This is a genomic window from Nocardioides oleivorans (assembly GCF_004137255.1).
In the GTDB taxonomy this organism is placed as follows: domain Bacteria; phylum Actinomycetota; class Actinomycetes; order Propionibacteriales; family Nocardioidaceae; genus Nocardioides; species Nocardioides oleivorans.
The window spans coordinates 1296906-1351736 of the sequence record NZ_SDWT01000001.1 but is presented as its reverse complement, the minus strand read 5'-3'; the positions used below and the strand labels follow the sequence as shown (position 1 = coordinate 1351736).

The window sequence follows — 54831 nt, the reverse complement described above, 5'->3', positions numbered from 1 at the left end:
GGCTTCCCACCGCGGGTCCGGAGCACGTACGGTCTCGCGCGGAACCAGTCCTGTCGGACGTGGTCGGTCGTGGGCCCGGCGGTGCTGTCGGTGGCCGTCCCTACCGTCGGCCAGGACGGGGGTCGCCGGCAGACAGCAGGGCAGCAGAGGAGCCAACAGGTGAGCATCGCGTTCGACGGCGAGACCGACGAGGCATGGGGTGACGGGCCGGCGGCCTACGAGCCCGGGGAGTCCCGCCGCTCTGCGGGCGACCGCACGCCCCCGCAGGACAACGCCGCGGAGCAGAGCGTGCTCGGCTCGATGCTGCTGTCCAAGGACGCCATCGCCGACATCGTCGACGTGATCAAGGGCGTCGACTACTACCGCCCGGCCCACGAGGTCATCCACGACGCCATCGTCGACCTCTACGGTCGCGGCGAGCCCGCCGACCCGATCACGGTGGCCGCCGAGCTGACCAAGCGCGGCGAGCTCCAGCGCATCGGCGGCGCCCCCTACCTCCACACCCTCTCGGCCAACGTGCCGATCGCGGCCAACGCCGGCTACTACGCCGAGATCGTGCGCGACAAGGCGATCCTGCGCCGCCTGGTCGAGGCCGGCACCCGCATCGCCGCGCTCGGCTATGCCGGGGAGGGCGAGATCGACGACGTCGTCGACCACGCCCAGGCCGAGGTCTACAAGGTCACCGACCGTCGCGCGGCCGTCGACTACGCACCGCTGAGCGACATCATGAGCGGCGTCCTGGACGAGATCGAGGCCATCGGCAACCGGGAGGCCGGCCTCTACGGCGTGCCCACCGGCTTCGCCGACCTCGACGACCTGACCAACGGCCTGCACTCGGGCCAGATGATCATCGTCGCGGCCCGTCCTGCCATGGGCAAGTCGACGCTCGCCCTCGACTTCTGCCGCGCGGCCTCGATCCACAACAACCTCACGAGCGTCTTCTTCAGCCTCGAGATGACGCGCTCGGAGATCATGATGCGACTCCTCTCGGCCGAGGCCAAGGTGCCGCTCAACCACATCCGCAACGGCACGATGCGTGACGAGGACTGGGACAAGCTGGCCCGCAAGATGGGCCAGGTCTCGGGTGCCCCGATGTTCATCGACGACAGCCCCAACATGACGATGATGGAGATCCGGGCCAAGGCGCGTCGGCTCAAGCAGCGCCACGACCTCAAGCTCATCGTCATCGACTACATGCAGCTGATGAGCTCGGGCAAGAAGGTCGAGTCCCGCCAGCTCGAGGTCTCGGAGTTCTCCCGCAACATCAAGCTCCTCGCCAAGGAGCTCGAGTGCCCGATCATCGCGCTGTCCCAGCTCAACCGTGGGCCGGAGCAGCGCGGCGACAAGCGCCCGATGATGAGCGACCTGCGTGAGTCCGGCTCGCTCGAGCAGGACGCCGACATGGTGATCCTGCTCCACCGCGACGACGTCTACGAGAAGGAGTCGACCCGCCCCGGCGAGGCCGACCTGATCGTGGCCAAGCACCGCAACGGCCCCACCCGCGACCTCACCGTCGCCTTCCAGGGCCACTACTCGCGCTTCGTCGACATGGCCCAGGGCTGACGTCCGGCTGCCACGGCCGACGATCGACGTGGTCGGCGCCGAGGGAGTCCCCGTGAACGGCCGGGTGCGGATCCTCGTCGCCGGCAAGGGTGGCGAGACCGTGCGGCTGAGGAAGGGCTCCTTCGACCTGACGTCGGACGAGTTCGGGGCTGTCGGAGAGAAGGTCGTCTCGGTCCGCTACCTCGGCAGCGACCTCCTGAAGCGCAGCACGGACAAGGTGAGGTTCCGGGTGATCCGGAGCTAGCCCGCACGGCCGTGACCTTCGCGCCGGCGCTGAGTCGTGACTGCAGGCCACGGTGACCGTCTCCGGTCAGGTCGTAGGCGTGTGTGTCCGGCCACGAGGTGCCTCAGCGGTCGACGATGGCGAACACCCGTGCCGGGAAGCCCGAACCTTCCTGCGGCTTGGGCCAGGTCGCGACGACGAGGGCGCCGGTGGCCGGCACCCGATCGAGGCCGGCGAGCATCTCGATCTGCCACTTGTCCGCAGCGAGGATGTAGGTCTCGGCCGGGGCCGAGCCCGCGCCGACGACGGCCCCCGCGTCGGTGTCGGTCGTGTCGTGGCCGATCGCGGTGACCCCCCGCTCCTCGACGAGGAACCTCAACGACTCCACGCCCCAACCGGGGTAGTGGCCGAGACCGTCCGCGTCACGGTTGGCCATCGCCTCGCCGTCGGGCCAGCGGTCGGACCAGCCGGTCAGCAGTGCCACGAAGGCGCCGGACGGGATCTCGCCGTGCTCGGCCTCGTGCCCCTCGATGTCTGCGACCGACACGATGTGGTCCACGTCGGCCGTGGCTTGGCGGCGCACGTCGATCACCACCAGCGGCAGGATCATGTCGGTCACCGGCAGCTCGTCGAGGAAGCGCCCGCCCCGGGTGAAGTGCGCCGGGGGGTCGACGTGGGTGCCCCACTGCCCGATGTGGGTGAAGCGGTGGGCGAGGAAGCCGGTGCCGGAGGCCCCGACCCCCTCGTCGAAGTGGAAGAGCGTCTCGCGCTCCTCGTCGGGGAACGCGGAGTAGTGCGGGATCCCCGGACCGAACGTGTGGGTCAGGTCGATCCACTCGCACGAGCGGAGGCGGGCGAGGACGTCGGCGAGGGAGTCGGCCATCCGGGCAGGCTAGCCGGACCGGCACCGGTCAGGCCCGCTCCGCGATCTCCTTGATCGCAGCGAGGGTCCGCGGGATCCCGTCGTGGGCCAGCCGGGTGCGCTCGTCGACCTCACTCGCCGCGGCGTCGCCGTACTTGTCCGCGAACATCGCCAGCCCCTCGGGCGTGAACTCCCAGGTCTCCGTCAGCCGGGTGGAGCCACCGTCCGGCTCCATCAGGAAGCCCCAGCGCACGAACGCACCTCCGACGATCCACGCGAACTCCCGGCCGTGATCGGCCGCGACCACCTGTGACCGGGTCTCCCACGTGCGGTCGGGGAGCTCGTTGCGTCCGGTGAACCACGCGCCGACGTGGCCGGCCTCGGCCTCGTCGTCCCACCAGCACGACGTGCAGACCGGGCTCCACTCGCCGGTGCGGGCGATGTCACTGACGAGGTCGTAGACCTCGCCGGGCGTGGCGTCGACGACCACCGAGTCCTGGTGGGTCCGTGCCCGGGCGGCGGTCATGCGAAGACCCCGGCCGGGAACGCGCCGTTGGTGAGCGCGGTGGTGACCGGCGGACGGCACAGCTCGGTCAGGCGTGTCGTGCCCGCCTCGCCGAGGTGCTCCCACGGGGGGAAGGCGCTCTCCTCCGTCCGGCTCTCGACTGCCGTGCGGAGCGCGACCCCTTCGTCGGTGAGCTCGCCGTCGACGCTCATCAGCCCACGCTGCGCCAGTCCGCGCACCGCCGACGACCACTCCTCGTCCGACCAGGCGCGGGTCGCCTGGGCGGCTGCCCGGGTGAATCCCCTGCCGGTCGCGGTGTGCGTGACGAGGGCCTCGATGCCGCTGAGGTCGGCACCGATCAGGGCAGCGACGTGTCCGTCGCCGCGGTGCTCGCGGAGCAGGGTGATGGCGTGGAACAGCACCATGTGCGGCTCTTCCGGCCAAGCCTGGTCGGCGTGCGCCGCGTGGAGGGGGCGGCCCGCCACCGAGCAACCGGCAGCCGCGGTGCGTGCCAGGTCGGCGGCCTCCTCGACCGCGTCGGAGACCAGCGCCTCCTCGCCGAGCAGCCGCGTCCAGGCGGCCGAGACCCCGCGGTAGCGCGCGGCCACCACGTCCTCCGGGCTCGACGCCTCCCACGCCGCCGGGATGAAGTGGGCGACCAGCGACGGGTTGAACACGTAGAACGTCGCCGCGACGGGACCGGCGCCGACGCGACCCATCGCAGCCGATCGCGACGCGAAGTAGGTGGCCCGGCCCTTGCGTACGCCGACGCTGCTGACCTCGTGGTCGACCTCAGGGGCGAAGTAGCCCAGCGCGTGGAGGGGCTCGAGCAGCCGGGCGGTGCGACCGGCGAGGTGGGGATCCATGCCCCCTTCCTACCGGACGCCTTCTCGCGGCAAGTCCTGCCACGGGGGAAGTCGACCCTCGCCCTCGACTTCTGCCGCGCGGCCTCCGGTTCGTCGACATGGCCCAGGGCTGAGCCCGGCCCCCGGCTAGGTTCGGGTCATGGCACAGCACTGGATCGCGACCCGGCCCGGCGACACGAGCGTCTTCGTCCTGGAGGAGCACGAGCCGCCCGTCCCCGGTGCCGGGGAGGTGACGATCGAGGTGCACGCGGCGGGGATGAACCCGGCGGACCTCAAGCACGTCGCCCGCGGCAACCCGGACGACTTCCCCCGACCGGTCGGCTACGAGGTGGCCGGCGTCGTCACCGCCGTGGGGCCGGGCACCGAGGCGGCGTCGGGCCCGGTGGCGGTGGGTGACGAGGTGCTGGCGTTCCGGATCGCCGGCGGCTGGGCGAGCGAGGTGACGGTCCCGGCCGGTGACGTGTTCGCGAAACCGGCGTCGTTGTCGTGGGCGGAGGCGGCGAACCTGCTCCTCGCCGGGTGCACCGCGGCGGAGATGCTGCACGTCACCGGGGTCGCGGCCGGCGAGACGATCGTGGTCCATGGTGCGTCGGGTGCCGTGGGGGTGAGCGTGCTGCAGCAGGCGGCGCTCCTCGGGGCGACGGTGATCGGCACCGCGAGCGAGGCACGGTTCGACACGGTGCGCGGCTTCGGCGGCGTCCCGGTGGCCTACGGCGACGGGCTGGAGGAGCGCGTGCGTGAGCTGGCCCCGCAGGGGGTCGCGGCCGCGCTCGACTGTGTCGGCACGGACGAGGCGGTCGACGTCTCCCTCGCCCTGGTCGCCGACCGCGGCCGCATCGTGACCATCGCGGCGGCCGATCGCGCCGAGGCCGACGGGTTCGTCGCCATCGCCGGCGCGATGCCGGCCAGCCAGGCCTATCGCGATGCCGTGCGCGGCCGCCTCGTGCGGCTGGCCGGCGAGGGGCGCCTCGTGGTGCCGGTCGCCCGCACCTTCGCGCTGAGCGACGCCCTGGAGGCGGCCGAGCTGCTCATGGGCGGGCACCCGGGAGGCAAGCTCGCGCTGGAGCCCTGAGCAGCGGCGGGCCGGCCGGTCGTGCCCACCTGACATCCCCCTCAGCGGTGCGGGCCGTGCAGCTCCTGGTGCAGCGCCTGCATCCGGTCGTCGAGCGCCTGCGCGGTGTCGGCGGCGTCGCGGAGCTGGCCGACGAGGTCGGCGGGCACCCGGCCGTCGTACTTGTAGTGGATCTTGTGCTCCAGGCTCGCCCAGAAGTCCATCGCGATGGTGCGCAGCTGCACCTCGACCGGCACGTCCTGGCGGCCGGTGGACAGGAAGACCGGCACCTCGACGATGGCGTGGAGGCTCTTGTAGCCGTTGGGCTTCGGCTCCCTGATGTAGTCCTTCACCTCGATCACGGTGACGTCCTCCTGCTGGGTCAGCAGGTCGAAGATCCGGTAGGCGTCCTGGACGAAGCTGCACGTCACGCGCACGCCGGCGACGTCGCGGACGTGCTCGCGGATCGCGTCGAGGTCGCGCGGCAGGCCCTTGCGGGTGATCTTGCTGAAGAGGCTCTCGGCGGACTTCACCCGGCTGCTGACGTGCTCGATCGGGTTGTAGTCGTGCATGTGGCGGAACTCGTCGCTGAGGATCGAGATCTTGGTCTCGATCTCGCGCAGCCCGAACTCGTAGCCGAGCATGAACCGCTGGAGCTCCTGCTGGAGCCGGCGCATCTCCTGAGGCGACAGCGAGGCGGGATCGGCGGGCAGCTCGGTCATGCGCCCACGGTAGGCGGGGAAGGTGAGCGGGTGCTGTGAGGATGGCTCCATGAGCAGCGTCTTCCTCGGCCCGCTGACCGCGCGCGAGTCCGGCGAGCTCGCGGTCGCGCATGCCCTGCTGCGGCGTGCCTCGGAGGGCGCCCTCCGGGCCGCGGTCCACCTCTACCGCCCCGCTGCCCCGGCGGTCGTCTTCGGTCGGCGGGACACCCGCCTGCCCGGGTACGCCGCCGCGGTGCGGGCCGCCGAGGGCGCGGGGTTCGACACCGCGGTGCGCGCGGTCGGGGGGCGGGTGGTGGCCTACACCGGCAACGCGCTGGTGCTCGACGTCGTACGACGTGAGCCGCAGGCGGTGGGCGCGATGGACCACCGGTTCCAGACCTACGGCGACCTCATGGCGGGCGCGCTCCGCGACCTCGGCATCGAGGCGGGGGTCGGGCCGGTGCCGGGGGAGTACTGCCCGGGCGCGCACAGCGTGAATGCCCGCGGCGTCGTGAAGCTCGTCGGCACCGCGCAACGGATCGTCAAGGACGCCTGGCTCTTCAGCTCGCTCGTGGTCGTCGACGACCGGGAGCGGCTGCAGGACGTGCTGACCGAGGTGCACGGGCACCTCGACCTGCCGTTCGACGCGAGCTCGGTCGGCACGGTGCGGGCCGAGGCCCCGGCCGCGACGCTCGCCGACGCCCACACCGCCCTCGCCCGGGCCTGGGGCATCGAGGCCGCGACCCCGGCCCACCTCGACGACGAGACCCGCGAGCTGGCCGAGCGCCTCGAGCCGGACCAGCGCTCCCAGGGCGAGCGAGATCACACGCCCGACGTATTGGATCGTTCCAATCCGACGCGCACACTGGACGTACGCGCAACCCGAGGAGACCCATCATGCGCCTGATCGACGAGCTCAACGAGCTCCACGACCTCTACCTCCGTCAGATCGACGCCGCCGTCGCGGCCGACGACGTCGCGCTCGCCGAGCGCCTCGCCCAGGCCTACGAGGACGACGCCGTCCAGCTGATGGCCGAGCGCGAGGGCCTGACCTCGATGCTCCCCCTCACGCCGCAGTCCCGCCCGGCCAGCGCGCTGCGCCGGATGGTCGACCGGCTGCGCTCCCGCGTCGCCGCCTGAGCGGACCCCGCCCGGCGACCCGGGCCCACCGGGTCAGTAGGCCGACGCGGTGAGCTCGACCAGGTCGAAGCGCCGCGCGGCCAGGTCGGCGGGGCGGATCCAGAACTGGTAGACGCCCTCGGCGAAGTGGTGCCCGATCGCCGGGTCCGCCGACATCTCGAGCAGCAGCAGCCACTCGTCGAGCCGCTCCTCCGCGTCACCCTGGACGTAGCTCGGCGCGCTCAGCACCCGGTCCACGTCGGCGAGGTGCAGCCTCCCGTCGTCGAGCCGCGTGCCCAGCGCGTGGCGTGACCGGACGAGCTCGAGCGCCGCGGCGGGCAGCACCCGGGTCGCGTCCGGGTTGCCCGCGAGGGTGGCGTCGAGCGAGTCGTTGACCGCCTCGGCGAGCGCGAAGAGTGCGACCGGCTGGTGGTCGAGGACGAGCTGCCACAGCTCGTCGCTCTCCGCCGCGGTGAGCGGCGCCCATGCGGGCGACGACGCGGCCCGTTCCGACCACGAGTCGATGCCCGCGCGCAGGCCCGCGAGGAAGTCGTCCGCCTCCGCCTCGGTCATCGCACCCCGCCGGACGTGGTTGTCGAGGTGGTGCCGCTCGGCCTGCCGGGCGAGGTGGCCGGTGAGGATCGAGACCGCGCGCCAGTCGTGGGGGTACGACGACCACGGGCGGACCAGGACGCCGTCGTCGTACGCGTTGGAGAACCACCGCGCGTCCGCCACCGCCCCGTCGATCGAGGTGATCTGCTCCTCGAGCGGGATGGTGCCGGGCCAGAAGCCCGGCTCCTCGGCCTCGACGGCCGGGTCGCCCGTCACGACGACCGGGTCGATGCTCCACGAGGGCAGCAGCCGCGGCCACTCGGCGTCGGTGCGCGGCCAGCCCCAGTACGCGCGGCTGCCGTAGGCACGGGGCAGCGTGTCCGGGACCGGCGCCGGGACGAGCTGGTCGTGGGGCACGTCGACGTAGCGCACGCTCCACCGCCAGTGGACGCCCCAGTCGAGGTCGAGGAAGACCGAGAGGAGGCCGCGGTCGGGCATCAGGCCGAGCCGGCCCGACTCCGGGATGGTCGCGCAGTCGAGCTGGAGCACGTGGTGCATCGCCCGCTCGGTGCCGTCGGCGGTCAGGAAGAACGGCCAGGTGAAGTCGCGGGGCACCGCCGGCACCCCGCCCCAGTGGCTCAGCGCGCCGGGTCGGGGCGGGAAGTCGCGTCGCAGCAGCACGCGCTGGTCGCGGGAAGCAGCCAGTGCTTCCTCGCCCGCCGGAGTCGGCGGCGCAGGTGGGACGTCGACCGGCTGCACCGGAGGTCCCACGGGCATCGGCTCCACCGGTGGCGGCTCGGGCAGCTCGGCCGCCTCGCGCTTGACCTCACCGAGGTAGAAGAACGCCACCAGACCGACGATGACCAGACCGCCCAGCAGGACGATCACGAGTGAGGCGCCGCCCATGCCGCGAGGTTAGCCGACAGCGGCGCCGCGCTCGCGGAAATCGGGCTCAGCCCGTCGACCGACCTGCCGTCCGCAGGCCCAGGGCTCGTCCGAGCGGGGTCGCCAGCCAGCGGGCGTACGTCGTCGTCACGTGCCCCTCGTCGCGCTGCGGGACCATGTCCCGGACCACGGCCGGGCACCGCCCCGCGTCGCAGAACCACTGGCGCGTGCGCACGACCTCGACACCGGCCGCACCGGCGGCCTCGATGCTGACCCGGCTGACCGCGTCGGCCCGGCGGGTGGTGCCGCTGAGGCAGTCCCCGAGGTCGGAGTCGAGCCGCGGCAGGCACCGCTCGGGCGAGGTCGTGCGGCGTGGCACGTCCTCGAGCAGGACGAGCCGGTCGGTGAGCGGCGCCAGGTCGTCGAGGAGGCGGGCCATCCCGTCGCCGAGCTCTGCGACGACGCCTTCGGTGTCGCGCACGATCTCGCCGTCGACCTCGACGTTGGGTGCGCCGGAGGTCGACACGACGACCAGGTCCGGGGCGAGCTCGCGCACCCGGTCCTCGGCCCAGTCGTTGAACTCCAGGCAGCCCCGCCACGGCTCGTCCTGCCCGCCGCGGACCATCTGCACGCGCGCGGGCGTGCACTGCGACTTCACCAGGAAGTACGCCTTCCAGCCGGCGCGCTTCGCGATCCGGTCCACCGCCGGGGTCCAGTGACGCCCGTGCGAGTTGCCCAGCACGACGAGCGTCCGCTCGCCGTCGGGGTCGCCGCGCAGGCAGAGCCGCTCGGGCGCGCCGACGTACTCGCACCTGCCCAGGTCGGCGCGGTCGTCCTTGAGCTCGGTGAGCGCGGGGCGCAGGTCGCGCGGCACCTCGCGCCCCTCGACGGCCGCCCGGACCGAGGCCTGCACGGCGGCGATCGCGGGGTCGTCGGAGATGGCGGAGCCGTCGAGGCGGCGCTCGTAGTCGGAGACCTCGATGCCCGGGTCGTCGCCCGTCACCTGGCGGTCGATGACGTGGGTCGCGGCGAGGCAGCAGGCGACCGCGACGGACACCGCGGCCGGGTAGAGCAGCATCCCCCGCGGTCGTCGGACGGTGCGCACCTTCCGCAACGGCGTCTCGACGAAGCGGTACGACGCCCACGTCATGAGCACGGTCACCGCGAGCGCGACGACGAGGTCGAGCGGCGTGAGCTCGCGGGCGAGGCGCTGCTCGGCGATGACGAGGACCGGCCAGTGCCACAGGTAGAGGGAGTACGACGCGTCGCCGACGACGCGCAGCGGCCGTACGCCGAGCGCCCGCTGCGCCATCGGCAGCCGGCCGTCGGCGGTGCCGGTCCCCCCGAGGATGACCAGGCAGGTGCCCACGACCGGCAGGAGGGCGAGCCAGCCCGGGAACGCCGACGCCGTGGTGAGGGTGGACATCGCCAGCACGACGAGCCCGAGCCCGGCCGCGACCAGCAGGTTGCGCACGAGGGGCGTGAAGGACCGCGCGAGCCGGGGCGCGCCCACCGCCAGCAGCGACCCCGCGCCGAACTCCCACACGCGCGTGAACGTCGAGAAGTAGGCGCTCTCCGGCGAGGCGGTGGAGGCATGCACCGACCACGCGAGGCTGGCGGTCGTCGCCACCGACAGGACCCCGACCATCGCGACCGTCCGCCCGCGGTCGCCACGCCGCAGCAGCCGGCCCGCCACGAGGATCGCGAGCAGCAGCGCCACCGGCATGACCAGGTAGAACTGCTCCTCCACCGACAGCGACCAGAAGTGCTGGAGCGGCGAGGCCGGGTCGGACTGGGTGAAGTAGTCGGTCTCCTCGATGGCGAAGCGGACGTTGGCGCCGAACAGCGATGCCCATACGCCGTCGACCGCTGCGTCCCGCGCGTCGAGCGGGTGCAGCCAGAGGTACGACGCCGTCACCGTGCCGACGATCGCGACGGTCGCCGCCGGCAGGATCCGGCGCGCCCGCCGCACGTAGAAGGCGACGAGGTCGATCGTCCCGGTGGCCGCGACCTCGCGCAGCAGCAGCGTGGTGATGAGGAAGCCGGAGAGCACGAAGAAGACGTCGAGCGTGACGAAGCCGCCGGAGTACGGCGCCAGGCCGGCGTGGAAGACGAGGATGCCGAGCACGGCGAGGGCACGCATGCCCTGGATGTCGTCGCGGAAGCCACGTCGCGCCGGGGCCGGGCTCCCGGTCCGGTCGGGTGGGGCGGTGGTCACGGAGGTCCTCACGGACGGGTGCGGGGGTCCCGGCCACGCTAGTGACGTCTCGGGGCGCAACCGATGGGGTCCGGACCCCACCTGCCCATCCACATATGTGAACGAATGCCGGTCGGTGGCACCAACGTCAAGAATGTGTCGATATCTGGAACCTTGTTCGACATCGTGAACTCGGAGGAGTAGCGTCCGGCGATGTCTGTGGCATGCGTCACAGGCGGCCCGAGCAGTCCTCGCAAGGAGCACCCCCGTGACCCAGTCCGTCCCCACCCGCTGGCGCCGCACCCTCACCGCGCTGGTCTCGCTGGCAGTCGGCGCCGGCGGCGTCGTCGCCGCCTCGCCCGCACCGGCCTCCGCCGCACCCGGCGACACGATGATCGCGTGGCTCGAGGTCGAGAAGGGCGCCATCGCGGGCAACCCCGGCCTCGACCAGGGCGACCACGGCAACTTCTCCGGTGAGAGCTCCTACACCTTCCGCGACCCGGGCATGCGCTCGACCATGTCGTTCACCGCGCCCGAGGCGGGGACGTACCCGGTCTGGATCCGCTACTCCGCCGGCGGCCTCGGCAACGCCGCCGACGACAACGTCACCCGCAAGATGGGCCTACTCGTCAACGGGGGCGCGCGCCAGGTCCTCAGCTACCCCGCCACCTTCGTGCCCGGCGAGGCCGACCAGCACGACGGCTGGGAGCGCTGGAGCTGGACGCGGACCGACGTCGCCCTCACCGCCGGCGCCAACACCCTCGCCCTCGACTGCCAGCGCACCGCGGACAACGGTGGCGACGAGACCTGCCGCCTGAACTTCGACGCCGTGCAGGTCGGCGGCACCGCCCCGACCGGTGGCACCGCAGCCGCCGGCACCACCCCCGCCGCGCCGTGCACCGCCTCGACCACCATCCCCGCCGGCGCGACCCGCCTCTTCGACGGCACCTTCGCCTCCTTCGACGGCACGATCGCGGCCCCCAAGTGGCACAAGGCCGGCGCCGGCGGCTACGGCTTCCAGACCGACTGCACGCTGCGCGGCTTCCGCGGCCAGGGCACGACGTGGACGACGGCGCAGCAGAGCGGCCCCTACACGCTCGGCGTGGACTTCCTGCGCGGCTCCGCCACGTCGGCCTCGTCGGTCTACGTCGGCTCGACCAGCAACGGCTCGGCCAGCCCGACGGGTGGCTACCAGGTCCGGATCGGCGCCTCCGACACGGGCACGATCGTCACCACCGAGGGCAACGTGAGCACGGCTCCCGACGCGACCGCGCTCGCCGCCGCCCTCAAGCCGCAGGGCCAGTGGAACAGCCTCGCCGTCCAGGTCACGCCCGCGCGCATCCGGCTCCTGCTCAACGGCACGGTCGTCAACGCCGTCGACCGCACCGCGCCGATGACCGGCTACGTCGGGCTCGAGAACCGCGCCGGCGACACCGCGGCCGGCAACGTCCGGTTCCGCAACATCTACTCGGCCAGCGGCGTCGTGCTCGGCCAGTCCGCGCCGGTCCGGCGCGCGACCCTGGCCAACGGCACCACGGTGAACCGCGGCGCCGAGTCGACCCTCGGCAACCTGGTCGCCGACGCTCAGCGCTGGGCCACCCGGACCGCGGCCACCGGCAACGCGAAGCTCGCGCTCGTCAGCCCAACCCGCCTGAACGCCGACCTCGTGGCGGCGGGCAGCGGCCTCACCTACGCCCAGGCCGCCGCCGCGGTCGCCGACGAGCCGGTCGTCACCCTGCGACTGACCGGTGCCCAGATCAAGGCGATCCTCGAGCAGCAGTGGCAGCCCGCCGCCGCGACGCCCGGCTTCCTCCGGCTCGGCGCCTCCTCCGGCTTCACCTGGACCCAGGACGCCACCCGACCCGCCGGCGACCGGATCACCGGCATGTGGCTCGCCGGCACCGAGGTCCCGCTGACCGGCACCGACAACATCGTCGTCGCCGCGGCCCAGTCGCTCGTCGCGGGTGGCGACAACTTCACCGGCTTCGCGGCCGGTGGCCCGTCGACGGCGCGCACCAGCACCGTCGCCGCGCTCGCCGCCTACGTCGGTGACAGGTCGGCCTCCGCGCCGCTCGCCGCACCGCTCGCCCAGGCGGCGGTCGACGTGCACGTGCCCGACGGCGCCCCCTCGTCGTACGTCGCCGGGACGACGTACGCCGTCGACCTCGCGTCGTGGTCGTACTCCGGTGCCACCGACCCGAAGGACGCCACCGTCGAGGTGAGCGTCGGCAACCGCGCGATCGGGACCTTCCCGGTCGACAACACCGTCACCGACGACCCGACCGACCTGCACGGCCGGGTCGCCGTCCGGGCCACCCTTCCGGTGGACCTCCCGGCCGGCGCGACCACGGTGCGGATCGTCGGCACGACGACCGGCACCACGGTCCAGCGCCCGATCGTCGTCACCGCCGCCCCGACCAACCCCACGCCGAACCCGACGCCGGACCCGACGCCGGACCCCACGCCGAGCCCGACGCCGAACCCCGCGCCCCAGACCGGCCCGGTCCCTGTCCAGCCGGCCCCCTCCAAGGCGCGCCCCGGGATCAAGGTGGCGGTCAAGCCCGGCAAGGTCGTCGCGCGCCGCACCCGCGCCAAGCTGGCGATCACCGTCTCCGCGGGCGGCGCGACGCCGACCGGCACGGTGACCGTGCGGCTCGGCAAGGTGCGCCTGGAGAAGCGGCTCATCCGGGGCCGGGCGACGATCTGGCTGCCTGTCTTCGCCAGGCCCGGCACGACCCGCGTCTCGGTGTCGTACGGCGGTGACGCGAGGACGCTGACCACGACGAGGTCCTTCCAGGTCCGCGCCGTGGCTCCCTGACCCACCCCTCCACCCCCCATCCTCCGTCGGCCCGGGGACGCCTTCCCCCGGGCCGGCGGATCACCAGTGCTTGCCGATCCCCCGGGTCCGGCGGCACGATCGGGACGTGCCCCGCGTCGTTGCTGACATCTCCATCTCCCTGGACGGCTACGTCACGGGCCCGGCCGCCGGGCCGGACAACGGCCTCGGCGACGGCGGCGAGGCACTGCACAGGTGGGCCTTCTCCGACGACCCCGCCGACGAGCGCCTGGTGCGCGAGGCGACCGCCAGGTCGGGTGCCGTCGTCCTGGGCCGCACGCTCTTCGACATCGTCGACGGTCCGGACGGCTGGAACGACGAGGTCGGCTACGGCGCCGGCGAGGTGGGCCAGCCGCCGTTCGTCGTGGTGACCAGTGCCGCGCCGCAGCACGTCCGCCAGACCCACCTCGACTGGACCTTCGTCACGACCGGCATCGAGGACGCCGTCGACGTGGCGAAGGACCTCGCCGCGCGGGAGCAGTCGCGCCGCGGGTCCGAGCTCGACGCGGTGCTGATGGGCGGCGGTGCGCTGATCGGGAGCGCGCTCGCGGCCGGGCTCGTCGACGTGCTCAGCCTCCACCTCGCACCGGTGGTGCTGGGCGGTGGCACGCCCCTCTTCGCGCCGGGGACGCACCGCGAGCTGCGCCGCACCGGGTGCCTGGCGACGTCGACCGCGACCCACCTGACGTACGACGTCCTCTGACGCGCCTCGGGCACGCACCCTCGGGTGTGGTGGCACCGGGGGGCGCGACCTAGTGTTCTCGGACGATGAACGACCACACCAGCGGGGCCGACCTCCTCTCCGTGACCTATGCCAGCTCGGCCACCGAGCTCATGTCGGTCGGCCAGCTCGTGGAGCTGATCGAGCAGATCCGGCCCAAGAACGAGCGCCTCGGCGTGACCGGGCTCCTGCTCTACAGCGGCGGCACCGTGATGCAGACCCTCGAGGGTGACTCGCGGGTCGTCGACGACCTGGTCGCGGTGATCGAGACCGACCCGCGCCACAACGGCGTACGCGTCGTCGACCGCCGTCTCGTCGACGAGCGCGCCTTCTCGACGTGGTCGATGGCCTTCCGCAACATCACCAGCCGCGAGGTCGCCGACCTCCAGGACTTCTCCGCCTTCGCGCGGGAGTCGATCGGCGACGACCTCGGCGCCCACGCGGTCGCGGCCTTCGGCCTGCTGGAGACCTTCCGCCTCAACGCCGTCTGAGGGTGTCCGACCTCACGCGGGACACCGTGGTGGCGGCGACACCCTGTCGTCTACGGTTGAGGTGAAAGGGAGTAGTCCCCAACAGGTGCGTCGACATGCTGATCCTCTCCGGGTCCGGCGCACCGGGCCACCTCGGTGGCGGACGAGACTTTCGACCAGCTACACGACCATCTTCAAGGGACGTGCCTGGTCGAAGGCGCGTCCCACTCCCTGAGGGTCGTCCTCCGGCTGGGCCGGAGAGGAAACCCCCATGTGGGACGCGCTGTGGATCAGCACCGCCGTCATCTTCGTCGCCGAGCTCGGCGACAAGTCGCAGCTCATGGCGATGACGTTCGCCACCCGCTACAAGGCCCGCGACGTCGTCATCGGCCTGACGATCGCCACCGCGATCGTGCACCTCGTGTCGGTCGGCATCGGCGCCGCGATCGGCGATGCGTTCTCCGACTACCAGGGCGGGATCAACATCGTCGCCGGCATCGCCTTCCTCGGCTTCGCGGCCTGGACGCTGCGCGGCGACACGCTGAGCGACGAGGAGGCCGACAAGGTCCGCAGCAGCCAGGGTGCGGCGATCCTCGCCGTCGGTATCGCCTTCTTCCTCGCCGAGCTCGGCGACAAGACGATGCTCGCCACGATCACGCTCGCCACGCACGAGGGCTGGTTCGGCACCTGGATCGGGTCCACGATCGGCATGGTCGCCGCCGACGCGCTGGCGATCGTCGTCGGTGCGCTGCTCGGCCGGCAGCTGCCCGAGAAGGCCGTCCGCTGGTTCGCGACCGCGGCCTTCGTCGTCTTCGGCGTCCTGCTGATCTGGCAGGGCGTCACCGCCTGAACGACGGCGATACTGGGGACGTGCAGCTCCCCGACCCGGCCCTCGTGGTGCTCGTCGGCGCCTCGGGGGCGGGGAAGTCGACCTGGGCCGCGCCCCGCTACCGCGCCCAGGAGGTCGTCTCCTCCGACGCGCTGCGCGGGATCGTCGGCAGCGGTCCGCACGACCTCGACGCCTCGGCCGACGCGTTCGGCGTCCTCGAGACGATCGTCGAGGCCCGCCTCCGCCGGGGGCTGACCACCGTCGTGGACACGCTCGGCCTCGACCCGACGCGCCGCCTCGCGTGGCTCGCCGCCGCGCGGGCCGCCGGCCTGCCAGCGGTCGTCGTCCTGCTGGACACGCCGGAGGCCGAGTGCCGCCGGCGCAACTCCGCCCGCGACCGCCCGGTCCCGGCGCCCGTGCTCGCAGCGCAGCTGAAGACGGCGCGAGACGTACGCCGACAGCTGGAGGCCGAGGGCTGGGACCTCGTCGCGGCGGTGGCGGTGGAGTCCACAGCGGACGTCCCCGTCGCCCTCCCGGACTCCGTCCCGGTCTCCGCGCCGGCACTGCCCGTGGGCGACCGCACCTCCAGCCTCGGCCTGCGGTCGGTGCTGCAGGTGTCGCGGTTCCCGTGGGGCGAGGAGCCGCTCGCCTGGCTCACCGACATCGCCCGGGCGGCCGACGAGGCCGGCTTCGCCGGGCTCGCCCTGATGGACCACCTGATCCAGGTGCCGCAGGTCGGCCGGGCGTGGGACCCGATCCCCGAGCCGTGGGTGACCCTCGGCGCGATCGCCGGGCTCGGCACCGGCCTCGAGCTCGGCACGCTCTGCACGCCCGTGACCTTCCGGCCGGCCGGCGTCACCGCCAAGGCGGCCGCGACGCTGTCCGCGCTGACCGGGGGCCGGGCGTTCGTCGGGATCGGCGCGGGCTGGTTCGAGCGCGAGCACGCGGCCCACGGCATCGCCTTCCCGCCCGCGCGCGAGCGCCTCGACGAGCTCGAGCGCGCCGTGGTGACCATGAAGGCCCTCTGGTCCGCGGGCACCAAGTCCTACGACGGGCACGGGGTCGTTCTGCCGGAGACGACGTCGTACCCCCGTCCCGCCGGGCCGATCCAGGTCGTCGTCGGCGGCTCCGGCGAGCGGCGCACGCTCCGGATCGCCGCCCGGCACGCCGACGCCTGCAACCTCCGCACGACCGACGAGGCCGAGCTCGCGCGGCTCGTCGGCGTCCTGCACGCCCACTGCGACGACGTCGGCCGGCCCCGCGACGAGGTCGCCGTGACGGTGCTCGACCTGCCGGTCGTCGGGCGCGACCGCGACGACGTCTGGGCACGCGTCGAGCGCCTGCGCGGGCGCACGGCGGCAGCGACGTACGCCGCCCGCACGCTCGCCGCGACCGTCGACGGCCACCGCGACCGGTGGGCCCGCCTCGCCGGGCTGGGCGTGACGACGGTCTTCCTCGCCACTCCCGACCTCGGAAGTCCCGAGGACGTGCTCGCCCTCAGGGGGCTGAACGCCTGACCCCGCCACCCGTAGGTTGGAGGAATGCAGACTCGTACCCTCGGAACCCAGCAGGTCGGCGCCATCGGGCTCGGCCTCATGACCTTCGACCAGACCGGCACGCAGCCGCGCCAGCAGCTCGTCGACACCGTCTCCGCCGCCCTCGACGCGGGCGTCACCCTCTTCGACACCGCCGACGCCTACGGGCCCGGCGACGAGCTGGGCCCTGACGCGCAGGGCGCGAACGAGCGACTCATCGTCTCGATCCTCGACGAGCTCGGCGTCCGCGACCGTGTCTTCCTCGCCACCAAGGGTGGCCACGTCCGCGGTGAGGGCGGCAGCTGGGACGTGGACTCCTCCGCCGCGCACCTGCACGCCGCCGTCGACGCCAGCCTGGCGCGCATCGGCGTCGACCAGCTCTCGCTGTGGCAGCACCACCGACCCGACCCGAAGGTGCCCTACGACGAGGTGATCGGCACGATCAAGGAGATCGCCGACAGCGGCAAGGTCGCCCACGTCGGCCTCTCCAACGCCGACCCGGAGCAGATCCGCGCCGCGCACGCCGTGCTGGGCGATCGGCTGGTCAGCGTGCAGAACCAGTACAGCCCGAAGTTCCGCTCCTCCCAGCCCGAGATCGAGGTGTGCGAGGAGCTCGGCCTGGCCTTCCTCCCGTGGAGCCCGCTCGGTGGCCTGTCCGACGCCAAGGAGCTCGCCGAGAAGCACCCGGCCTTCGCCGAGATCGCCGACGCCCGGGGGGTCAGCGCGCAGCAGGTCGCCCTGGCCTGGGAGCTCGCCCAGTCGCCGGTCGTCATCCCGATCCCGGGCGCCAAGCGGCCGTCGTCGATCACCGACTCGGCGGCCGCCGCGTCGATCGAGCTCACCGCCGACGAGCTGTCGCGGCTCGACGCGAGCTGATCGGCGTCCCGACGTGAGCCGCCCGCTGCCCGTCAGGCTGGTCGACGCGGCCATGGACCGCTCCTTGGTCCTCGGCTACACCACGATCGGCCTGGCGGTGCGGCGTGCGCTGCCCGGCTGGCCGGCCGACCCGCTGCCGCGCTCGCTCGAGGGCCGGCACGTGCTCGTCACCGGCGCGAGCTCGGGCCTCGGGATCGCGACCGTCGCCGGGGTGGCTGGGCTCGGCGCGACCGTGCACATGCTCGTGCGCGACGAGGCCAAGGGAGCCGCGGTCGCCGACCGGCTGCGGGACGCGCAGCCCGGCGTGGCGCTGCACCTGTGGCGCTGCGACGTGGCCGACCTCGACGACGTACGACGCTTCGCCGCCGACTTCGTCGCGGCGGTCCCCGAGCTGCACGCGGTGGTGCACAACGCCGGCGTGATGCCGCCGTCGCGGACGGAGTCGCCGCAGGGCCTCGAGCTCAGCATGGCCGTGCACCTCGTCGGCCCGGTCGTGATGACCGAGGCGCTGCTCCCGTCCCTCGCCGGTGGCCGGGTGGTGCTGGTGAGCAGCGGCGGGATGTACGGCCAGCCGCTGCGCGCCGACGACCCGGGCTACACGACCGGCGACTACGCGCCGGCGACGGCCTACGCGCGGTCCAAGCGCTGGCAGGTCGAGATGGCCCCGCTGCTGGGCGCCCGCTGGACCGACCTCACGGTCGCGACCATGCACCCCGGCTGGGCCGACACCCCCGGCGTGCGGGAGTCGCTGCCGACCTTCCGGAGGATCACCCGGCCGGTGCTGCGCGACGACGCGCAGGGCGCCGACACCAGCGTCTGGCTCACGGCGGTCGAGCCCGCTCCGGCGACTGGCCTGTTCTGGCACGACCGCGCCGCGCGTCCGACGTACCTCCTGCCCACCACCCGCGCCTCCGACGCCGACCGCACGAAGGCGTGGGCCTGGCTCACCGAGGCCGCCTCCCTCCCCTGACCGATGGATACCTAAGGGACGATCTCGTGGGTGGAACCTCGGTCTGACTACCGAGACGTCCCTGGACATCGGGGGCCGGGCATCCGGTGGGCATCAAACTTGACTCGTTCAAGAAACGGGGGCAGGGTGGAGGCGATGAACGACCAGACGTCCGAGGCCGAGCTCGAGGGCCAGTTCGAGCAGCTGCTCCGCAGCGCCGACCTGAGGGTCACGCGCCCGCGCCTCGCGGTCCTCCGTGCCGTACGACGCCACCCGCACGCCGACACCGGCAGCGTCCTCGCCGCGGTCCGGGCCGAGCAGCCGGCGGTCTCGCACCAGGCGGTCTACGACGTGCTCGGCGTCCTGTCCGACCATGGCATCGTCCGCCGGATCCAGCCCGCCGGGTCGGTCGCCCGCTACGAGCTGCGCGTCGGCGACAACCACCACCACGTGGTCTGCCGCTCGTGCGGCACCGTCGCCGACGTCGACTGCGCCGTCGGCCACACCCCGTGCCTCGACGCCTCCGACAGCGGGGGCTTCGTGATCGACGAGGCCGAGGTCACCTACTGGGGCCTGTGCCCCGCCTGCGCCTCCACCGCTTCCTCCACCGCTTCGCCCACGTCCACCGCCAGCACCCACTGAGAGGGATCCCCCATGTCCGACGACCTTCCCAACGACTCCGAGCGCGCGACCGACACCTCCGACAAGACCCACGCCAACGCCGAGGTCGGTGAGATGAACGAGGAGGCCCCCGCGGGCCAGTGCCCCGTCATCCACCACCAGCCGCAGCCCACCGAGGGCGACGCCAACCAGGTCTGGTGGCCCGAGCGCCTCAACGTCCGGATCCTCGCCAAGAACCAGCCCGTGCGGAACCCGCTCGGCGGCGACTTCGACTACGCCGCGGCGTTCGCCACGCTCGACCTGCCCGCCGTGAAGGCCGACATCGAGGCCGTCCTCACCGACAGCCAGGACTGGTGGCCCGCCGACTTCGGCCACTACGGCCCGCTGATGATCCGCATGGCCTGGCACAGCGCCGGCACCTACCGCGTCCAGGACGGCCGCGGCGGCGGTGGCACCGGGCAGCAGCGCTTCGCGCCCCTCAACTCCTGGCCCGACAACGGCAACCTCGACAAGGCCCGCCGCCTGCTGTGGCCGGTGAAGAAGAACTACGGCAACGCCCTCTCGTGGGCCGACCTGATGATCCTGACCGGCAACGTTGCGCTGGAGTCGATGGGCTTCGAGACCTTCGGCTTCGCCGGCGGTCGCGTCGACGCGTGGGAGCCGGACGACGACGTCTACTGGGGTCCCGAGACCGAGTGGCTCGGCGGCGACAAGGGCGGTGCGGAGCGCTACTCCGGCGACCGCGAGCTCGCCAACCCGCTCGCCGCGGTCCAGATGGGCCTCATCTACGTCAACCCGGAGGGCCCCGAGGGCAAGCCCGACCCGCTCGCGGCCGCCTTCGACATCCGCGACACGTTCAGCCGGATGGCGATGAACGACGAGGAGACCGTCGCCCTCATCGCCGGCGGCCACACCTTCGGCAAGACCCACGGTGCCGCCGACCCCGAGGAGTACGTCGGCCCGGAGCCGGAGGCCGGCCCGATCGAGGCCGGTGGCCTCGGCTGGCTGTCGAAGTACGGCTCCGGTGTCGGCAAGGACGCCATCACGTCGGGCCTCGAGGTCACCTGGACCGACAAGCCGACGCAGTGGACCAACCGCTTCTTCGAGATCCTCTTCGAGCACGAGTGGGAGCTCGAGCAGAGCCCCGCCGGCGCCAACCAGTGGGTCGCCAAGGACTCCGAGGCGATCATCCCGGCGCCCGACGAGGGCGGCGCCAAGCGCCGGCCCACCATGCTCACGACCGACCTCGCGCTGCGGATGGACCCGGCCTACGAGGCGATCTCGCGTCGCTTCCTGGAGAACCCCGACCAGTTCGCCGACGCCTTCGCCCGCGCGTGGTTCAAGTTGACCCACCGCGACATGGGCCCGGTCACGCGCTACCTCGGCCCCGAGGTCCCCTCGGAGGAGCTGCTCTGGCAGGACCCGATCCCGGCTCCCGCGCACGTCGCGTCCGCCGAGACCGTCGCCGCGGTCAAGGCGAAGATCGCCGACGCCGGCCTCACGGTCAGCCAGCTCGTGTCGACCGCCTGGGCGGCCGCGTCGTCGTACCGCGGCTCCGACAAGCGCGGTGGCGCCAACGGTGGTCGCATCCGTCTCGAGCCCCAGCGCAGCTGGGAGGTCAACGACCCGCAGCAGCTCGCCGGCGTGGTGACCGTGCTCGAGGGCATCGCCGAGGCCCACGACATCACCTTCGCCGACACCGTCGTGCTCGCGGGCAACGTCGGGGTGGAGCAGGCGGCGGCCGCCGCGGGCGTCACCGTCGAGGTGCCGTTCACCCCGGGTCGTGGTGACGCGACGCAGGAGCAGACCGACGTCGAGTCGTTCGCCTGGCTCGAGCCGAAGGCCGACGGCTTCCGCAACTACGTGCGGTCGGACGCCAAGCTGCCGGCGGAGTACCTCCTCGTCGACAAGGCCAACCTGCTCAACCTGAGCGCGCCCGAGCTGACCGTCCTCGTCGGCGGCCTGCGCGTCCTGGGCGCGAACACCGCGGCCTCGACCGACGGCGTGCTCACCGAGCGTCCCGGCCAGCTGACCAACGACTTCTTCGTCAACCTGCTCGACCTCGGCACGGTCTGGTCGCCCGCGGGCTCCAACGACCGCTACGAGAGCGGTGCCTGGACCGGCACGCGGGCCGACCTCGTCTTCGCGTCGAACTCCGAGCTGCGCGCGATCGCGGAGGTCTACGCCCAGGACGGCGTCGAGGAGAAGTTCGTCCACGACTTCGTCGCCGCGTGGGTCAAGGTCATGGACAACGACAGGTACGACGTCTGACGCTGTCCGCATGGACAGCGCGACCGGCACGGTCACGGAGCACTTCGAGGGCTCCGACCTCGCGGACGACCGGTGGGTGCCGCACTACCTGCCCCACTGGTCGTCCCGCGAGGGCACCCGGGCGTCGTACGACGTCCACGACTCGGTCCTGCGCCTGCGCGTCCCCGTCGGCCAGGGCCTGTGGTGCCCCGACCGGCACCGCCCGTCGCTGCGGACCTCGACGGTCGCCTCGGGGCTGTACGCCGGCCCGCTCGGGTCGACGCTCGGCCAGCAGCCCTTCGCCGACGGCCTGACGGTCACCGAGGAGCAGCCGCCCTTCCGCGGGTGGCTGGTCTCCGGGGGCCGCGTCACGGTCCGGGCCCGCGCCGACCTGACCGCCCGGTCGATGGTGTCGGTCTGGATGACCGGCTTCGAGGACGAGCCCGACCGGTGCGGCGAGGTGTGCGTCTTCGAGGTCTTCGGCGACACGGTGACGTCGTCCTCCGCCGGCGTCGGGGCGGGCGTGCACGCCTTCCGCGATCCTGCCCTGGGTGAGGACTTCTCGGTCACGCCGGTCGACCTCGACCTGCGGGAGTGGCACGACTACTCGGTCTCGATGACTCCCTCGGGCTGCACCTGGACCGTCGACGGCCGCGCCCTGCGCACCTCGGCGGAGTGTCCGTCGTACCCGCTCCAGCTCTTCGTGGGCGTCTTCGACTTCCCCGAGCGCGAGGACGGCACCACCCGCGACCACGAGCCGAGCCTTGAGGTCGACTGGATCCGGCACGAGCCCTTGTAGGGTCGGCGTCGGATGAGCGACCCAGAGACCACCCGGCTGATCGCCTGGGGAGCCGAGATGCGTGCGGTGCACGACCGGCTCCGCGGTGCGCTGAGGCTCTCGCAGGAGGCAGCCGCCGCCGGGCTCCCGCTCCCGACGCCCAGCCGCGACCTGCTGCTGTTCTGCCACGGCTTCTGCTCCGCGCTCGACGGGCACCACCGCGGGGAGGACGCGCTCCTCTTCCCGGCCGTCGAGGCCGAGCACCCGGACCTGTCGCCGCAGCTGCGCAAGCTCGAGCAGGACCACGCGATGATCGGCACGCTGCTCGACGGGCTCTCGGCCGCGGTCGCGCGCTCCGCGGCGCCGTCGGTGGTCGCCGGGCACCTCGAGGGACTGGCCGCGATCATGGAGTCGCACTTCGGCTTCGAGGAGCGGACGCTGCTGGCCGTGCTCGACCGGCTGGGGCTCCGGGCGTCGGTGGCCGAGGTCTACGGGCCCCTCTGACTCGTGTATCCAGGGACGATCTCGTGGGCGCGGACCCCGTTCCACCTACCGGATCGTCCCTAGATACCGGGTCAGGTGTCGGGGGTGGGTGCGGGGGTGGGGGTGGGGCCGACCGAGGCCTCGTCGCCGACGCGGATCGTGCCGGAGGAGAGCAGCCGGAAGACCGTGCCGCCGCGGGGCGACTTGAGGGCCTGCATCGCGCCGGGCCCGAGGTCGTCGTCGAGGAGCCGGCAGGGTGCGGCGATGCGGACCACCTCGAGCTCGACGCCGGCGATCGTCATCCGCTCGCCGGGACGCGTGGGCAGCGGGCCGTGGTCGAGGGTGATGTTGCGTCGGGTGAGGCCGGGGTCGACGGGTCGCCCGAGCGCCTCGGCGGCGGCGTCGAGGTCATCGAGGACCTGCACGGTGACGTGCCGGTGCCTGCTGCCGTGGTAGCGGTCGCCGACCAGGCCGGCGCCCGCCTCGGCCTCGACGCTCGCGACCGACTTCGTGGGCAGCCGGCGGCCCGGCGCGACGTGGATCGAGTGCACGCGGGAGGTCACGCCGGAAACCGTACTTCGCACCCGAGTCTCCCGGTTGTCGGCCGAGATCTGGGGGGCGAAGCGGGGCGGTCACCGGATATCCGGTGACTCCAGGAGGGCACCGCGGGCATGATCGCCGGATGGACGACCACCTGCTCGACCCTGCGACGGCACTGCTGGAGTACCTCCAGGGGGCGCGGGAGTCGCTGCTCTGGAAGCTCGAGGGACTGGGCGAGCGGGACCTGCGCCTGCCGCGCACGCCGACCGGCACGAACCTGCTCGGCATCGTGCGCCACTGCGCCAACGTCGAGATCGGCTACTTCGGGCCCACGTTCGGCCGCGCGTGGCCCGAGACCGACCACCCGTTGTACGTCACCGACGAGGTCGCCGACGTGGACCCCCAGGCCGACTGGTGGGTCCCGGCCGACATCGCGGCGAGCGAGGTCGTCGACTTCTACCGCCGGGTCTGGGCCTTCTGCGACGAGACGGTCGCCAGCCTCCCGCTCGACGCCCGCGGCCGGGTGCCGTGGTGGCCCGAGGACCACTGCGACGTCTCCCTGCACCGGGTCGTCGTGCACGTCATCAGCGACGTGGCCCGGCACGTCGGCCACGCCGACATCCTGCGCGAGGGCATCGACGGCGCCGCCGGCTTCCTCGTCGGCTCGAGCAACCTGCCCGATCTCGAGTGGTCGTCGTACGTCGACAGGCTGACGGCCGTCGCGGAGGAGTTCCCGGCCGGGTAGGGCGGTCTAGTCGACCGGGTCCTGGGGAGCGGCGCGGTGCTAGACAGGGATGTCGCCCCACCCCGGGAGGTCCGATGACGACATGGCGGCTGCCCGACCACCCCGCAGGCTGGGTCACCGACGGTGGGCTCGAGACCGACCTGGTCTTCCACCACGGGATCGACCTGCCGGACTTCGCTGCGTTCCCGCTCATCGACGACCAGGAGGGCCGTGAGGTCCTCACCGACTACTTCCGCGGTTTCGCCCAGGTCGCCTCGGACGCCGGCGCGGGGCTGCTGCTCGAGACGCCGACGTGGCGGGCGAACGCCGACTGGGGCGCCCGGCTGGGGTACGACGACCACGCACTGCGCCGGGTGAACCACGACGCGGTCTCGTTCCTGGCGGCGCTCGCCGAGGAGCACACCCGCGAGCACGGCGGGGTGGCACTGGTCGGCGGGACCATCGGGCCGCGCGGCGACGGCTACCGGGCCGGCGACCTCGACGCCGACCGCTACGCCGACTACCACCTGGCGCAGGTGGCGGCGTTCGCCGAGGCGGGCGCCGACCTGGCGACCGTGCTCACCCTGGCCACGGTCGCCGAGGCCGTCGGCGTGGTCCGCGCGGCCCAGGACGTCGGCCTGCCGCTGGGCGTCTCGTTCACCGTCGAGACCGACGGCCGGCTCCCGGACGGCACGCCGCTGGGCGAGGCGGTCGAGCAGCTCGACGCCGCGACGGGCGCGGGCGCCGCGCACCTGCTGGTCAACTGCGCGCACCCCGACCACGTGCGGCCCGGGATCGACCCGTCGGCGCCGTGGGCCGCGCGGATCGCCGGGCTCCGGGTGAACTCCTCGCGCCAGTCGCACGCCGAGCTCGACGAGGCCGAGGTGCTCGACGAGGGCGACCTCGACGACCTGGCCGCGCGGACCCGGGCGCTCGCCGACGAGCTGCCGTCGGTCCGCATCGTCGGCGGCTGCTGCGGGACCGACGTACGGCACGTGGCGGCGATGTGGGACGGCTGGACCCCGGCGGGGGCGGGCAGGAAGTAGGAGGCGCGATGTCGGTCCCGGCGCCTAGTGTCGGGGCGTGGCCGACGACATCCCCGCCGATCCCGCCGCCCCGCAGGCGGAGGCGCACCTCCCGCCCGGGGTGACCCGCGGGCCGGAGACGCTGCGCGCGTTCCGGCAGGTGCTGGGCAACACGCTCGTGGCCAACGTGACGTCGAGCTACCTCTGGTTCGCCCTGACGTTCTGGGCCTACCTCGAGACCCGCTCGGTCATGGCCACCGCGATCATCGGCGGCGGCTACATGCTCTTCACCGCCGTCTTCGGCACCTTCTTCGGCACGCTGGTCGACCGGCACCGCAAGAAGCAGGTCATGGTCATCTCCTCGACCGTCACCCTGGTGACCTACGCGTCGGCCGGCGGACTGTGGGTGCTGCTCGGTGAGGACCGGCTCGCCGACTGGGGCAACCCGTGGTTCTGGCTGTTCAGCGCGGTGATCCTGGCCGGCGGGGTCGTGGAGAGCCTGCGCAACATCGCCCTCTCCACCACGGTCACGCTCCTCGTCCCGGAGGACGGCCGCGACAAGGCCAACGGGCTCGTCGGCACCGTGCAGGGCATCTCGTTCATGGTCACCAGCGTCTTCAGCGGGCTCAGCGTCGGCCTGATCGGCATGGGCTGGACCCTCGCCGTCTCGATCGTGCTGACCGGCGTCTCGCTCCTGCACCTGGTGCCGATCACGATCCCCGAGCTCGCGCCCGACCCCGAGGAGGGCGGGGCGAGGTTCGACTTCCGCGGCGCCATCAGCGCCATCACGGCCGTGCCCGGCCTGGTCGCGCTGATCCTGTTCACCACGTTCAACAACCTGGTCAGCGGTGTCTACGTCGCGCTCATGGACCCCTACGGCCTCGAGCTGTTCAGCGTCGAGGCCTGGGGCATCGTCCTGGGCGTCACGGGCCTCGGCTTCGTGCTCGGCGGCGGCCTCGTCGCCAGGTTCGGGCTCGGGAAGAACCCTGTCCGCACCCTGTTGCTGGTCAACCTCGCCGTCGCGGTCCTCGGGATGACCTTCACCATCCGCGAGCTCGCCTGGCTCTACGTCCTCGGCATCTTCGTGTTCATGGCCCTCATGCCGGTGGCCGAGTCGTCGGAGCAGACGATCCTCCAGCGGGTCGTGCCCTACCGCACGCAGGGTCGCGTCTTCGGCTTCGCGCAGAGCGTCGAGCTCGCCGCGAGCCCGGTCTCGGCGTTCATGATCGGCCCCCTGGCCGAGTTCTGGCTGATCCCCTACATGAGGTCGGCCGAGGGTCGCGACACCTGGCACTGGCTCCTCGGCGGCGGAGAGGCGCGTGGCATCGCGCTCGTCTTCCTCGCCGCCGGCGCGATCATGTTCGTGACGGTCCTCCTCGCGCTGGCCTCCCGTCCCTACCGCCGGCTCTCCTCGTCGTACGCCGTCGCGCCCCCGCAGCAGCTCGAGGCCACTCCGTAGTCCCGGGGTGGTCCTTCGGTCTATTTCCCCAGCCGGGGGTCTGGTCAACGCGCGGGCCCGGGCCTACTGTCCGAGAGGCAGGGAGTCGTCGTGGCTGATCCAGCCCGCCTTCCTGTCTCTCGGAAAGGAAGAACTCGTGAGATCCACGACCCTTGGGCTTTCCCTCGCCCTGATCACCGGTGCCGGGGCATTGACCCTGGCCCCGACCTATGCCGCGCCAGCGGCACCTCACCGCAGCGTCGGGGAGGCGCATGCGGCGAACTCCGACCACGTGCTGCCCAACCCGGAGGCCGAGAAGCAGGCGGCCCTGCGCCAGCAGGCGTGGGCCGACGTGCTGAGCGGCGAGGCATCGCCGGAGACGATCAACGGCACCAGCGTGCTGAAGGTCGGCAAGGAGCCGGCCGCCCGCGGCAAGGCCAGTGCTCGCAAGGGCAGGACGACCGGCACCCAGGACCAGTACGTCGAGCTCGGCAACGAGCGCACCGACGAGGTCTTCGTGCTGCTGGTCGACTTCGGCACGCAGCGCGACCCCAACTACCCCGACCGCGACACCGACCCGCTGACGCCGGGACCGGTGACCTTCGACGGCCCGGGCTTCAACGAGATCCCGAAGCCGGGACCGAACGACAACTCGACGCAGTGGCGCAAGAACTTCAACAAGAAGTACTACAAGGACCTCTACTTCGGCGACGGTGAGCTCGCCGACTCGCTCAAGAGCTACTACGAGCGCCAGTCCTCGGGCCGCTACAGCGTCGACGGCATGGTGACCGACGTCGTCACCGTGCCCTACAACGAGGCGCGCTACGGCCGCAGCAACGGCTACCCGTGCGCGGGCAACGTCTGCAACAACACCTGGAACCTCATCTCGGACGGCATGACCCAGTGGGTGGCCGACCAGAAGGCGGCCGGCAAGACCGACGCCCAGATCAAGAAGATCGTCTCGAAGTTCGACAAGGTCGACCGCAACGACTTCGACGGCGACGGCAACTTCGACGAGCCCGACGGCTACATCGACCGCTTCCAGGTCATCCACTCCGGTGGCGACCAGGCCGACGGCGACCCGATCTACGGCGAGGACGCCATCTGGAGCCACCGCTGGAAGGCCTTCCAGGGCACCGGCCAGGGCCCGACGCCGGGCGGCGTCGCCAACCCGGACGGTGGCACGCAGATCGGCACCACCGGTGTGTGGGTGGCCGACTACACGGTGCAGCCCGAGAACGGCGGCATCTCCGTGGTCGCCCACGAGTACGGCCACGACCTCGGCCTGCCCGACCACTACGACACCGCTGCCTCGGGTGACAACCCGGTCAGCTGGTGGACGCTGATGGCGCAGAGCCGGGTGTCCGCAGCCGGCGACCAGGGCATCGGCACCCGTGCCGCCGACCTCGGCGTGTGGGACAAGCTGCAGCTCGGCTGGCTCGACTACGAGACCGTCGTGGCCGGCCAGGACCGCACCATCGACCTCGGCCCCCACGAGTACAACTCCAGCAAGGCCCAGGGCGTGGCGGTCGTGCTGCCCGACAAGCAGGTCGCGACCACGTTGCCGACGCCGCCCGAGGGCACCAAGCAGTGGTACAGCGGCGCCGGCGACGGCTACGAGGCCACGATGGCGCGCACCGACCTGGCCGTCCCGGCCGGGACCACCACGCTGTCGCTGAAGGCCGCGTGGAATATCGAGGAGGACTACGACTACGGCTACCTCGAGGTGCAGTCGCCGGTCGGCAGCGGCACCTGGACTCCGCTGGACACCTCCGCGATCGACCCCGACACAGACGGGGACACCAACCCCGACAACGATCCCATCGCGGACACGGGCATCGACGGCGTCAGTGACTACGTCACCGCGACCTACGACCTGTCGGCCTACGCCGGGCAGACGATCGGCTTCCGGGCCCGCTACGTCACCGACGGTGCCGTGCAGGGCCAGGACCCCGACCTCGGGTGGTCGGGCCTGCTGGTGGACGACATCAAGGTGACCAACGGGGCGACCACCGTCCTCGCCGACGGTGCGGAGACCTCGCCGAACGGCTGGACCCTCGACGGGTTCCGCTCGGTGGGGGCCAGCTACGACACGGCCTACGACCAGTTCTACCTGGCCAGCAACCGCACCTACACCTCCTACGACAAGTACCTCCAGACCGGTCCGTACAACTTCAGCTTCCCGGACCGGCCCGACTTCGTGGAGAAGTTCCCCTACCAGGACGGCCTGCTGGTCAACTACTGGGACTCGTCGTACTCCGACAACAACACCAGCCAGCACCCCGGTGGCGGTCTGGTGCTGCCGGTCGACGGCAACCCGTTCGTGCACTACAACCTGCAGGGCACGGCGTGGCGTGGTCGGATCCAGAACTACGACGCCCCGTTCGGCCTGCAGACCGCGGACTCGTTCTACCTGACCTCAGGCGGTCAGCGGAGCTACATCCGTGGGCGCGCGGCGAACCCGCTGTTCGACGACAGCGACCCGAACCGGTACTTCCAGCCCTTCGTCGACGCGGGCCTGCCCCGGGTCGGGGTCAAGGTCGCGGGAGCCGGGGTGAGGATCCGGGTGCTCTCGCAGAGCGGCACCAGCATGCGGATCCGGGTGCAGTGACGCACCACCGCTGAACGACCACCACGGGCGGGGTCGGGGCTTCGGCCCCGGCCCCACCCTCGTGCGTGGCGGCCCGGGCGCAGACCAGGCCGGACCGGTCGGGTCAGGTCGGGTCAGGGCAGGGCGCGGATGCTGGTCGCGCGGACGAGCGGCCCACCGCACCCCGTGGCGGCCAGGTCCGGGGCACCGGTCACCGCCACCCGGTCACCGACAACGAGGTCGGCGGCCCCGTCGCCGGCGATCGTCCACGTGGTCGCGTTGTCGTCGCGCACGACCACGCAGTCCCCGTCCTCGACCACCTCGCCCACGATGCGGGTCTTCTGGAGCCCCTCGCTCGGGGGAGTGGTGGTCGAGGACGACGACGACGGGGTCGTGGCCGACGACGTCGGGGTCGCGGGCTCCGCGGCTCGCTCCGGGCCCTCGTCGGACCCACATCCCGCCGTGAGCATCACGAGGGCGGCGCTGGCGAGGGCGAGGACGGCGCGGTGGGACATGTGGGTGGGACGCGCGGCGCGAGCACCCGGATCCCTCAGGCGGGCATGCGGTTGTCGAGGAAGCGCACGGTGCGGTCCATCGCGGCTACGAAGGCCGGGCCGAAGGCGTGCCCGTCGTCGTACCACTCGAGCGTCGCGTCGACGCCGGCCCGGGTGAGCGCGCGCTGCGTGGCGGTGGCCCACGGCGGCGGGCAGGTGTCGTCGAAGCGGCCGTGCACCATCAGCACCGGCTCGGTGATGTCCGCGAAGTCCGGTCGCGGCGAGACCCCGCGCCAGAACTCCGGGTCCTCGCCCGGGAGGCCGTGGCGCCCGCGGAACGCCGCCTCCAGCTGGGCGACGGGAGCGTCGGGTCGCTGGAAGTGGTCGAAGTTCTGCCCCTCGAGGCTGGAGACCGAGGCCCACCCGACGCCGGCGGCGAAGAGGCCCGGGTCGATCGCGAGCGCCTTGAGCATCACGCCGCCGCCCATCGACCGGCCGAACAGCGCGATCCGGTCGGCGTCGACGCGGACGTCCTGGGACTTCTGCCGCGCCTGCGCCGCGGCGATCACGTCGGTGGCGTACCCGAGCCGGACGGCCGACTCGATCCGCGGGTCGTCGGTCGACTCGGCGTGGTTGCGGTAGTCGACGTGCAGCGCGACGTAGCCGCGCTGGGCGAGGAAGCCACGCTCGCGGGTCATGCCCTGGCCGCGCACGTAGGAGCCCGGGTCGATGTAGCCGTGCCCGAGCACCACCGCGGGCCACCCCTGGCCACCCCGCGGCACGCGACCCGTGGGGACGTTGAGCACGCCGCTGATGCGCAGCGGCGCCGTCCCCTCGCCGGCGGTCGTCGAGGCGAAGGTGACGTCGTACGACGTGTAGGCGGGGGTCCGCTCGCGCACGGCTCCGAGGCGCAGTCCACCGCCCGTGAGGTCGGCCTGGGCGAGCGCGGCGATCGAGATCGGGTTCGGCGGGGGCTCGGGCGCCTCCGTCGCGGTCGGCTCGTCCGTGGGCTCCTCGTTGGGCTGCTCGCCGGCCTCCGGTTCGGCCGTCGTCGTCGACGAGGTCGACTCCCCGGCGGGCGCTGGCGCCGCGTCGGGATCGCTGGTGCAGCCCGCGAGCAGCACGAAGGCCGCCGTGGCCAGGGAGGACCGGGTCGCGAGCGTCAACGCTGCCATGCCTTCCAGTGTGCGACACGGCCGGTCACATCCGTCCCGCCCAGGACGTCGAGTGGTTGGGATGATGCGACCGGGAGGACCGACATGGACGAGCAGCAGGACCGTCGCCAGGTGATGGCGGAGGGCTTCGAGGCCGAGCGGCCGCGGTTGGTCGGCATCGCGAGCCGGGTCCTCGGCGACCACGCCGAGGCCGAGGACGTGGTCCAGCAGGCATGGCTCCGCCTCGACCGTGCGGCCGGTGGCGGCACGGAGATCGACAGCCTGCCGGCCTGGCTGACCACCGTCACCACCCGGCTGTGCCTCGACCGGTTGCGGGCGCGTACGCCGGTCCCGGTCGAGGAGGTCGAGGTCGTGGAGACCTCCCCCGACCCCGCGGACGACGTCGCCCTCGCCGACACCGTCGGGATCGCGCTCCAGGCGGTGATCGACCGGCTGTCGCCGCGCGAGCGGGTGGCCTTCGTGCTGCACGACAGCTTCGGCTTCGAGTTCGGCACGATCGCCGCCGTCCTCGACACCTCGCCCGCCGCAGCGCGCAAGCTCGCCTCGCGCGCCCGGTCGAAGGTCGCCCAGCCCCGCCCCGACGACGCGCTCGCCGACTGGGAGGTCGTCGACGCCTTCATGGACGCCGCGCGCGGTGGCGACCTCGAGCGCCTCCTCCAGCTGCTCGCCCCGGACGCCGTCGTCGGCGCCGACGAGGCCGCGATCTCGATGGGCACGCCGGCCACGATCGAGGGACGGGACGAGGTGGCGACCTTCTTCAACGGCAGCGCCCAGACCGCGCTCTCGGTGTTCGTCGGCGAGCGGGCGGCCTCGGCCTGGTACCTCAAGGGCGAGGCGAAGGTCGTCTTCGACTTCGAGGTCGCCGACGGCCGGGTCCGCGCGATCACGTTCCGTGCCGAGCCGGCCGTGCTCGCCCGGGTCGTACGCCGCGAGGGCGACCAGGTCCGCTGAGCCGGTCACACCCCCGGCACCCCGATCGTCAGACCATCAGGAACCCGACCCGAGGAGAAGCCGTGAAGACCATGACCTGCCGCCAGCTCGGCGGCCCGTGCGACCTCGCCCACCGAGGCGAGACCCACGACGACGTGATCAACGCCCAGGACCAGCACCTCAAGGAGGCCGAGAAGGACGGCGACGAGGCGCACCTGCCGGCGCGCAAGGAGATGAAGGGACGCTGGCGCCACCCGAAGAAGTCGCTCGGGTGGTACAACGACATGAAGAAGGCCTTCGCCGAGCTCCCCGAGGACTGAGCTCACGCTCGCAGCGCGTCGACCATGCTCCGCAGCATCCTGAGCGCGGCAGCCTGGTCGGCGGCGGAGAGCCCGCCGAGCATCCGCACCTCCACCGACCGCACGGCCGCCGAGGCCTCGGCCAGGCGGGCCCGGCCCTGGGAGGTGAGCCGGGTCGGCAGCGCCTTGCCGACCGGCGCCGACTCCGCCCGGGTGACGTCGCCGTCGCGCTCGAGCTGCTGCAGGAGCGTGTGCATCGACTGCCGCGTGACGAAGGTGCCACGGGCCAGGTCCGAGGCCGAGACGCCCGGTCGCTGCGACAGCAGCTCGAGGCACGAGTAGTGCGTCACGGTCATCCCGAGCGGTCGCAGCACCTGCTCCATCGCCTGGCGCAGTGCACTCGAGGCCTCCTTGAGCAGGTAGCCGAGTGACGTGTCGAGCTCGATGCCGTCTTGACTCATGTCAGCATCCTGACATAGATTCGCGTGTCAGATAACTGACACCATCATCGACCACCAGGAGCTCACCATGCCGGTCACCGGCCCCGACTTCATCTCCCTCCAGGCACGCGACCTCGACGCGTCGCGGGCGTTCTACGAGCGCTACCTCGGGCTCGTGAAGTCCGACGCGGGTCCGCCGCACGCGGTCGTCTTCGACACCGCGCCGATCGCGTTCGCGATCCGCGACCTCGCCCCGGGCACCGTGCTCGACAGCGTCGCCCAGCCCGGCATCGGTGCCGCGATCTGGCTCCACGCGACCGACGTCCAGGACATCCACGACGCGCTCGTCGCCGACGGGCACACCATCGTCGCCGCGCCGATCGACGGCCCGTTCGGACGGACGTTCACCTTCGCCGACCCCGACGGCTACCACGTCACGCTGCACGACCGCGCCTGAGCGCGGACCCGGGAGGGTCAGCGACGCCGGTCGGACAGCGCCCACGCGGCGCCGGCGGCCGCGGCGGTCACACCGATCACCGACGGCCAGGTGCCGACCTTCTTCGCGAGCGGGTGCGAGACGCCCATCGCGGTCCAGTAGGCCGCGGTCAGGCCGGCGGCCAGCGGCGCCCCGCCGACGGCGTACCACTGCCTCGCGGCCAGGGCGTTGGCGCCGAGCATCGCGGCTCCGCCGAGGGGTCGTACGCCGGTCTGCTGGGCGAGGGCGAAGCCGCCGACGAGGCCGGCGGCGAGCAGGGGAGCGGTGGGGAGGCTGGAGCGTGCGGTCACCCGGCGAGCGTAGCCAGCACGGAATAGTCTCGGGCCATGGGACTTCGGCCACCGCTGCAGGTCGACGCGCCGCCGGACGGCCTCGTGTGGCACTACACCAACGCCACCGGGTTGATCGCGATCCTGTCGAGCCACACGCTGTGGGCGACGTCCGCGCAGTTCCTCAACGACGCCGGCGAGGTCGCGCTGGCCGTCGAGCTGCTCCAGGCCGAGCTCACCCGCCGGGCGGCCGACGGCGACGACTTCTTCCGCGACGCCGCCGCCCTCATCGAGCAGGGCGGACGCGACCACGAGATCTCGCCGAGCCTGTTCTTCGTCCTCTCCGCGGCCGGTGGCTGGGACCTGCTCGCGATGTGGCGCAACTACGGCGGCACGCGTGGCGGCCAGGAGTCGTACGCCATCGGGCTCCACCCCGACTCGCCCCTCGCCGTTCTCGCTGCGTCCGCCGACACCGGCGAGGTCGGCGTACGACACCGCGCATGGGCGCCCGTCCGCTACTCCGCGGAGGACCAGGCTGCGCTCGTCGACGCCGTGTTCGACGACCTCCCCGACGAGGTGGCGCGGGCGATCGACCTGGCCTCCACCGGCGCGACCCGCGCCGAGGTGATGACCGATGCGGCCGACCTGCTCGACGACATGGAGCAGGCCCTGCTGCTGATCAAGCACGAGGGCTTCACCGACGAGCGCGAGACCCGGCACAGCACGGTGCTCTACCGCGGACCGCACGACGGAGCGCTGCCGACGGGGCTGGTGCGCTACCGGGCGACGCCCTACGGCCTGGCTCCCTACCTCTGCCTGACCGGTGGCGACGGCGCACCCGTCCGCACCGACGCCAGTCGACTCCCGATCCGGGCGGTCGCGATGTCGCCGTCGCCCCACGGCACGGCCGCGGTCGGCTCGCTCCTCGACCTGATGGCCGAGCACGGCTACGGCGACGTGCCCGTCGTCCGCTCGCGGATCCCCTTCCGGGGCTGAGCGAGGCGACTGCGCGTCTCGCACGAGGCATTCCCACTTCCACAGGCGCGGGCGCACACTGGGGATCCACGCCCCACCCCTCCTCCTGACAGGCAACCCCATGAGCGAGCTCCAGGTCGTCGCCACCATCCCCGCCGAGCCCGAGGCGGCCGACCAGGTCCGGGAGGCGTTGCTGACGCTCGCCGCCGCGACCCGCGAGGAGGAGGGCTGCCTGGCCTACGACCTCTTCGAGTCAGGCAGCACCCCGGGCACGTTCATTACCGTCGAGCGGTGGACCGACCCGGCGGCGCTCGACGCCCACATGGCGACGCCGCACGTGGCGGCGGCGTTCGGCGCGGCCGAGGGCGCGCTGAGCGGAGAGGTGGCGATCCACCCGCTCCAGCCCGTGGGCTGACGTCAGTCCCGCCGGACCGCCGCGTCCCGGATCGCGCAGGTCTGGGCGAGCCCGAGCGCCCAGCACGTCGGGCAGCCGCGGAGCAGCACGGCCGCGGGCACGACGAGCAGCAGCGCGAGCGGCCCGAGCCACGGCACGAGCGCGAACGCCGCGACCATCATCGGCAGGCCGAGCGCGCCCCGGACGAGGTGCCGGGGCACGCTGCGGCTCGCGAACATCGCGTCAGGCGTGGTGTCGGGCCGGCTCACACCCGTGGTTCGGTGCGGGCCCTCGCCACGGATGGCTCAGCTGTGGCCCACGCGGCCCGTGCTGCCGGCCGCCCAGCAGACCTTCCCGACGCAGTCGACGACGTGGTAGCCCTTCTTCGACACGCGCGTCCAGGTGCGCCCGCCGTCGGAGGTCGTGCTGGTGCCGGCCGAGCCGTCGTAGTCGCCGGTCGCGACGGCGTACCTCCAGCCCCGCAGGTAGGTGACGTCCTCGCCGATGTGCCGCAGGTCGCCGCCGGAGGTCCAGGTGCGGCCGTTGCGGGTGTACGCCGTGGTGTCGGCCGTGTCGTCCGCGTCGGCGAAGTCGCCGCCGACGACGATGCCGTTGCGCGGGGTGGCGAACGCTCCGGCGAAGCCGCCGGCCGACTCGCCCGCCGGGATCCCCGACTCGGTGGCCTTCCACGTCAACCCGCGGTCGTCGGAGCGCAGGACCCGCGACTGCGCGCCGCCGGTGATGATGAAGGCCGCCTTGCCGACCGTGACCAGGCAGTCGCCGCTGGCGGCGAAGCCGAACTCGTCGGCCGTGGCCGGCATGCCCTTGCTGGGCAGCACCTTCCAGCTCTCGCCGCGGTCGTCGGTGGACAGGATCCGCAGCTTGCCGCCGACCGGGTCGCTCACCACCAGCCCGCGCTTGCCGCTGCCGTAGAAGGCCATGCAGTCGTAGAACGCCTTCTTGTCCGGGTTGCGGAAGGCCTCGGTCCAGGTCGCCCCACCGTCGGTCGAGCGATAGATCCGCGACGCCTCGCCGGGACCGATCGCCAGCACGTGCGCGGCCTTGCCGTGCACCTCGACGTCGCGGAACGACAGGCCCTCGGTGTCCGCCGGGCTCACGTCGGTCCACGTGCCGCCGCCGTCCGTGGTGCGGAAGACGCGGGCCGGGCCGTCGTCGGTGAGGCTCTCGCCGGTGACCCACGCCTCGGTGGCGCTCACCGCCTCGAGGCCGCGGAAGTTCTGGTCGGCGTCGAGGACCGTCTCGGTCCAGTCCTCGAAGGGGTCCGGACCCTTCGGCTTGTCGGTGCGGGCGCCGGCTGCCGTCGGCAGGGTGAGGGCGAGCACCAGGGCGGGGATGAGGGAGAGTCCGAGTCGTCGCATCCGGCCACCCTCCTCCCGGCGCGGCGCGCTGTCCAGACCCGATCGGCGGCGCCTTCCGGCCCCCGATCGTCCGGAACGAGCGCTAGCGTCCGAGCCATGAGCGATGACGACATCTGGGTCCCCCCGCCGTGGGAGCCGCCGCTGGCCGGCACCGAGGTCGAGCACCTCCTCGGCGCCCTCGGACGGCTGCGCGCCACCTTCCGCTGGAAGGCCGACGACCTCGACGAGGCCGGGCTGCGGCAACGGCTGTCCCCGTCGAGCCTGTCGCTCGGCGGCCTGCTGCTCCACCTCGCGGCCTCCGAGGACTACGTGTTCCTCACCAAGCTCCGCGGCGAGCGGGTCGACGAGCCGTGGACGTCGATGGGCCACGACGGCTCCAACGACTGGGAGTTCGCCCGCGCCGACGAGATGGCACCCGACGAGCTGTACGCCGCCTACGACGAGGCGGTCCTGCGCGCCGACGAGCGCGTCGCGTCCGCGCTCGCCGAGGGCGGGCTCGACCTGGTGGCCCACGTCGACGACGGCAACGGCAACCACCCGCGGCTGCGTCGGCTGCTCTTCGACATGCTCGAGGAGTACGGCCGCCACACCGGCCACGCCGACCTGCTCCGCGAGGCGGTCGACGGCCGCGTCGGCGAGGACCCGCCCGACGACTGGAAGCCGACCTGGCTCTAGCCCGCCAGGCCCGACCAGGGGTCCTCTCGCCGCCATAGCGTCGGCAGGTGGAGGGCGACCCCCTGGTCGCGCGCCAGCCCGGTGAGGACGCGCATCGTCACGTCGAGGTCGTCGCCGGCGTACGGCAGTGCGCGCAGCGGGGCGTCGAGCCCCCGGAAGAAGTCGTCCCAGTGCGTCAGCACCACCCGCTGCGCGCCGACGGCCTCGACGGTCTGCGCCCAGTAGGACCGGATGTAGTCCTCGTCCATCACCCCGAGCTGGCCGACGCCGAGGTAGACGACCTCGGCGCTGCGACCGGCGAGCGCGCCGTCGACGTACCCGGCACTGCCCTGCAGCAGGGCCGTGCGCCCACTGCTGTGCTCGACGAGGATCGACCACGCCTCGCCGCACCGGTAGGCAGCCGTCCGCACGGGTGGCACGACCGGGGCGTCGATGGTCCCGGGGAAGCGGTCGGGCGGGCAGTGCGTCGACTCGAGGTGGGTGAGCGTGAAGGCGCCGAACGCCTGCGGCTCGCCCGGCACGACGACGGAGATGCGGTCCGCTTCGAGGCCGGCGCCCCCGCCCGACGTTGGCGCTGGACTCGCCACCCACGAGCACCGCGCCGGTCCGTGCGGCCACGACCGCCGAGTCCATGACGTGGTCGAAGTGGGTGTGCACCGGCGCGACCGCGTCGAGGCCGCGGCCGTCGCGACCGAGGCCGAGCCGCGCCAGCGCGGCCTCGATCCGCAACGCGTCCGGCTCGATGCGCCGCAGCAGCACCGACGGGAGCGCGGGCCGGGAGAAGAAGCCGTCGGTCATCACGGCGCTCTCGCCGTCGTCGACGAGCAGGCTGGACACACCGAGGAACGTCACCGCGAGCCCTCCGGAGGAGCCGGGTACGTCGAACCGGTCGGCGTAGCGCGACAGGTCGGGTCTGCCGAGCTTGAATCGCATGGCGGCCAGCCTACGGATCGTCGTACGGTGCCGGGGTGCCTGCACCCGAGGGATTCGACTACGACGTGCGTGGCGGCGAGGTCGTCGTCACCCACCACGGCAAGCGCGCCACGGTGCTGCGCGGCAACGCCGCCGCGCGCTTCCTCGCCGACGTCGAGGACGGCGACGACGAGCAGGAGCTGATGGCGCGGGTCACCGGCAACTACCGTCGCGGCAACGAGCGGACGGCCAAGGACCACCCCCGCAACCGCGGGCGTTGAGGTCGGCTACTTCGACGGCTCCGGGACGTTGATGTCCGAGCAGTCCGTCTTGGGGTTGATGCCGGTGTAGTTGAGCGGTCCGGCGACGATGTTGAGCACGATGTCGCTGGTCTCGGAGCAGTTCTTGTCGCCGTCCTCGAAGTAGCCGCGCTGGTAGGCGGCGAAGGCGCCGATCACGAGCCAGACGACGAGCAGGATGCCGATCAGTCGTCCCATGGGGACCTCCTCGATCCTCGCGGCCAGGTGGTCGCTCGCTCGACTCTGCGCCCACGCGTGACGTCGTACCACCCACGAAGGGGTGAACGCCCCTAGGCTCCGCCCATGACGATCCTCGCTGTGGTCTTCGCGGCCCTCGCCGCGCTGCTCCACGTCTACATCTGGGTGCTGGAGTCCTTCCGCTGGACCGAGCCCGCGACCCGCAAGACCTTCGGCACGTCCGAGTCCGATGCCGCGGTCACCGCGCCGATGGCCTACAACCAGGGCTTCTACAACCTGTTCCTCGCCGTCATCACCGCCGTCGGCCTGGTGCTGATCGGCGACGACCACGGCACCGGCACCGCCCTCGCGCTCGCGGGCACCGGCTCGATGCTCGGCGCCGCGCTCGTGCTCGTCACCCACGACCGGACGATGGCCCGCGCGGCGATCACGCAGGGGCTCCTCCCCGCGCTCGCGGTCGTCTTCCTGCTGGTCCAGCTCTAGGGGCCGCCCGGGCTACTGCCCGAGCCAGGTGTGGACCGACGACACGACCGAGGCACCCTCACCGGTCGCGGAGGCCACGCGCTTCATCGAGCCCGAGCGGATGTCGCCGCCGCAGAAGATGCCCGGCACGGTCGTGGCGAGGTCCTCGGGAGGCACGTCCTCGACCCAGCGCTCGCGCGGGATGTCGCGACCGGTGAGCACGAAGCCGCGCTCGTCGCGGAGCACCGTGTCCGGCAGCCAGCTGCACTCGGGAGCGGCGCCCAGCAGGAGGAAGAGCCCGCGCGCGTCGACGCGCTCCTGCGAGCCCGAGTCGACGTCCTCGAAGGTCAGCCACGCGAGGTGGTCGACGTCGTCGGGTCCGCCGTCGATGACGCGCGTGCAGCCGCGGACGGTGATCCGCGGGTTCCACTGGATCTCGTCGATGAGGTACGACGACATGGTGGCCGCCAGGTCCGGCCGCCGCACGACGATGGTGACCTCCTTCGCGAAGCGGGCGGCGTGGATCGCGGCCTGCCCGGCTGAGTTGCCACCACCGACGATCACGACGTGGTCGCCGGCGAGCTCGCGCGCGGCCGCCATCGCGGCACCGTAGTAGACGCCGCGGCCGACGAGCTCCTCGATCGAGTCGACGCCGAGCCTGCGGTAGTTCACGCCGGTCGAGACGAGGACCGTGCGGGCGTGCACGTCACCGCCCTCGGTGTGCACGATGTGGTGCCCGCCGTCCTCGCACGGCGAGATCCCGGTCGCCGGCCAGCCGGTGAAGAAGCGGGTGCCGAAGCGGAGGGCCTGGCCGCGGGCGCGCTGGGCGAGCCGCATGCCCGAGATGCCGCGCGGGAAGCCGAGGTAGTTGCGGATCATCGAGCTCGTGCCCGCCTGGCCGCCGATCGCCTCGGCCTCGAGGCAGACCGTCGAGAGGCCCTCGCTCGAGGCGTACACACTGGCCGCGAGGCCCGCCGGTCCCGCGCCCACCACGACGAGGTCGACCACCTCGTCGACGTCGATGTCGTCGGGCCGGCCGTAGAGCTGGTTCGCGAGGGCACGCACGCTCGGGCAGTGCCCGCACCAGCCGGCGAGCGAGCTCACGATCGGCCAGCGGCCCTCGTCCTCGGGGCACTGCGCCATGATCTCGCGGCCGACCTCGCTGTCGGGGTGGTGCACGCCGGCCGGCATGCCGACGCGGCCGAGGTAGTCGAGCAGCTCGCGGGTGAGCGCGTCCTTCTCGGGCGTGATGATCCGGACGTTCTCGATCACCGGGCTCGCGACGGTCGCGTTCCACTCGTTGAGCATCTCGCCGACGGCGCCGTGGAACTCCTCGTCGCGCGGCCCCTGCGGCATCAGCAGCAGCGCGTCGACCTTGCCCGCGGCCACCGCGTGGCGGAAGTCGGCGTTGTCCTTCCGGAAGCGGCTGATGTGCGACACGATCAGCCGCCGCGCGGTCGGCACGACCTTCCGGGTGCCGCCGATGAGCATGTAGAGCTTGTCCTGGTCGTGGTCGGAGTCGATCACGAACAGCGCGACCTGGTGGCCCGAGGCCAGCAGCTCCTTGGCGGTCACCTTCGCGCTGACCTCGTCGCCGACCAGCCGGACGTCGTACTCCCGCTCGTAGCGGGCGAACGCCTCCGAGAGCTCGGTGGCGTGGTTGGCAGAGGCGATGACGATCGCGGGGGCGCCCATCTTTCGAGCCTATCCCCGGACCGCCCACCCCACCTCTCGATATCTAGGGACGAAGTGGTGGGTGGAACCCGCCCTGGACCTACCAGGACGTCCCTGGATATCGAGCCCGAGGGAGCCGGGAGAGGACCGTCGACGAGACCTCGGCTTCAGCCGGTGAGGTTGTGCACGAAGCACCAGCGCCACGACTCGTCCGGCTCGGCGGACTGCATCACCGGGTGGAGGGTCTCGTGGAAGTGGGCGGTGGCGTGCCGGCCGATCGAGGAGTCGCAGCACCCGACGTGGCCGCACTCCAGGCACTGGCGCAGCGAGACCCAGCGGGTGCCGTCGTCGAGGCAGGTCTGGCAGACCGGGTCGGCGACGGTCTCGATCGCCGGGTGCGTGTCGAGGTCGTCGCACGAGCGCCCGGTGTTGATGGTGAGCGACCCGGTGCGCACGCTCTCGCGGGCCGACGTGCCGGCGTCGAGCATCGACTCCTCGATGTCGAGCATGCCGAGCACCTGCCGCACGACGTCGGAGGGTGCCTTGCCCTTGCTCCGCACCAGCAGCACCTTGGCCCGCTCGGCGTCGATCATCTCGCCGCGGATCCGGGCGTAGAGCTCCGACGGCGTCTCCTCGCCCGTCGCCGTGGCGAGCTGCTCCCAGGCGGCGAAGGTGCGCTGGTCGAGGCGCGCGCGGATCTGGTCGACGACCCCGTGCTGGTCGTCGTACTCCAGCTCCTTGAGCTTGTGGAAGCCGGCGTCGGCGGCCTGCTGGAGCAGCGCGGCGCGGGCGAGCGCGTCCTCGGCGGGGTCGGGAGACGGTACGCCGAGGACGCGGGTGAGCAGCGGCAGCGACAGCCCCTGGATGAGGAGGGTGCCGGCGACGACCGTGAACGCCATGAGCAGGAGCAGCTCGCGGTGCTCGGTCTCCTCGGGGATGACGAATGCGGCGGCCAGGGTGACCACGCCACGCATCCCGGCCCAGCCGACGAGGAAGGTCCACGACGCCGGGAGCGGGTTGTCGCCGAAGCGCCGGAAGAGCAGGGTCGAGAACACCCACCCCAGGCGTACGACGACGACGGTCAGCAGCGTCATGCCGCAGACGAGCACGATGCGGCCGGGCTCGAGCGAGGACTCGCTGACGTCCTCGAGGATCCAGTCGAGCTGGAGGCCGATGAGGAGGAAGACCGTGTTCTCCAGCATGAAGGCGACCGTTCCCCAGGTGATCCGCTCGGTGATGCGCGACTGGGCGGTCTGGATGATCGGCGCCTTGTGGCCGAGCAGCAGCCCGGCGACGACGACCGCGATGACCCCGGAGGCGTGGATCTCCTCGGCCGCGACGTAGGAGGCGAACGGGGTGAGGAACGAGATGCCGGTGTCCATCAGCGGGTCGGTGATCCGCCTGCGCAGCTTGGCCACGACCCAGAAGAAGGCGAACCCGACGACCGCGCCGCCTCCGGCCGCGCGGACGAAGTCGATGCCGACGTCCATCACGGCCACGGAGCCGGAGAGGAACGCGATCGCGGTGCGGAGCGCGACCAGTGCGGTGGCGTCGTTGAGCAGCGACTCGCCCTCGAGGATCGTCACGACCCGACGGGGCAGGCCGATCCGCTTGGCGACCGCGGTCGCTGCCACCGCGTCGGGCGGTGCGACGACGGCGCCGATCGCGATCGCGGCGGCCCAGCCGAGGCCCGGCACCAGCCACTGCACGACCGCGCCGACGGCCAGGGCGGTGACGATGACCAGCACCACCGAGAGCCGCAGGATCGAGCCGCGGTTGGCGTTGAAGTCGACCAGGGAGGTCTGGATCGCGGCCGCGTAGAGCAGCGGCGGCAGCAGGCCGAGCAGCACGACCTCGGACTCGAGGTGGATGGTCGGGAGCCCGGGGAGGTACGACGCCGCGGCACCGACCACGACCAGCAGGAGTGGTGCCGGGACGTGCAGGCGTTCGCTGATGGCGGTGGCGGCCAGGACGACCGCGGCCATCGAGACGAGCAGCAGGGCGAGTTCCACCTGTGGAGTCTGGCAGAACCCGCCCTGCGACGGTCGTCTCGTTTCAGCGCACGACGTCGTAGCGCTGGAGGGTGATCCCGTTGCCGTAGGCGGCGTGCTCGACCAGGGCGAGCTTGGTCTTGTCGCCGTCGCCGAAGAGCTTCTTGCCGGTGCCGAGCAGCAGCGGGAAGACCAGCAGGGTGTAGCGGTCGACCAGGCCGGCGCGGGCCAGCTCCTGGGCGAGGTGGGCGCTGCCGTGGACGTGGATCTCGCCGCCCTCGGTCTCCTTCAGGGCCGCCACGTCGTCGAGGGAGTGGAGGACGGTCACCTCGCCGTCGCCCCAGGGGGCGGTGTCACCGTCGAGCGTGGTCGACACGACGTACCTCGGCATCGCGTTGTAGGTCGCGAACTCCTCCATCGACGGCCACACGGGCGCGAACTCGTCGTAGGACCGGCGGCCGAACATCAGGGCGCTGGCCTCGCCCATCTCGCGGCCCTTGATCTCGTAGGCCGCCTCGTCGAACTCGACGTCCTTGAACGTCCAGCCGGCGTGCGGGTGGTCGCCCCCTCCGGGGGCCTCCATCACGCCGTCGAGGGAGAGGAAGGTGGTGATGACGATGGGTCGCACGGCTGGTCTCTTCTCGGTCTCGTGGTCGGTGGGGTGCTCAGGCGGCGAGCAGGTCGTCGATCTGGTTGATGGCCATGGTCGACCCCTCGACGGCGCCCATGTCGAGCACCTTCTGCAGCGAGGCGGCGTCGGCGTAGGTCGCGCGGAAGGTGGCCCGGGTGCCGCCGTCGGTCGCGGTGAACGCGAAGGCCTGGTGCGACTCGGGCATGTCGGGGTTGGCGGTGAAGGTCTCGTCGACCGCGAAGCCGTCGCGGAACGTGAAGCTCGTGGGCTGGTCGACGGTGGCGATGTCCCAGTAGGCGTAGAACTTCTGGCCCTCGGGGCTGGTCATGTAGTAGTTCATCCGGCCGCCCTCGCTCAGGTCGTGGTCGACGAAGGTGGCGGGGTAGCCGGGCGGGCCCCAGACCCGCTCGAGCTGGCGCGGGTCGGCGTACACGTCCCACACGCGCTCCACCGGTGCGGCGAAGTCGGCGGTGATGGTCAGGGTGAGGGCGTCGAGGTCGTGGGTGACGTCGGTGACGGGCATGGGTCAGTCCTTGTCTGTGTGGGTGGTCTGGGTGCTGGTCGGGGTGCTGGTGTGGTTACCGGTCTCGCTGGCGAAGAGCTCGTCCATCCGGGAGATGCGGCCGCGCCAGAGCGCTTCGAGGTCGGTGAGCATGGCGCCCACCGACCGCACCGCCTCCACGTCGCCGCTCGCGAGGGCCTCGCGACCCTGCCGACGCTTGGTCAGCAGGCCGGCCTTCTCCAGCACGGCGACGTGCTTCTGGACGGCGGCGAAGCTCATGTCGTAGCTCGCCGCCAGGGTCGAGACGGAGTGCTCGCCGGCCAGCACGCGCCGCAGGATGTCGCGCCGCGTCCGGTCGGCGAGGGCGTGGAACCAGGCGTCCGCCCGGTCCTCGGTGCCCTGCTCGGTCTCGGTCATGGGACCAACATACAACCAATCAGTTGTACGTTGTCAAGAGAAGCGGGGTATCCAGGGACGAATGGGTAGGTGCGCACCGGGGTCCCGGCCCACCAGCTCGTCCCTGGACACCCCGGGGGGTCAGCGGCGAGCGGCCTCGTCGAGGAGCGCGGCCAGGGCGGCGGGCTGCGTGTACATCGGCCAGTGGCCGGAGTCGATGTCGACCAGCTCGAGCGCGGTCGCGGCGCCGAGCTCGGGCACGTCGCCGGCGTCGATCCACTCCTGCGCCTCGGCCGGGCTGAACTCCGGGCAGACGAGGGTGAGGGGTACGCCGTGCCGCGCGTCGCTGGTCCAGTGCACGACGCCGCGGGTGACCCCGACGGGTACTGCGATCATGCGGCCGAGCAGCGACTCCTTGAGCTCGTCGGACATGTCGTCGGAGTCGGGACCCTCGAACTTCTCCCAGCCCGGGAAGGGCATCGCGCCGTCGACCGGCTCGAAGAAGTCGGCGTACGCCTCGCCCTCGGTGGTGGGGAAGCCGCCGATCAGCGCGACGCCCGTGACGGCGTCGGGGCGCAGGTCGGCCGCCGCCCACGCGAGCGTGCACGCGGCCGAGTGGCCGACGACGAGCGGGCGGCCCTCGGCGGCGTCGACCGCGGCCACGACCGCGGCCACCTGGTCGTCGTACGACGCCGAGGTGGCGCCGTCGCCCTGACCGGGCAGCGTGAGCGGGATCCCGCGGTGGCCGAGCGCCTCCAGCTCGGGGAGCACGTCGTCCCAGGCCGAGCCGTCGAGCCAGAGTCCGGCGATCAGCACGATGTCCATCAGAAGTTCTCCTCGGAGGGTCGGTGGAGGGATGAGCACCACGCTAGGGAAGATTCCGGACGCTCCACGACCGGTACGGGTGGGACGATCGTCGGATGAGCGAGATCAGCCCGACCGCACGCGCGCTGCGCGCGCTCGACATCCTGCAGTCGCGCCCCGGCATCACCGCGACCGAGCTCGCCCAGCGGCTCGGCGTCACCGAGCGGGCGGCCCGGCGCTACGTCGCGATCCTGCGCGAGGCCGACATCCCGGTGGAGTCGACCCGCGGGCCCTACGGCGGCTACACCCTCGGCCGCGGGCTGCGGCTGCCGCCGCTGGTCTTCTCCGCGACCGAGGCGCTCGGCCTGGTGATGGCCGCGCTCGACTCCCAGCACCGGGTCGCCGATCCCGAGGACCCGGTCGGCTCGGCGCTCGGGAAGATCCTGCGGGTCCTGCCGACCAACGTCGCGCGGCAGGCCACGATGGTGCGCGAGACAGCGCGGACCGTGCCGGACCGCACGCCCGCGAAGCCCGACCCGGCCGTGACGAGCGAGCTCGTCGCCGCGGTCGCGGCGCAGCGCCAGGTGCGCTTCGGCTACCGCACCGCCGCTGGCAACGCCCGCAGCTTCGAGGTCGACCCGTGGTCGGTCGTGGTGCGCTACGGCCGGTGGTACCTGCTCTGCCACTCCCACCACGCCGACGCGCTCCGCACCTTCCGCATCGACCGGATCACCGAGGTGACGCCGCTCGAGGAGACCTTCGAGGTGCCGGCCGACCTCGACCCGGCGGCCGAGCTCGAGGCCAACCTCGGCAAGGGCTGGGAGTACGAGACGCACGTCGTCTTCGACGCCCCGATCCACGAGGTCCGGCCGTGGATCCGGCGCACGCTCGGCGAGCTCCGCGAGACCGACGACGGCCGGTGCGAGCTCGTCGGCAGCACCAGCAACGCAGCGGCGTACGCCGGCGAGTGGCTCTCGTTCGTGCCGGTGTCCTTCACCGTGGTGGGCGGGGACGAGCTGCGGCAGGCCGTGCGCGAGGTCGGCGAGCGGATGCTCCGCGCCGCGCAGTAGGTTATGTACCCTTGCGGGTACGTAACTAGATGGGTACATTCGCGGACATGGATGCAGTCCTGCACGCACTTGCCGACGAGAGCCGGCGCACGGTCCTCGGGATCCTCCGGGACCACCCGGCGAGTGCCGGCGAGCTGGCCGAGGCCCTCCCGATCGCCCGCCCCGGGGTGTCCCGTCACCTGCGGGTGCTGCGGGAAGCGGGGCTCGTCGACGTACGCCAGGACGCGCAGCGCCGCATCTACACGCTCCGCCCACAGGCGCTCGTCGACCTCGACGAGTGGCTCGGGGGGTATCGCCAGCTCTGGGAGAACCGGCTGGGTGCCCTCCACACCGAGATCGCACGAGGAAAGAAGGAACGACGATGACCACCACCGCGACCATGCGAGCGCTCGACGAGACGATCGGGGCAGTCCGGGTCGACGACGTCTACGACACCGACATCGAGGACCTCTGGTCGGCGTGCACGACCCCCGAGCGGCTGGCCCGCTGGCTCGCACACGTCGAGGGCGTCCTGCGGGTCGGGGAGACCGTGCAGATGGTCTTCACCAGCACCTGGACCGGGCCGGCGCGCATCGAGGTGTGCGACGCGCCCCACCACCTGCTGCTGACGACTGAGCCGGGCACCGACGACGAGGGGCAGATCGAGGCGTGGCTCAGCGGGGAGGGAGCCCGGACCCGGCTGGTCGTCGAGGAGCGGGGGCTCCCGATCCCGGCCCTCCCGTTCCACGCCTCCGGGTGGCGGGTCCACCTCGAGGACCTCGCACGTTCGCTGGAGATCGACGGGCCGGCGCACCCGGAGGGATGGAGCTCCGAGGCCGGCGCTCCCCGCTGGAAGACGCGCTGGGACGAGCTCACCCCCGTCTACCAGGACCTGGAGATCGGCTGAAGGAGCGGGCTCAGCGCTCGATGCCGACTTCCTTGCCGAGCGTCCAGCCCGACGAGATCGGCAGGTAGTCGCCGCTCCAGAACTTGCCCGGGTCGTACCAGGTGGCCTTGCGGTCGTCGCGCAGGATGCCCATCTCGATGTAGCAGGTGGCCACGATCTCCGCGCAGAACGCCGCCTCCGGGGTGACCCGGCGGCCGCGCTTCTTGCGGGGGACGTAGGCGTCGCGGCCGCGCAGCCACCGGGCCGCGAGCCGGGACAGGCTGGGGAACGAGACGCCGTCGAGCCGGGCGACGGCGCGGAGCATGCCGTCCTCCTCGTCGCGGCCGATCTCGGGCCCGAGCTGGCGGAACCACGCGTCCTGCTTGTACTCCACCTGCCACCGGTCGACCGCCTCGCGCAGGTCGTGGAGCTGCACCCCGCGGTGGTGGGCGCCGGTCCACATGTCGACCTGCTTCTTGCCGAGCTCGGCGTGGAAGATCAGCGGCGGCAGGTCGTCGACGACGACGGCCATGCCCACGTGGTTGACCGGTGAGTTGGTGACCGCGCGGATGGCCCGGTCGGGGGCGCGCCGGCCGCGGAAGAGCCAGATGTCCCCGCTGCGGGTGAGGTCGACCGCCTCGTCGAGACCCAACGCCTGTGCCATGGGCGGAAGTCTGCCCTACCGGGAGCGGTCCCGAGGGGCGCTAGGCTCGATCGCATGCGCGCGTGGAAGCTGCTCGGCCTGGCCGGGATCCTGGCCGGTGTCGCCACCGGTGCTGCCGTCGCCCGCGACGAGCGCGTCCGCCGCCACTACGACGCCCCCGAGATCCGCGACCGCCTGCGCAAGCGGCACGCCGAGGCCGTCGCCCGCGAGGCCACCGCGCCGTCGGAGTAGGCCGCGGGCAGCGGCCGGCGTCCTCAGGCCCCGAGCGCGAGGCGCAGGGCGATCGCCAGCATCACGAGGCCGATCAGGACGTCGAGCACCTGCCACGCACGCGGGTCGGCCAGGCGCGGGGCGGCGAGCCGGGCGCCGTACGCCAGGCCCGAGAACCACACGACGCTCGCCACGCAGGCGCCCACCGCGAACCACCAGCGACCCGGGTCGCCGTGCGTGCCCGCGATGGACCCGAGCAGCAGGACGGTGTCGAGGTAGACGTGCGGGTTGAGCCACGTCAGCGCCACCGCCTTCGCCACCACGCCCCCGCGCGACTCCACCACGTCCTCGCCCGCGGCGAGCGCCTGGGGACGCCGGGCGCGGAGCAACGAGCTGATGCCGTACGCCGTCAGGAACGCGACGCCGAGCCAGCGGACCACCTCCACCGCCCAGGCCGCGCGGTCGAGGACCACCCCGATGCCGGCCACGCCGGCGACGATCAGCACGACGTCGGAGAACGCGCAGATCGCGACCACCAGCGCGACGTGGCTGCTGCGCAGTCCCTGGCGGAGCACGAAGGCGTTCTGTGCCCCGATCGCCACGATCAGCGACAGGCCGGTCAGCAGCCCGGCGACGAGATCTCCCACGGCGCAGAATCTAGGGCCGCACCCTGACAGATGTCAGGGTCGGCTCGGGGTGATGTCCCATGGCCGTCCTCGACGGCACGCTGACAGACTCGACGACATGACGGAGCAGCCCACAGGGGAGTCGACGCGCGGCGTCGCGGCGAGCGCACACGACCTGGTCAAGACCTACGGCAAGGGCGAGGCCGAGGTCCGGGCCCTCGACGGGGTCACGGTCGACCTCATGAAGGGCGAGTTCACGGCCGTGATGGGGCCGTCGGGCTCCGGCAAGTCCACGCTCATGCACTGCCTGGCCGCCCTCGACACGCCCACGTCGGGCGAGGCGATCGTGGACGGTACGTCGCTCGGGTCGCTGAAGGACAAGGACCTGACCACCCTGCGGCGCGAGCGCGTCGGCTTCGTCTTCCAGTCCTTCAACCTGGTCCCGACCCTCAGCGCGGAGGAGAACATCCTGCTCCCCCTGAGCCTGGCCGGCCGCAAGCCCGATCGCGCCTGGTTCGACGCCGTCATCGACGCCATCGGCCTGCGACCGCGGCTGGCCCACCGGCCCAGCGAGATGTCGGGCGGCCAGCAGCAGCGCGTGGCCTGCGCCCGCGCGCTGGTCAGCAAGCCGTCGATCGTCTTCGCCGACGAGCCGACCGGCAACCTCGACTCGACCAGCTCGGCCGAGGTGCTCGGCTTCCTGCGTCGCAGCGTCGACGAGTTCGGCCAGACCGTGGTGATGGTGACGCACGACCCGGTCGCGGCGTCGTACACCGACCGGATCGTCTTCCTCGCCGACGGCCAGATCGTCGACGAGCTCCGCGAGCCCGACCGCGACGCGATCCTCGACAAGATGACCGGCCTCCAGGACATCGCCGCCGCCAAGGCGGCCGGCTGATGCTCCGGCTGACGTGGCGCAACCTGCTGGCCCGCAAGGTGCGCCTGCTGATGAGCGCGCTCGCCATCGTGCTCGGCATCGGTTTCCTCGCCGGCGTGATGACGTTCAGCAGCGGCCTCAACAAGACCTTCGACAACATCCTCGAGGGCTCCACGTCCGACGCGATGGTCCGCCCGGCCGGCGACCTCCAGGCGGCCAACGCCGGGGTCAGCACGGACCAGATGATCCGCCCCGCCGACGTCGAGAAGCTCCGCGCCCTGCCGGAGGTGGAGCAGGCGGACGGCTCGGTCGACGGCATCGGCTCCTTCCTGCTCGGCAAGGACGACAAGCTCGTCGGCGGCCAGGGCGCCCCGACCCTCGCCTTCAACTACACGACCGGCGAGAACATGGCCGGCGAGCCGATCCTCGAGCTCAACCAGGGGGCCTGGCCCGAGAAGCCCGGGGAGGTCGTCCTCGACACGTCCTCGGCCGAGCGCGGGTCGTACACCGTCGGCGACACGGTCACCCTGGTCGTGCCGAGCGGCAAGGAGCCCGAGCGGAAGTTCACCCTGGTCGGCACGGCCGACTTCAACGGCGGCGGCACCGCCGGTGCGACCCTCGTCCTCCTCGACACCGGCGAGGCGCAGGACATCTTCCTCGACGGCAAGGACGCGTTCACCAGCGTCTCCCTGACCGCGGCCGACGGCGTCTCGCAGAAGCAGCTCGTCGACGCGGCGAAGGCCGTCGCGCCGGAGGGCTTCACCGCGGTCACCGGTGACAAGGTCGTGAAGGAGTCCCAGGAGCAGATCGGTCAGTTCCTCGACGTCATCTCCTACTTCCTCGTCGCCTTCGCCGTCATCGCGATAGTGGTCGGCGCCTTCATCATCTTCAACACCTTCTCGATCCTGGTGTCCCAGCGGGTGCGGGAGTCCGCGCTGCTGCGCGCCCTCGGTGCGAGCAAGAAGCAGGTCACCCGGTCGGTCCTCGTCGAGGCGTTCCTGATGGCCGTCTTCGGCGCGAGCCTCGGCCTGCTCCTGGGGCTGGGCCTCTCGCGCCTGCTCGCCGGGCTGTTCCGCAGCTTCGGCCTCGACATCGCCGGCGAGGTGCTGACCCTCACGACCGGGACCGTCGTCGCCGGCTACGTCGTCGGCATCGTCGTCACGATGGTCGCCGCCTTCGTCCCGGCCCGGCGGGCCGCGAAGGTGCCGCCGGTCGCGGCGATGCGCGACGACCTGGTCGTGCAGGAGAAGGGCATGGGCCGCCGCCTCGTGCTCGGCTCGATCGCGATGGTGGTCGGCACGGTGCTGGTGGTCCTCGGCCTCGTCGGCGCCCCGGGCACCGACGCGATCTGGATCGGCGCCGGAGCGGTCATCTGGGTCGTCACGACCGCCGTCCTCGCCCCCGTCCTGGGCCACCCGGTCCTGGTCGTGTGCCGCGCGGTCTTCGGCAAGCTGTTCCGCACGCCCGGCCGCCTCGCCGGCGAGAACGCCCTGCGCAACCCGCGGCGTACCGGCGCCACCGCCTCGGCGCTCATGATCGGCCTCGCGGTGGTCTCGGCCGTCGGCGTGCTCGCCTCGTCGCTGGGGGCGACGCAGGACAAGATCGTCGACGAGCAGTTCACCAGCGACTTCCTCGTGCAGACGCCCAGCTTCCAGGGCTTCCCGCCGCGCTACGGCGACCAGATGGAGCAGGTCGCCGGCGTCGACCTGGTCTCGCGCCAGCAGGCCACCCCGGTCAGCGTGGAGGTGGCGGGCAAGCCGGAGCCGAGCTACGCCGTCGGCGTCGACCAGGCGTTCTTCCAGATCTACGACCTGACGATGCTCGACGGTCGCGCGGCGGTGACCGGTGACCAGGTGCTGCTGAGCGAGGGCCGCTCGGACGACCTCCGCGCCGGTGTCGGCGACACGATCGACGTCTCGTTCCCCGGCGGGAAGATGATCCCGCTGGAGGTCTCCGGCGTCTTCGAGGCCACGCCGACGACCGGTGGCATGACGGTCCCGCTGTCGGTCTTCCGGCAGGCGGGGATCACGCCCAGTGACTCCACCCTCAGCATCACCCTCGACGACGGCGCCGACCGCTACGCGGTGAAGTCCGACCTGGACTACGTCGTCAAGGACCTGCCGATCCTGTCCGTGCAGGACAAGGAGGAGTTCAAGGACCTCATCAGCGGCCAGGTCAACCAGCTGCTCTACGTCATCTACGGCCTGCTCGCCCTCGCCGTGGTCATCGCGGTGATCGGCATCGTCAACACCCTCGGCCTCAGCGTCCTCGAGCGGACCCGCGAGATCGGCCTGCTCCGCGCGGTCGGCCTGTCGCGACGCAAGCTGCGCTGGATGATCACGCTCGAGTCGGTCGCGATCGCGCTCCTCGGCGCCGTGCTCGGCCTGGTGCTCGGGCTGGTGATCGGCGTGGTGCTGCGCGAGTCCCTGAAGGATGACCTCACCGAGCTCGCCCTGCCCCTCGGCAGCCTCGCCGCCTTCCTGGTGGTGGCGGTCCTGTTCGGCGTGCTCGCCGCCGTCGTACCCGCGATCCGGGCGTCCCGGATGAAGGTGCTGCAGGCGATCGCGACCGAGTGAGCGCGACCCCCCGGACGGGACTACCCGACGGGAGGGGGTGGGTGGAGACATCCGGCCGGCGCGGTGGCACTGTGGAGCGAGTGAGTGACGTACGACAGAACACGCAAGAGAAGCGATCGGACACCGCCTTCTTCGGCCAGCCGGGCGTGCTGGCCAACCTCTTCGGTGTCGAGCTGTGGGAGCGGTTCAGCTTCTACGGCATGCAGGGCATCCTGCTCATCTACCTCTACTACACCGCCGCGCAGGGCGGCCTCGGCATCGACGAGGGCGTCGCGACCGGGATCGTCGGTGCCTACGGCGGCGCGGTCTACCTCTCGACGATCCTCGGTGCCTGGCTCGCCGACCGGGTGCTCGGCCCGGAGCGGACGCTGTTCTACGCAGCCGTCTGCGTCATGCTCGGCCACATCGCGCTGGCGGTCCTGCCGGGCCTGAGCGGCGTCGGCGTCGGCCTCGTGCTGATCGCCCTCGGCTCGGGCGGCGTGAAGGCCAACGCGACCTCGCTGGTCGGCTCGCTCTACGACGAGCACGACCCGCGACGCGACGCGGGCTTCTCGCTCTTCTACATGGGCATCAACATCGGCGCCTTCATCGGCCCGCTGCTGACCGGCCTGCTGCAGAAGGAGGCCGGATTCCACTGGGGCTTCGGCGCCGCGGCCGTCGGCATGGCGCTCGGCCTCGCGCAGTACGCGTACTTCCGCGGCCGGCTGCCCGACGAGACCAACCACGTCGCGAACCCGCTCCCGGCGGGACGCGGGACGCGCTACGCCGCGGGTGCGGTCGTCGTGCTCGTGGTGATCGGGGTGCTCGTGTGGGCCGGCGTGATCACCGCCGACCGCCTCTCCAACATCGTCATCGGCATCAGCCTGGTCGCCGCGATCGCCTACTTCGCGGTGATCCTCGCCGACAAGGAGGTCCAGGGCGTCGAGCGCAGCCGGATCTTCGCGTTCATGCCGCTCTTCGTGTGCAACGTGGTGTTCTGGTCGCTCTACCAGCAGCAGTTCACCGTCGTGACGATCTACGCCGACAAGCGCCTCGACCGCAACCTCTTCGGCTGGGACATGCCGGTCTCGTGGGTCAACAGCATCAACCCGATCTTCATCATCGTGCTCGCCGGAGTCTTCGCGGCGATCTGGACCAAGCTCGGCGACCGGGCGCCCGTCACGCCGTTCAAGTTCGGCGCCGGCACCGCGCTGATGGGCGTCGCGTTCTTCGCGTTCCTGCCGATGCCCGGCGGCCAGAACACCGCGCCGCTCCTCGGCATCGTCGGCATCCTGCTGCTCTTCACCCTCGCCGAGCTGCTGATCTCGCCGGTCGGCCTGAGCGCGACGACCAAGCTCGCGCCGAAGAAGTTCGCCACCCAGATGGTCGGGCTCTACTTCCTCTCGATCGCCCTCGGGACCGCGCTCGCCGGCACGCTGGCTGGCTACTACGACGAGACCAACGAGGCGCCCTTCTTCATCTGGGTCGGGCTCGCCTCGGTCGTCACCGGTGTCGTCGTGATGCTCGCGTCGAAGCCGATCCACAAGCTGATGGCAGGCGTCGACTGACGTGGTCGAGGCGCTGGGGTGGGGAGCGCTGGCCGCCAGCTCGCTGGTGGTCGGCGCCGCCCTGGCCCTCGTCCGCTCGTGGTCGGACACCCTCGTCGGGCTGGTCCTCGGCTTCGGGGCGGGTGCGCTGATCGCGAGCGTGTCGTTCGAGCTCGCCGAGGAGGGCCTGCGGATCGGTGGGGCCTGGCCGGTCGCGATCGGCCTGGTGCTCGGCGCCGCGACGTTCTACCTCGCGAACCGGGCGGTCGAGGCGCGCTCGTCCGGAGGAGGTACGTCGCTCGCGCTGGGCGCGTTCCTCGACGGGATCCCCGAGCAGGCGGTGCTCGGCATCGGCCTGGCGCAGGGGAAGGGAGTGAGCGCGGCGCTGCTCGTCGCGATCTTCGTGTCGAACCTCCCCGAGGGGATCGGCTCGGCCGCCGACATGCGCTCGTCGGGACGTACGCCGGTGCAGGTGCTGCGGCTCTGGGTGGTCGTCGCCCTCGCGTGCGCGCTCGCGACGGTGGCCGGCTACCTGGCGGCCGATGCCGCGTCGAGCGAGGTGCGCGCAGCGATCGACGGCTTCGCCGCCGGTGCGCTGCTGACGATGCTCATCGACTCGATGGTGCCGGAGGCGAAGGAGAAGGCGAAGGACCGCGCCGGCCTCGCCACGGTCGCCGGCTTCGCGCTCGCGGCCGGGCTCTCGCTGCTCTCCTAGTAGCCGCCCTCGGGCGGCACCATCTCTCCCCGGACACCGAGGAGGCGGACGGGGCGGGTGTCGTCGAGGGCGAGGTAGAGCGCGAAGGCGGTCTGCGCGATCACCTCGACCTCCAGGGTCGGGGCGGGCAGCTTGCGGACCTTGGTGAAGGTGAAGAACGGCGCGAACCGCACCTTGAGGTGCACCCGCGCCACCTCGCGTCCCTCCTTGCGGCAATCGACGACGACCCGCTCGGCGAGCTCGGTGATCGCGGCCAGCACCTCCTCGGCGGTCGCCAGGTCCTGCTGGTACGTCGTCTCGCGTCCGTGGGCGCGGGCGACCCAGGGCGTGTCGTCGGGCCGGGACCGTCCACCTCCGCGACCGAGCCGCCCGAGGTGGGCGCCGCTCGAGGGTCCGAAGGCACCGACGAGACCCTCCTCGTCGGCCGCGGCCAGGTCGGCCACGGTGCGGATGCCGATGGCCTCCAGCCGGGCGCCGATCCGGTTGCCGACTCCCCACAACGCGGTCGTCGGGCGCGCGCCCATGACCTCCATCCAGGTGTCGCGGGTGAGCATGTAGGTGCCCTGCGGCTTGCCGAAGTCGGTGGCGATCTTCGCCCGGACGAGGGTGTCACCGATCCCGACCGAGCAGTGCAGGCCGGTCGCCTCGAGGACCGCTGCCCGCACCTCGCCGGCCGTCGCGACCGGGTCGTCGGTCTCGATCCCGACGAACGCCTCGTCCCAGCCGAGCACCTCGACCGTCGCGCCGGGGAACGCGCGCAGCGTCTCCATCACCCGCGCCGACGCCTCCTCGTAGACCGGGAAGTCCACCGGCAGGAACACCGCGTCTGGGCAGCGCCGGAGCGCGAGCTTGAGCGCCAGCCCACTGCGTACGCCGTGCTCGCGGGCCTCGTAGGACGCGGTCGAGACGACCGCGCGCTCGGTCGGGTCGCCCCGCCCGCCGACCACCACCGGCTTCCCCGCCAGCTCGGGACGGCGCAGCAGCTCGACCGCGACCAGGAACTGGTCCATGTCGACGTGGAGCACCCAGTGCTGTGGCACGTCGCCATCCTGCCCGAGCCCACCGACACCTGCGCCGCGGAGAACGACGCACACCCGTCGGGGCGGTCCCGCCCCTGC

The 54831-nt window shown here is 72.4% G+C and carries 61 protein-coding genes; 37 read left to right on the top strand and 24 right to left on the bottom strand.

The genetic code is table 11. From position 1 onward, the window contains the following. The first annotated feature begins 165 nt into the window (after positions 1–165). Both dnaB and EUA93_RS06460 read left to right on the top strand, forming a co-directional pair. Positions 166–1563, top strand: coding sequence for a replicative DNA helicase (gene dnaB / locus EUA93_RS06465; RefSeq protein ID WP_207208744.1), 1398 nt, complete (start codon positions 166–168; stop codon positions 1561–1563). 52 nt (positions 1564–1615) lie between these two features. Continuing rightward, a complete protein-coding gene (locus tag EUA93_RS06460) occupies positions 1616–1807 on the top strand; it encodes a hypothetical protein (protein WP_129399380.1) in 192 nt (63 codons plus the stop codon). 103 nt (positions 1808–1910) lie between these two features. Here the strand turns inward: EUA93_RS06460 and EUA93_RS06455 are convergent, their stop codons facing one another. The 3 genes from EUA93_RS06455 to EUA93_RS06445 are packed head-to-tail and all read right to left on the bottom strand — an operon-like array spanning position 1911 to position 4019. Beyond that, positions 1911–2669 carry a cyclase family protein gene (locus EUA93_RS06455; protein WP_129399379.1) on the bottom strand — a complete coding sequence of 253 codons (759 nt, stop codon included), beginning with the start codon at positions 2667–2669 and terminating at the stop codon, positions 1911–1913. A gap of 28 nt (positions 2670–2697) precedes the next feature. Then, positions 2698–3174, bottom strand: coding sequence for an SRPBCC family protein (locus EUA93_RS06450; protein WP_129399378.1), 477 nt, complete (start codon positions 3172–3174; stop codon positions 2698–2700). Beyond that, positions 3171–4019 carry an SCO6745 family protein gene (locus tag EUA93_RS06445; protein ID WP_129399377.1) on the bottom strand — a complete coding sequence of 283 codons (849 nt, stop codon included), beginning with the start codon at positions 4017–4019 and terminating at the stop codon, positions 3171–3173. The genes EUA93_RS06450 and EUA93_RS06445 overlap by 4 nt, the downstream gene beginning before the upstream one ends. Before the next feature lie 139 nt (positions 4020–4158). Here EUA93_RS06445 and EUA93_RS06440 point away from each other — a divergent pair, with 139 nt between their 5' ends. Continuing rightward, positions 4159–5091, top strand: coding sequence for a quinone oxidoreductase family protein (locus EUA93_RS06440; protein WP_129399376.1), 933 nt, complete (start codon positions 4159–4161; stop codon positions 5089–5091). Between the two features lie 41 nt (positions 5092–5132). Here the strand turns inward: EUA93_RS06440 and EUA93_RS06435 are convergent, their stop codons facing one another. After that, positions 5133–5792 carry a GTP pyrophosphokinase gene (locus tag EUA93_RS06435; RefSeq protein WP_129399375.1) on the bottom strand — a complete coding sequence of 220 codons (660 nt, stop codon included), beginning with the start codon at positions 5790–5792 and terminating at the stop codon, positions 5133–5135. A gap of 49 nt (positions 5793–5841) precedes the next feature. Between EUA93_RS06435 and EUA93_RS06430 the strand changes: the two genes are divergently transcribed. Beyond that, a complete protein-coding gene (locus tag EUA93_RS06430) occupies positions 5842–6678 on the top strand; it encodes a lipoate--protein ligase family protein (RefSeq protein WP_207208617.1) in 837 nt (278 codons plus the stop codon). Next, positions 6669–6911 (top strand): hypothetical protein, encoded by a 243-nt coding sequence (locus EUA93_RS06425; protein WP_129399374.1) that lies wholly within the window; start codon positions 6669–6671, stop codon positions 6909–6911. The genes EUA93_RS06430 and EUA93_RS06425 overlap by 10 nt, the downstream gene beginning before the upstream one ends. Before the next feature lie 33 nt (positions 6912–6944). Here the strand turns inward: EUA93_RS06425 and EUA93_RS06420 are convergent, their stop codons facing one another. Together EUA93_RS06420 and EUA93_RS06415 are read right to left on the bottom strand one after the other, a co-directional pair. Beyond that, a complete protein-coding gene (locus EUA93_RS06420; RefSeq protein WP_129399373.1) occupies positions 6945–8348 on the bottom strand; it encodes a DUF1963 domain-containing protein in 1404 nt (467 codons plus the stop codon). Between the two features lie 46 nt (positions 8349–8394). Beyond that, positions 8395–10545, bottom strand: a complete 2151-nt coding sequence (locus EUA93_RS06415) for an acyltransferase family protein (protein ID WP_165355082.1) — start codon at positions 10543–10545, stop codon at positions 8395–8397. 247 nt (positions 10546–10792) lie between these two features. Here EUA93_RS06415 and EUA93_RS06410 point away from each other — a divergent pair, with 247 nt between their 5' ends. The 11 genes from EUA93_RS06410 to EUA93_RS06360 all read left to right on the top strand — a co-directional run bounded on the left by EUA93_RS06410 (position 10793) and on the right by EUA93_RS06360 (position 22893). Beyond that, on the top strand, positions 10793–13342 hold the full coding sequence (locus tag EUA93_RS06410; protein ID WP_129399371.1) for a 5'-nucleotidase C-terminal domain-containing protein: 2550 nt from the start codon (positions 10793–10795) through the stop codon (positions 13340–13342). A gap of 106 nt (positions 13343–13448) precedes the next feature. Continuing rightward, entirely contained in the window at positions 13449–14063 is a 615-nt protein-coding gene (locus tag EUA93_RS06405; protein WP_129399370.1) for a dihydrofolate reductase family protein, read from the top strand. A 65-nt stretch (positions 14064–14128) separates the two neighbouring features. Further along, entirely contained in the window at positions 14129–14572 is a 444-nt protein-coding gene (locus EUA93_RS06400) for a BLUF domain-containing protein (RefSeq protein ID WP_129399369.1), read from the top strand. Between the two features lie 250 nt (positions 14573–14822). Continuing rightward, entirely contained in the window at positions 14823–15401 is a 579-nt protein-coding gene (locus EUA93_RS06395) for a TMEM165/GDT1 family protein (RefSeq protein ID WP_129399368.1), read from the top strand. 20 nt (positions 15402–15421) lie between these two features. Then, complete coding sequence (locus EUA93_RS06390; RefSeq protein WP_129399367.1) at positions 15422–16897, top strand: LLM class flavin-dependent oxidoreductase; 1476 nt, start codon at positions 15422–15424, stop codon at positions 16895–16897. Positions 16898–16921: 24 nt separating this feature from the next. After that, the gene (locus EUA93_RS06385; protein ID WP_129399366.1) at positions 16922–17791 is read left to right on the top strand and encodes an aldo/keto reductase; all 870 of its coding nucleotides are present in this window, start codon (positions 16922–16924) and stop codon (positions 17789–17791) included. 13 nt (positions 17792–17804) lie between these two features. Next, positions 17805–18761, top strand: a complete 957-nt coding sequence (locus tag EUA93_RS06380) for an SDR family NAD(P)-dependent oxidoreductase (RefSeq protein ID WP_242497256.1) — start codon at positions 17805–17807, stop codon at positions 18759–18761. A gap of 135 nt (positions 18762–18896) precedes the next feature. Then, on the top strand, positions 18897–19382 hold the full coding sequence (locus tag EUA93_RS06375; protein WP_129399365.1) for a Fur family transcriptional regulator: 486 nt from the start codon (positions 18897–18899) through the stop codon (positions 19380–19382). A 12-nt stretch (positions 19383–19394) separates the two neighbouring features. Next, positions 19395–21632 carry a catalase/peroxidase HPI gene (gene katG / locus EUA93_RS06370; RefSeq protein WP_476703581.1) on the top strand — a complete coding sequence of 746 codons (2238 nt, stop codon included), beginning with the start codon at positions 19395–19397 and terminating at the stop codon, positions 21630–21632. A 10-nt stretch (positions 21633–21642) separates the two neighbouring features. Continuing rightward, entirely contained in the window at positions 21643–22410 is a 768-nt protein-coding gene (locus tag EUA93_RS06365; protein ID WP_129399364.1) for a glycoside hydrolase family 16 protein, read from the top strand. Positions 22411–22422: 12 nt separating this feature from the next. Further along, a complete protein-coding gene (locus tag EUA93_RS06360; protein ID WP_129399363.1) occupies positions 22423–22893 on the top strand; it encodes a hemerythrin domain-containing protein in 471 nt (156 codons plus the stop codon). A gap of 71 nt (positions 22894–22964) precedes the next feature. Here EUA93_RS06360 and EUA93_RS06355 read toward each other — a convergent pair whose 3' ends face one another. After that, positions 22965–23435, bottom strand: a complete 471-nt coding sequence (locus EUA93_RS06355; RefSeq protein ID WP_207208616.1) for an MOSC domain-containing protein — start codon at positions 23433–23435, stop codon at positions 22965–22967. Between the two features lie 119 nt (positions 23436–23554). Here EUA93_RS06355 and EUA93_RS06350 point away from each other — a divergent pair, with 119 nt between their 5' ends. From EUA93_RS06350 to EUA93_RS06335, 4 genes are all read left to right on the top strand, one after another. Next, positions 23555–24157, top strand: a complete 603-nt coding sequence (locus EUA93_RS06350) for a DinB family protein (protein ID WP_129399361.1) — start codon at positions 23555–23557, stop codon at positions 24155–24157. 74 nt (positions 24158–24231) lie between these two features. Further along, positions 24232–25182, top strand: a complete 951-nt coding sequence (locus tag EUA93_RS06345; protein ID WP_129399360.1) for a homocysteine S-methyltransferase family protein — start codon at positions 24232–24234, stop codon at positions 25180–25182. A gap of 37 nt (positions 25183–25219) precedes the next feature. Next, a complete protein-coding gene (locus EUA93_RS06340) occupies positions 25220–26620 on the top strand; it encodes an MFS transporter (protein ID WP_242497255.1) in 1401 nt (466 codons plus the stop codon). Between the two features lie 136 nt (positions 26621–26756). After that, on the top strand, positions 26757–29210 hold the full coding sequence (locus EUA93_RS06335; RefSeq protein WP_129399359.1) for an immune inhibitor A domain-containing protein: 2454 nt from the start codon (positions 26757–26759) through the stop codon (positions 29208–29210). A 113-nt stretch (positions 29211–29323) separates the two neighbouring features. Here EUA93_RS06335 and EUA93_RS21515 read toward each other — a convergent pair whose 3' ends face one another. Together EUA93_RS21515 and EUA93_RS06325 are read right to left on the bottom strand one after the other, a co-directional pair. Continuing rightward, complete coding sequence (locus tag EUA93_RS21515; RefSeq protein WP_165355081.1) at positions 29324–29704, bottom strand: DUF5818 domain-containing protein; 381 nt, start codon at positions 29702–29704, stop codon at positions 29324–29326. Between the two features lie 35 nt (positions 29705–29739). Continuing rightward, positions 29740–30858: a prolyl oligopeptidase family serine peptidase gene (locus EUA93_RS06325; RefSeq protein ID WP_129399358.1), complete on the bottom strand. Its 1119-nt coding sequence runs from the start codon at positions 30856–30858 to the stop codon at positions 29740–29742. Between the two features lie 84 nt (positions 30859–30942). Between EUA93_RS06325 and EUA93_RS06320 the strand changes: the two genes are divergently transcribed. Together EUA93_RS06320 and EUA93_RS06315 are read left to right on the top strand one after the other, a co-directional pair. Continuing rightward, positions 30943–31809, top strand: a complete 867-nt coding sequence (locus tag EUA93_RS06320) for a sigma-70 family RNA polymerase sigma factor (RefSeq protein ID WP_129399357.1) — start codon at positions 30943–30945, stop codon at positions 31807–31809. 71 nt (positions 31810–31880) lie between these two features. Next, complete coding sequence (locus EUA93_RS06315; protein WP_242497419.1) at positions 31881–32108, top strand: hypothetical protein; 228 nt, start codon at positions 31881–31883, stop codon at positions 32106–32108. A gap of 2 nt (positions 32109–32110) precedes the next feature. On the opposite strand, the gene EUA93_RS06310 is transcribed toward EUA93_RS06315, so the two are convergent. Further along, positions 32111–32548: a MarR family winged helix-turn-helix transcriptional regulator gene (locus EUA93_RS06310; RefSeq protein WP_129399355.1), complete on the bottom strand. Its 438-nt coding sequence runs from the start codon at positions 32546–32548 to the stop codon at positions 32111–32113. Between the two features lie 67 nt (positions 32549–32615). Between EUA93_RS06310 and EUA93_RS06305 the strand changes: the two genes are divergently transcribed. Beyond that, complete coding sequence (locus EUA93_RS06305) at positions 32616–32984, top strand: VOC family protein (protein WP_129399354.1); 369 nt, start codon at positions 32616–32618, stop codon at positions 32982–32984. Between the two features lie 17 nt (positions 32985–33001). On the opposite strand, the gene EUA93_RS06300 is transcribed toward EUA93_RS06305, so the two are convergent. Beyond that, positions 33002–33313, bottom strand: coding sequence for a hypothetical protein (locus tag EUA93_RS06300; protein WP_129399353.1), 312 nt, complete (start codon positions 33311–33313; stop codon positions 33002–33004). Positions 33314–33349: 36 nt separating this feature from the next. On the opposite strand from EUA93_RS06300, the gene EUA93_RS06295 reads away from it, so the two are divergent. After that, positions 33350–34288: a hypothetical protein gene (locus EUA93_RS06295; protein ID WP_129399352.1), complete on the top strand. Its 939-nt coding sequence runs from the start codon at positions 33350–33352 to the stop codon at positions 34286–34288. Positions 34289–34388: 100 nt separating this feature from the next. Continuing rightward, positions 34389–34682, top strand: coding sequence for a putative quinol monooxygenase (locus EUA93_RS06290; protein WP_129399351.1), 294 nt, complete (start codon positions 34389–34391; stop codon positions 34680–34682). 2 nt (positions 34683–34684) lie between these two features. Here EUA93_RS06290 and EUA93_RS06285 read toward each other — a convergent pair whose 3' ends face one another. Together EUA93_RS06285 and EUA93_RS06280 are read right to left on the bottom strand one after the other, a co-directional pair. Then, positions 34685–34900, bottom strand: a complete 216-nt coding sequence (locus EUA93_RS06285) for a hypothetical protein (RefSeq protein WP_129401109.1) — start codon at positions 34898–34900, stop codon at positions 34685–34687. A gap of 66 nt (positions 34901–34966) precedes the next feature. Then, the gene (locus EUA93_RS06280) at positions 34967–36040 is read right to left on the bottom strand and encodes a beta propeller repeat protein (RefSeq protein WP_129401108.1); all 1074 of its coding nucleotides are present in this window, start codon (positions 36038–36040) and stop codon (positions 34967–34969) included. 96 nt (positions 36041–36136) lie between these two features. Between EUA93_RS06280 and EUA93_RS06275 the strand changes: the two genes are divergently transcribed. Beyond that, positions 36137–36715, top strand: coding sequence for a mycothiol transferase (locus EUA93_RS06275; RefSeq protein ID WP_129399350.1), 579 nt, complete (start codon positions 36137–36139; stop codon positions 36713–36715). Here the strand turns inward: EUA93_RS06275 and EUA93_RS21775 are convergent. Next, positions 36712–37302 carry an MBL fold metallo-hydrolase gene (locus EUA93_RS21775; protein ID WP_207208615.1) on the bottom strand — a complete coding sequence of 197 codons (591 nt, stop codon included), beginning with the start codon at positions 37300–37302 and terminating at the stop codon, positions 36712–36714. The genes EUA93_RS06275 and EUA93_RS21775 overlap by 4 nt on opposite strands. A gap of 44 nt (positions 37303–37346) precedes the next feature. Between EUA93_RS21775 and EUA93_RS21770 the strand changes: the two genes are divergently transcribed. Beyond that, entirely contained in the window at positions 37347–37613 is a 267-nt protein-coding gene (locus EUA93_RS21770; protein ID WP_207208614.1) for a hypothetical protein, read from the top strand. Between the two features lie 70 nt (positions 37614–37683). Next, the gene (locus EUA93_RS06265; protein WP_129399349.1) at positions 37684–37908 is read left to right on the top strand and encodes a hypothetical protein; all 225 of its coding nucleotides are present in this window, start codon (positions 37684–37686) and stop codon (positions 37906–37908) included. Positions 37909–37914: 6 nt separating this feature from the next. On the opposite strand, the gene EUA93_RS06260 is transcribed toward EUA93_RS06265, so the two are convergent. Beyond that, positions 37915–38124: a hypothetical protein gene (locus EUA93_RS06260; protein ID WP_129399348.1), complete on the bottom strand. Its 210-nt coding sequence runs from the start codon at positions 38122–38124 to the stop codon at positions 37915–37917. A 105-nt stretch (positions 38125–38229) separates the two neighbouring features. On the opposite strand from EUA93_RS06260, the gene EUA93_RS06255 reads away from it, so the two are divergent. Further along, positions 38230–38607: a DUF1304 domain-containing protein gene (locus EUA93_RS06255; protein WP_129399347.1), complete on the top strand. Its 378-nt coding sequence runs from the start codon at positions 38230–38232 to the stop codon at positions 38605–38607. Positions 38608–38619: 12 nt separating this feature from the next. On the opposite strand, the gene EUA93_RS06250 is transcribed toward EUA93_RS06255, so the two are convergent. From EUA93_RS06250 to EUA93_RS06225, 6 genes are all read right to left on the bottom strand, one after another. Beyond that, a complete protein-coding gene (locus EUA93_RS06250; protein ID WP_129399346.1) occupies positions 38620–40281 on the bottom strand; it encodes an NAD(P)/FAD-dependent oxidoreductase in 1662 nt (553 codons plus the stop codon). A gap of 146 nt (positions 40282–40427) precedes the next feature. Further along, positions 40428–42272 carry a Na+/H+ antiporter gene (locus EUA93_RS06245; RefSeq protein ID WP_129399345.1) on the bottom strand — a complete coding sequence of 615 codons (1845 nt, stop codon included), beginning with the start codon at positions 42270–42272 and terminating at the stop codon, positions 40428–40430. Between the two features lie 43 nt (positions 42273–42315). Then, positions 42316–42879 carry a dihydrofolate reductase family protein gene (locus tag EUA93_RS06240; protein WP_129399344.1) on the bottom strand — a complete coding sequence of 188 codons (564 nt, stop codon included), beginning with the start codon at positions 42877–42879 and terminating at the stop codon, positions 42316–42318. Between the two features lie 37 nt (positions 42880–42916). Then, positions 42917–43405 carry an SRPBCC family protein gene (locus EUA93_RS06235; RefSeq protein ID WP_129399343.1) on the bottom strand — a complete coding sequence of 163 codons (489 nt, stop codon included), beginning with the start codon at positions 43403–43405 and terminating at the stop codon, positions 42917–42919. A 3-nt stretch (positions 43406–43408) separates the two neighbouring features. Beyond that, complete coding sequence (locus tag EUA93_RS06230; RefSeq protein ID WP_129399342.1) at positions 43409–43801, bottom strand: ArsR/SmtB family transcription factor; 393 nt, start codon at positions 43799–43801, stop codon at positions 43409–43411. A gap of 120 nt (positions 43802–43921) precedes the next feature. Then, entirely contained in the window at positions 43922–44605 is a 684-nt protein-coding gene (locus tag EUA93_RS06225) for an alpha/beta fold hydrolase (RefSeq protein ID WP_129399341.1), read from the bottom strand. 95 nt (positions 44606–44700) lie between these two features. Here EUA93_RS06225 and EUA93_RS06220 point away from each other — a divergent pair, with 95 nt between their 5' ends. Genes EUA93_RS06220 through EUA93_RS06210 form a run of 3 tightly spaced genes read left to right on the top strand, consistent with a single transcriptional unit; the run spans position 44701 to position 46540 of the window. After that, positions 44701–45654, top strand: coding sequence for a helix-turn-helix transcriptional regulator (locus tag EUA93_RS06220; RefSeq protein ID WP_129399340.1), 954 nt, complete (start codon positions 44701–44703; stop codon positions 45652–45654). A 47-nt stretch (positions 45655–45701) separates the two neighbouring features. After that, a complete protein-coding gene (locus EUA93_RS06215) occupies positions 45702–46019 on the top strand; it encodes an ArsR/SmtB family transcription factor (RefSeq protein WP_129399339.1) in 318 nt (105 codons plus the stop codon). Then, positions 46016–46540: an SRPBCC domain-containing protein gene (locus tag EUA93_RS06210; protein ID WP_129399338.1), complete on the top strand. Its 525-nt coding sequence runs from the start codon at positions 46016–46018 to the stop codon at positions 46538–46540. Before EUA93_RS06215 ends, EUA93_RS06210 begins: the two co-directional genes overlap by 4 nt. Before the next feature lie 10 nt (positions 46541–46550). Here EUA93_RS06210 and EUA93_RS06205 read toward each other — a convergent pair whose 3' ends face one another. Next, a complete protein-coding gene (locus EUA93_RS06205; protein WP_129399337.1) occupies positions 46551–47183 on the bottom strand; it encodes a hypothetical protein in 633 nt (210 codons plus the stop codon). 54 nt (positions 47184–47237) lie between these two features. On the opposite strand from EUA93_RS06205, the gene EUA93_RS21510 reads away from it, so the two are divergent. Next, positions 47238–47414 (top strand): hypothetical protein, encoded by a 177-nt coding sequence (locus EUA93_RS21510; protein ID WP_165355080.1) that lies wholly within the window; start codon positions 47238–47240, stop codon positions 47412–47414. A 23-nt stretch (positions 47415–47437) separates the two neighbouring features. On the opposite strand, the gene EUA93_RS06200 is transcribed toward EUA93_RS21510, so the two are convergent. Then, positions 47438–48040 (bottom strand): LysE/ArgO family amino acid transporter, encoded by a 603-nt coding sequence (locus EUA93_RS06200; RefSeq protein ID WP_129399336.1) that lies wholly within the window; start codon positions 48038–48040, stop codon positions 47438–47440. A gap of 97 nt (positions 48041–48137) precedes the next feature. Between EUA93_RS06200 and EUA93_RS06195 the strand changes: the two genes are divergently transcribed. The 4 genes from EUA93_RS06195 (at position 48138) to EUA93_RS06180 (ending at position 53713) form a co-directional block, all read left to right on the top strand. Then, positions 48138–48917 carry an ABC transporter ATP-binding protein gene (locus EUA93_RS06195; protein ID WP_129399335.1) on the top strand — a complete coding sequence of 260 codons (780 nt, stop codon included), beginning with the start codon at positions 48138–48140 and terminating at the stop codon, positions 48915–48917. Beyond that, positions 48917–51472 carry an ABC transporter permease gene (locus EUA93_RS06190; RefSeq protein ID WP_129399334.1) on the top strand — a complete coding sequence of 852 codons (2556 nt, stop codon included), beginning with the start codon at positions 48917–48919 and terminating at the stop codon, positions 51470–51472. Before EUA93_RS06195 ends, EUA93_RS06190 begins: the two co-directional genes overlap by 1 nt. 80 nt (positions 51473–51552) lie before the next feature. Then, positions 51553–53019, top strand: a complete 1467-nt coding sequence (locus tag EUA93_RS06185; protein WP_129399333.1) for a peptide MFS transporter — start codon at positions 51553–51555, stop codon at positions 53017–53019. Between the two features lies 1 nt (position 53020). Continuing rightward, complete coding sequence (locus EUA93_RS06180; RefSeq protein WP_129399332.1) at positions 53021–53713, top strand: ZIP family metal transporter; 693 nt, start codon at positions 53021–53023, stop codon at positions 53711–53713. On the opposite strand, the gene EUA93_RS06175 is transcribed toward EUA93_RS06180, so the two are convergent. Continuing rightward, positions 53710–54753: a DNA polymerase IV gene (locus EUA93_RS06175; protein WP_129399331.1), complete on the bottom strand. Its 1044-nt coding sequence runs from the start codon at positions 54751–54753 to the stop codon at positions 53710–53712. The genes EUA93_RS06180 and EUA93_RS06175 overlap by 4 nt on opposite strands. Positions 54754–54831: the final 78 nt, after the last annotated feature.

Coding starts and splice junctions, on each gene's coding strand:
- EUA93_RS06315 (WP_242497419.1), top strand. CDS start 31,881: ATGACCTGCCGCCAGCTCGGCGGCCCGTGCGACCTCGCCCACCGAGGC.
- EUA93_RS06345 (WP_129399360.1), top strand. CDS start 24,232: ATGACGACATGGCGGCTGCCCGACCACCCCGCAGGCTGGGTCACCGAC.
- EUA93_RS06215 (WP_129399339.1), top strand. CDS start 45,702: ATGGATGCAGTCCTGCACGCACTTGCCGACGAGAGCCGGCGCACGGTC.
- EUA93_RS21770 (WP_207208614.1), top strand. CDS start 37,347: ATGACGTGGTCGAAGTGGGTGTGCACCGGCGCGACCGCGTCGAGGCCG.
- EUA93_RS06425 (WP_129399374.1), top strand. CDS start 6,669: ATGCGCCTGATCGACGAGCTCAACGAGCTCCACGACCTCTACCTCCGT.
- EUA93_RS06255 (WP_129399347.1), top strand. CDS start 38,230: ATGACGATCCTCGCTGTGGTCTTCGCGGCCCTCGCCGCGCTGCTCCAC.
- EUA93_RS06455 (WP_129399379.1), bottom strand. CDS start 2,669: ATGGCCGACTCCCTCGCCGACGTCCTCGCCCGCCTCCGCTCGTGCGAG.
- EUA93_RS06195 (WP_129399335.1), top strand. CDS start 48,138: ATGACGGAGCAGCCCACAGGGGAGTCGACGCGCGGCGTCGCGGCGAGC.
- EUA93_RS06225 (WP_129399341.1), bottom strand. CDS start 44,605: ATGGACATCGTGCTGATCGCCGGACTCTGGCTCGACGGCTCGGCCTGG.
- EUA93_RS06420 (WP_129399373.1), bottom strand. CDS start 8,348: ATGGGCGGCGCCTCACTCGTGATCGTCCTGCTGGGCGGTCTGGTCATC.
- EUA93_RS21510 (WP_165355080.1), top strand. CDS start 47,238: ATGCGCGCGTGGAAGCTGCTCGGCCTGGCCGGGATCCTGGCCGGTGTC.
- EUA93_RS06360 (WP_129399363.1), top strand. CDS start 22,423: ATGAGCGACCCAGAGACCACCCGGCTGATCGCCTGGGGAGCCGAGATG.
- EUA93_RS06205 (WP_129399337.1), bottom strand. CDS start 47,183: ATGGCACAGGCGTTGGGTCTCGACGAGGCGGTCGACCTCACCCGCAGC.
- EUA93_RS06395 (WP_129399368.1), top strand. CDS start 14,823: ATGTGGGACGCGCTGTGGATCAGCACCGCCGTCATCTTCGTCGCCGAG.
- EUA93_RS06430 (WP_207208617.1), top strand. CDS start 5,842: ATGAGCAGCGTCTTCCTCGGCCCGCTGACCGCGCGCGAGTCCGGCGAG.
- katG (WP_476703581.1), top strand. CDS start 19,395: ATGTCCGACGACCTTCCCAACGACTCCGAGCGCGCGACCGACACCTCC.
- EUA93_RS06375 (WP_129399365.1), top strand. CDS start 18,897: ATGAACGACCAGACGTCCGAGGCCGAGCTCGAGGGCCAGTTCGAGCAG.
- EUA93_RS06230 (WP_129399342.1), bottom strand. CDS start 43,801: ATGACCGAGACCGAGCAGGGCACCGAGGACCGGGCGGACGCCTGGTTC.
- EUA93_RS06290 (WP_129399351.1), top strand. CDS start 34,389: ATGAGCGAGCTCCAGGTCGTCGCCACCATCCCCGCCGAGCCCGAGGCG.
- EUA93_RS06235 (WP_129399343.1), bottom strand. CDS start 43,405: ATGCCCGTCACCGACGTCACCCACGACCTCGACGCCCTCACCCTGACC.
- EUA93_RS06350 (WP_129399361.1), top strand. CDS start 23,555: ATGGACGACCACCTGCTCGACCCTGCGACGGCACTGCTGGAGTACCTC.
- EUA93_RS06275 (WP_129399350.1), top strand. CDS start 36,137: ATGAGCGATGACGACATCTGGGTCCCCCCGCCGTGGGAGCCGCCGCTG.
- EUA93_RS06295 (WP_129399352.1), top strand. CDS start 33,350: ATGGGACTTCGGCCACCGCTGCAGGTCGACGCGCCGCCGGACGGCCTC.
- EUA93_RS06440 (WP_129399376.1), top strand. CDS start 4,159: ATGGCACAGCACTGGATCGCGACCCGGCCCGGCGACACGAGCGTCTTC.
- EUA93_RS06445 (WP_129399377.1), bottom strand. CDS start 4,019: ATGGATCCCCACCTCGCCGGTCGCACCGCCCGGCTGCTCGAGCCCCTC.
- EUA93_RS06450 (WP_129399378.1), bottom strand. CDS start 3,174: ATGACCGCCGCCCGGGCACGGACCCACCAGGACTCGGTGGTCGTCGAC.
- EUA93_RS06325 (WP_129399358.1), bottom strand. CDS start 30,858: ATGGCAGCGTTGACGCTCGCGACCCGGTCCTCCCTGGCCACGGCGGCC.
- EUA93_RS06365 (WP_129399364.1), top strand. CDS start 21,643: ATGGACAGCGCGACCGGCACGGTCACGGAGCACTTCGAGGGCTCCGAC.
- EUA93_RS06220 (WP_129399340.1), top strand. CDS start 44,701: ATGAGCGAGATCAGCCCGACCGCACGCGCGCTGCGCGCGCTCGACATC.
- EUA93_RS06260 (WP_129399348.1), bottom strand. CDS start 38,124: ATGGGACGACTGATCGGCATCCTGCTCGTCGTCTGGCTCGTGATCGGC.
- EUA93_RS06305 (WP_129399354.1), top strand. CDS start 32,616: ATGCCGGTCACCGGCCCCGACTTCATCTCCCTCCAGGCACGCGACCTC.
- EUA93_RS06285 (WP_129401109.1), bottom strand. CDS start 34,900: ATGTTCGCGAGCCGCAGCGTGCCCCGGCACCTCGTCCGGGGCGCGCTC.
- EUA93_RS06280 (WP_129401108.1), bottom strand. CDS start 36,040: ATGCGACGACTCGGACTCTCCCTCATCCCCGCCCTGGTGCTCGCCCTC.
- EUA93_RS06400 (WP_129399369.1), top strand. CDS start 14,129: ATGAACGACCACACCAGCGGGGCCGACCTCCTCTCCGTGACCTATGCC.
- EUA93_RS06210 (WP_129399338.1), top strand. CDS start 46,016: ATGACCACCACCGCGACCATGCGAGCGCTCGACGAGACGATCGGGGCA.
- EUA93_RS06310 (WP_129399355.1), bottom strand. CDS start 32,548: ATGAGTCAAGACGGCATCGAGCTCGACACGTCACTCGGCTACCTGCTC.
- EUA93_RS06190 (WP_129399334.1), top strand. CDS start 48,917: ATGCTCCGGCTGACGTGGCGCAACCTGCTGGCCCGCAAGGTGCGCCTG.
- EUA93_RS06435 (WP_129399375.1), bottom strand. CDS start 5,792: ATGACCGAGCTGCCCGCCGATCCCGCCTCGCTGTCGCCTCAGGAGATG.
- EUA93_RS21515 (WP_165355081.1), bottom strand. CDS start 29,704: ATGTCCCACCGCGCCGTCCTCGCCCTCGCCAGCGCCGCCCTCGTGATG.
- EUA93_RS06250 (WP_129399346.1), bottom strand. CDS start 40,281: ATGGGCGCCCCCGCGATCGTCATCGCCTCTGCCAACCACGCCACCGAG.
- EUA93_RS06385 (WP_129399366.1), top strand. CDS start 16,922: ATGCAGACTCGTACCCTCGGAACCCAGCAGGTCGGCGCCATCGGGCTC.
- EUA93_RS06320 (WP_129399357.1), top strand. CDS start 30,943: ATGGACGAGCAGCAGGACCGTCGCCAGGTGATGGCGGAGGGCTTCGAG.